Genomic DNA, 42,690 nt, shown 5'->3' with positions numbered 1-42,690 from the left:
TTCACCCACACCCAAAGGTGCAGATGGACGGGATAATAAATTGGCATTTGACAATCAAGTGCACACTATTGAGTTCTCAAGGACCAGACGCCCCCCGTACTCGCCAAAGCTTTCCGAAAGACAACCTGTCTTGCTTCGCATGGTTTCCCATGCTCGCTGCGCATGAAAAGAACCGGACCGCTTCTGCGTCCGGCTCCGTCGCGCTGACAAGGGATTACATTACGCGGATGCCGGGGGCCCCGCAACATGGAGCAGGATCCCGGGCGTGTCACATCGCCGCTCCAGACCCGGGCCTCCCGCGCCCGGAACGCCGAGGGCCCCGGAATCTCGCGGATTCCAGGGCCCTCGGCGCGCGCATCGAGCGGCTGCGGGTCACGCCTCCCGACGGGTTCGCACCGAGATCAGCAGCACCAGACCGCCGACGATCGCGATCCCGAGCGCCCCCGCGACCGCCAACCCGGTGCCGTCCGCCGCACCCGTGACGGGAAGCGAACCACCGGGCTTCACCGCTCCGGCGCTCGAGCCGTTCGCCGCCTGCGCATCGGCGCCGCTGTGCGAACCGTTCGCCGAGCCGGACGACTGAGTCGACGCGGACGCGTTCGATCCATCGGCCGAGCCGCCCGCGTTCGAGCCGCCCGCGTTCGCGGAACCCGAGGAGGTCCCATCCGCGGTCCCGCTCGCGTCGGCGCCTGCGGAGGATCCGGAATCGGCGTCGGCGCTCGCCCCGGTGTCCGGCTTCGCCGGCACCGAGACCGCCTCCGACGCAGGCGAGAGCGGGGAGTCCCCCACGAGGTTGTGCGCGATGACGGTGGCGGTGTACTCCCCCGCGGGCACATCGGTGAAGCGGTGGCTGGTCGCGGGTGCCGCCACCTCGGCCACGATCGACGCGGAGGCTGCCGGCGCGGCGACCGAGTCCACGACGGCGGGCTGCACCGGATCCAGCCGGACGGTGTACCCGGTCACCGGGCGATCGCCGGAGGCCGGAACGCTCCAGCTCACGGTCGCCTCGCCCGCCGCAGCGGTCACGGTCGGCGCGGCGGGCGTCACCGGCAGGTTCGCCGCGCGGTACTCGAGCGCGTACGCAATCTTGCCCGGCTTGGCATCGGAGTAGGGCTTCGCCAGCTTGCTCCACTCACCCTTGCCCTCGGCCTTGCCGTCGTTCCACTGCCCCAGCTTGCCCAGCTGCGCCGCGGTGAAGCCGCTGTCGACGACCGCGCCGTCGGCGAGTCCGGTCTGGGCCGTGGTCAGCGCGCGCACCGTCGCCAGGTAGCTGGTGAGGTCGCCCCGATCCCACCCGGAGAGGTCGACGGGCTTCGCGTCGCGCACCCAGGAGCCCCAGTAGAACTCCTGGAACGGCAGCGAACCGGAGGTGTACCCGATGTCCCGCCCGAAGTAGAGCACGCTGCGGTAGTTGTCGTTGCGGAAGTTCGCGAGCCCGACGTTCTTCGGAAGCTGTTCGGGAGTCACCGCATCGCCCTCGGGACCGCGCAGCCACGTCCACTTGTTCTCGATCATCTTCGCCCAGAACTGCTGCTCGTTCAGCGAGCTCAGGTTACCCAGCACCCGGAGGCGCACGTGCAGGTCGAGCCCACCGTCCGGCGTCTCGGCGAAGGAGGTGAGGGTGTGGTGACCGTCGGTGAGGTAGAGCGTGCCGCCCGGGCCCACCACCACGGTCTTCATCGGGGCGATCGTGTCGGCGGTCTCGGCGCCCAGCGCGACCGTGCAGGTGAAGCTCGTCGGATCGTCGAGTCGCGCACCCGGCTTCGCGCTGGCGACATCGCCCTGGCCGTTCGCCTCGCACCAGTCGCCGAACTTCTTGTTGATGGCGTCCTTGCCCATCGTGTAGCGACCGAGCTTGTAGAAGACCTCGTCGTAGCCGAGCGCCGGCTGCGTCGGCCGCACGTCGCCGATGCGCACGTCGACCAGGTCGCCGGCCTGCGCCCCCGTGTAGTCGGCGGCCTGCGCCGGCTGCGCGGGAGCGGTCAGCGTCGCGACCGTCCCCAGTCCGAGCGTTCCGAGCAGCAGCGCGGCCATCAGCGTCCGCGATCGTTGCGGGAGAGTACGGGGCACGGTCTTCCTTCCGGGTCTTCGCGCAGCACAGCGCGCTGCGGCTCCTCCGATCATGGCGAGCGGGCATGACCCCGCGGTGACGTGGAGGTGAACGCGCGGGGTCGATCCGGCTCACGGGAGACGCCGAGGCCCCGCGCGACGGGCTGGTGCTTAGATGGTCGGGTGAACGAACGCCCTGCGCAGACGCCCCCGCCCTCCCCCGCCGACTTCGGCTTCACCGTCGATCATCGGCTCGAGACCGGAGGAGCCTCGGGGTCCGACGGCCGGCCGCTCGGCCGCGCCGGCACCATCAGCACCCCGCACGGCGAGATCCAGACCCCGGCGTTCATCCCGGTCGGCACCAAGGCCACCGTCAAGGCGCTCCTGCCGGCGACCGTGAGCGAGCTCGGCGGGCAGGCCGTGCTCGCCAACGCCTACCACCTGTTCCTCCAGCCGGGCAGCGACCTCGTCGACGAGGCCGGCGGGCTCGGCAGGTTCATGAACTGGGACGGACCGACCTTCACCGACTCCGGCGGGTTCCAGGTGATGTCGCTCGGCGTCGGCTTCCGCAAGGTCATCTCGATGGCCGAGGCCGATCACGCCAGCGCCGAGGTCATCGCCGAGACCAAGGATCGGCTCGCGCACGTCGACGAGGACGGCGTCACCTTCAAATCGTTCATCAACGGCGACACCCACCGGTTCACCCCCGAGGTGAGCATGCGGATCCAGCACCAGCTCGGCGCCGACATCATCTTCGCCTTCGACGAGTGCACGACGCTGCTGAACACGCGCCCCTACCAGGAGGACTCGGTCGCCCGCACCGAGCGCTGGGCGGTGCGCTGCCTCGACGAGCACGCGCGGCAGACCGCCGATCGCACCCACCGGCCCTATCAGGCGCTCTTCGGCGTGGTGCAGGGCGCGCAGTACGAGGATCTGCGCCGCCAGGCCGCCGGCGGGCTGGCCCGTCTGACCGGCGCGGAGGCGACCGGGCAGCGCTTCGACGGCTACGGGATCGGCGGGGCGCTCGAGAAGTCGCAGCTCGGCACCATCGTCAGCTGGGTCTCCGACGAGCTGCCCGAGGACAAGCCCCGCCACCTGCTCGGCATCTCGGAACCCGACGATCTCTTCGCCGGGGTCGCGGCCGGCGCAGACACCTTCGACTGCGTCGCCCCCTCCCGGCAGGCGCGCGGCGGCACCATGTACTCGAGCTCGGGCCGGATCAACGCGAAGGCCGCGGCGCAGCGCCGCCGCTTCGAGCCGCTGGATCCCGAGTGCGACTGCTACACGTGCGAGAACTACACGGCCGCATACCTCCACCACCTCTTCAAGGCGAAGGAGATGCTGGCCTCGACGCTCGCCACGATCCACAACGAGCGCTACATCGTGCGCATGGTGGAGCGGATCCGGCAGAGCATCATCGACGGCGACTTCGCCGAGCTGCGGGACGAGACCCTCGGCCGCCTCTACGGGCCGGAGTTCGCCCGCACCGCCGCCGCGGCCTGGAGCTGAGCGGCGGCTACTCCGCCGGACGTGCCGCCGCGCGATCCTCCGCGCGGCGCACCCAGCGGATGACCCGGGTGGTGACGGGCAGCAGCACGACCTCGGCGAGGCACTTGACCAGATAGCCGAGCACCACGTACATCACGAAGTCGAGCCCGGTGATGATGCCGGCGAAGGCGATCGTGCAGAAGAGCAGGGTGTCGGCGAACTCGCCGACGAGGGTCGAGACGATGAGGCGCGAGCGCAGGAAGCGCCCCTTCGACCGCCGGTGCATGAGGTCCATGACCCAGGCGTTGAGCAGCTGCCCGGCGAGGAAGCCGGTGAGGCTCGCGAGCACGATGCGCGGGACGAAGCCGAGCACCGCCTCGAACGCCGCCTGGTTCTCCCAACCGGAGGCGGGCGGCGACACCTGCGTCGCGAGGATCGTCAGCGAGGCGAGCGCCGCGAGGGCGAACGCCGTGAAGATGGTGCGGCGGGTGGCCTTGAGCCCGTAGACCTCGGCGAGCACGTCGCCGAGCACGTAAGCGAGCGGGAACAGGAACACGCCGCCGTCGAAGACCAGGGGCAGGGCGAAGTCGCCGATCGGGATCGCACCGAAGGCGATGGGTTTCACCGCGACCACGTTCGAGATGAGCAGGATGCCCGCGAAGATCGCCGAGATGGTCGCGTAGCGCGCGCCCACCGCGGCACCGCGTGCGCCCGGCGTCAGGTACCGCGAGGGATCCTCGGATCCCGGTGCCCGCTGCTCCACCCGCTGCTCCGTCTCAGTCATCGATCTTCCCTACGCCCAGTGCGCCTCGAATGAGGTCCATGTTCAGTTTCGCAGCCACCTGCGCGCCGTTCCCGGCGGCGATGATGAGCTGCTGGGGCCCCGGCGGCACGATGTCGCCCGCGGCGTACACCCCGCGGATCGAGGTCTCGCCGCGCTCATCGACCCGGATCAGCCCCCAGTCGTCGCGCTCGATCGCCTGCTCGCCGAGGAACTCGACGGGAGCGTGCCACCGGGGACGGACGAACCCGCCCACCCGCGGGATCACGGTCCCGTCGGTGAGTCGGACCCCTGTCATCTCGGCTTTCTCGCCCACGATGTCGTCGATCGCGCGGCGCTCGACCCGGATCCCGACGGCGGAGAGCTGCGCCTCCTGATCGGGACGCACGGTATCGGCGCCGTTGGTGAACACGATCAGATCGGAGCTGAAGCGGCTGATGAGCAGGGCCCGCGCGAAGACGTCGCTGGTCTCGCCGATGAGGGCGAGCGGCTTGTCGGTCTTCTCGAACCCGTCGCACTCGACGCAGCTGTGCAGCGCCGTGCCGTAGTAGGCGCGGATCAGCGGCAGCGCCGGCAGCTCCTCGGTGAGACCGGCCGCGATCAGCACCCGTCGCGAGAGGAACTCGACGTCGGACGCGCCCCGCACCCCGGTACCGCGCACGCGGAAACCGATCCCGTCGGGGAACCCGGTCGCGCGGGCCTCCTCCGGGGTGAGCGGCTGCACCTCGCGGGTCATGACCTGCGCGAAGCGCGCCGTCGGATACCGCTCGAACTCCTCGCGGCCGAGGCGCCGCAGCTCGAGCGGCGGCGCGCCGTCGCGCGTGAGGAAGCCGTGCGACTCGAGAGTCGCCGAGTGCCGCGGGCGATTGCTGTCGAGGATCGCGATCCTGCGGTTCGCGCGCACGAGCTGCAGGCCCGCCGACAGACCGGCCGGACCGCCGCCGATGATGGCGACGCCGATCGGCGCCTCGCCCTCGGTGCGATCCGACGCGGTCATGACTGGGTCACTCCCCCGATGCGAGGCGGTCGGCGAGACGGCGCAGGCGCGCCAGCGACTCGTCGCGGCCGAGCAGCTCGAACGACTCGAAGAGCGGCGGCGAGATGCGGCGACCCGACGCGGCGACGCGGAGCGCGCCGAACGCGATGCGCGGCTTCAGCCCGAGCTCGTCCACGAGGGCCGTCTGCAGCGCGGTCTGGATCCGCTCGGTCGTCCACTCGGCCTCGGGGATCGCCTCGAGGGCGGCGAGGCCCGCGGAGAGCACCTGCGGCGCATCGTCCTTGAGCGACTTGAGCGCGTCGTCCTCGTACACCAGCGCATCGCTGGTGGTGAAGAGGAAGCCCATGAGGCCGGCGACCTCGGAGAGCACCGTGACACGGCTCTGCACGAGCGGCACCGCCGCGCGCACGATCTCGAGCTGCGCCTCGCTCGGCTCGACCGGCAGCGCCCCGCCCGCGATGAGGTAGGGCAGGATCCGCTGGCCGAAGTCGTCCTCGGAGAGCAGGCGGATGTGGTCGGCGTTGATCGAGTCGGCCTTCTTCTGGTCGAAGCGGGCCGGGTTCGGGTTCACGTTCTCGACGTCGAACGCCGCCACCATCTCGTCACGCGAGAAGACGTCGCGGTCGGGCGCCAGCGACCAGCCGAGCAGCGACAGGTAGTTGAGCAGTCCCTCGGGGATGAAGCCCCGGTCGCGGTGGTGCAGCAGGTTCGACTCGGGATCGCGCTTCGACAGCTTCTTGTTGCCCTCGCCCATGACGTAGGGCAGGTGGCCGAAGCGCGGGATCGCCTTCGCGACACCGATCTCGACGAGCGCGTGGTAGAGCGCGATCTGGCGGGGCGTCGACGAAAGGAGGTCTTCGCCGCGCAGCACGTGGGTGATGCCCATGAGCGCGTCGTCGACCGGGTTGACGAGCGTGTAGAGCGGGGCGCCGTTGGGCCGCACCACGACGAAGTCGATGGTGGAACCCGCCGGGAAGGTGATGTCGCCGCGCACCAGGTCGGTGAACGAGAGATCGACCTCGGGGACGCGGAAGCGGAGCGCGGGCTGACGGCCCTCGGCGCGGAAGGCCGCGCGCTGCTCGTCGCTCAGATCGCGATCGAAGTTGTCGTAGCCGAGCTGCTTGGGGCGGCCGGCGGCCTCGTTGCGCGCGTCGATCTCTTCTGCGGTCGAGAAACTCTCGTAGAGGTGCCCGGCCTCGACCAGCTGCGCGATGACGCCCTGGTAGATCTCGCCGCGCTGCGACTGGCGGTAGGGACCGTCGGCTCCGCCCGCGTCGATGCCCTCGTCCCAGTCGAGCCCGAGCCAGCGCAGGGAATCGATGATCTGGCCGTAGCTCTCCTCGCTGTCGCGAGCGGCGTCGGTGTCCTCGATGCGGAAGACGAAGGTACCGCCGGTGTGGCGGGCGTACGCCCAGTTGAACAGCGCAGTGCGGACCATGCCCACGTGCGGAGTGCCGGTGGGCGACGGGCAGAAGCGGACGCGGACGTCGGCGCCGGTCGCAGTGGAAAACAGGGGTTCACGGGTCTCAGACATCGCCGCCCAGTCTATCGGGTAGCGCCGGTCTGCGGGGCTCGATCGGAGCCGGCCGCGCCCCGCGATCGCAGCGCCAGCGGGACCGCCGCGATGGCGCCGATCGCCAGCATGAGCGCCGAGACCACCGCGAGGAACGGGAAGTCGCCGACCGCGAAGACGAGCCCCGAGAGCGCACCGGCGACGGCGCCCGACGCGCTCATGAAGGTGTCGGATCGGCCCTGCCAGCGCGGCCGATCGGCCCGCGGGGTGAGCTCGGTGAGCAGCGCGGCGCCCGCGACGGTGACGGCGCTCCAGCCGAGGCCGAGCAGCACGAGCGCGATCTGCACGAGCACGTGGGAAGCACCCGCGAAGTAGGCGAGCGCTGCGGAGCCGAGCAGGATCACGAGCCCCGTCGCCACGACCGGGATGCGTCCGATGCGGCTCGCCAGCAGGCCGAACACGGGCGACAGCGCGTACATGCCGGCGATGTGCAGGCTCAGCGTGATCCCGACGATCTCGGGGGTGCCCTCGTGATGCATGAGGTGCAGCGGCGTCATCGCCATGAGCGCGACCATGACCGCCTGCGCGATGGCGATCACCACGATGGTGAGGATCTGGGCGACGCGGTCGCCGCGGGCGGACCCGCCGTCGACGCCGATCGGCCCGGTCGGATCGGCCTGCGGCAGCGCGCGGGCGGTGAGCAGCGGATCGGGGCGCAGTCCGACCGCGTTGACGATCGCCGCGAGCACCTGCGCGACGAACGCGAAGACGAACACTCCGGCGAGCGGCGCGACGCCGAGCGCGGATCCGACCACGGCGCCCGGACCGATGAGGTTCGGTCCGACGACCGCGCCGACGGTGATGGACCACACGACGAGCGACAGATCGCGGGCCCGGTTCTCGGGACGCGCGAGGTCGGCCGCGGCGAATCGCGAGAGCAGCTGCACCGCGCTGGCGACGCCGAGCGCCGCGAGGCCGATGGCGAGCACCCACCAGACCGATATCACCGCGCCGAAGATGGCGACCAGCGCACCGATCATGGCGACGATGCTGCCGGTGACCAGCGCGCGCCGACGCCCGTGGCGCATCGCGATGCGGGCGAGCGGGATCCCCGCTGCCGCGGCACCCGCGTTGAACACCGCGGACGCGAGTCCCGAGATGGCGTCGTTGCCGCTCACCTGCGCGAGCAGCAGCGCGCCGACGGACAGCGCCGCGCCGACGCCGAGTCCGCCGAGCACGGTACCGGCGGCCAGCACCCAGAGGGTGCGCCGCTGGATGCGGGCGACCGCGCCCGGATCGAGGGTCGCGCTCGCGTCCGGTGCCGCGCTCGAGGTCTGCTGCGTCCCGCCGCTCACGCGACGGACTCCAGCCCCCAGCAGGATCCGTCGACCGCGCCGAGCATGCGCTTCGCGAGCCGCACCTGGGGGCTCTCGTTCGCGGTGTCCATCGACACGAGCCCGATGGTGCGGGTACGCGGCGGCACGATCGGCAGCGCGCAGGCGTCCTCGGGCAGGGTGCGCGCCGCCGCGAGTGCCAGGTCGGGCACCATCGCGACCGCACCGCCGGCCGCCGCCATCGCGAGCATGGCCGGGACGTTGTCGGTCTCCTGGATGATGTCGGGCTCGAAGCCGTGCTCCGCCGCCGCGGCGAGCAGGTGTCCGCGGCACTTCTCGCACCCGGCGATCCAGTGCTCGGCCGCGTACTCGCCGAGGTGCGCCTCGTGCTGATCGCCCGCGCGCTCCTGCGAGACGACCAGCTTCACCTCCTCGCTCCAGAACGGCGTGAAGACGCTGCCCGCGGGGCGCTCGGCGGCGCCCGCGTAGTCGAAGATGAGCGCGCAGTCGACCTCGCCGTCGCGCAGCATGGCGACCGCGGCGGGCGGCTCGGCCTCGCGGTACTGCAGCGAGACGTCGGGGGCCTCGGTCGCGAGCCGGCGCATGACGGCGGGCACGATGGTCGCCGATGCCGAGGGGAAACCGACGAGCCGCAGCGTTCCGCCGCGCTCACCGCGCAGGTCGTCGATCGCCGCGAGCGCCGCGTCGATCTCGGCCACCACGGTGCGCCCGTGATCCGCGAGGATCTGCCCCGCGGGGGTCAGCCGGATCCCGCGCCCCTGGCGCTCGATGAGCGGGACCGCGAGGCGGGTCTCGACCCGCTTGATGCGCTGGCTCACCGCGGGCTGGCTGAGCCCGAGGCTCGCCGCCGCGGCCGTGAGCGAGCCCGTCGTGGCGAGGGCGTGCAGGATTCGGAGTTCGGTCGAGTCGATGGAGCCGAGCGGGTCGCCGGTGCGCTGGGTGATCATGCCCACGAGTATAAGCCAGTGGAAACAAAAAGATAAGAAGCATTCTCTTTTCTTATGAAGCGGTGGCTCCTAGCCTGGCGGCATGACCGCAACGACCCCCCGGATCCCGACCGACGCGTTCCCCGAAGTGCGCGGATACCTCTCCGCCTGCACCGGCGGACTGCCGACGCTCGAGACCGCCCGGGCCGTGCACGACACCATCGACGCGTGGTCCGCGGGGCGCCTCGATGCCCGCGCGATCGGCGGCCTCGTCGAGCGCTGCCGCGAGCACTTCGGCCGGATCGCAGGCGTCGACGCCGACCGGGTGGCGGTCGCCGGCCAGGTGTCCCAGCTGGTCTCGGTCGTGGCGACCTCCGTACCCGACGGGGCCGAGGTGCTGTGCGTGTCGGGCGACTTCTCGTCGCTCACGCACCCCTTCGAGCAGCTCGCCGCCCGCGGCGTGCGGGTGCGGTACGCGCCGCTCGACGGGCTCGCCGACGCGATCGGCCCCGAGACCGCGCTCGTCGCGTTCTCGCTCGTGCAGTCCGCCACGGGCGCGATCGCCGACCACGCCGCCATCGTCGCGGCCGCCGAAGCGGTCGGTGCGCGTACGCTCGTCGACCTGACGCAGTCCCTCGGCTGGCTCCCGGTCGGCGCCGCCCCCTTCGACTTCACCGTCTGCCACGCGTACAAGTGGCTCTGCGCGCCGCGAGGCGTCAGCTTCCTCACCGTGCGGGCCGGACTCGACGACGCGCTGACCCCGATCGCCGCCGGTTGGTGCTCCGCCGACGACGTCTGGGCCTCCTGCTACGCCGGGCACACCCCGCTCGCGGCGGGAGCCGGGCGCTTCGACCTCTCCCCCGCCTGGCAGGCGATCGCCGGCGCCGAGGCGGCACTGCGCTTCTTCGCCGAACTGGAGCCCGGCCTCGCGCAGGCGCACGCCGTCGGACTCGCCGATCGCGCCCGCAGCGTGCTCGGCCTGCCCGAGTGCGAGTCCGCGATCGTGACCTGGGCGGACCCCGACGGATCCGATCTCGCCGCGCTCACCGCGGCCGGGATCGTCGCATCGGGTCGCGCCGGCAACGCGCGCGTCGCGTTCCACCTCTGGAACACCGAGGCCGACGTCGAGCTGCTCGCGAGCGCGCTCGGGCGCTGACCGAGCTACGCGGTCGGCGCCTCCGGGTGGACTTCAGCTCGCGGCGTCGGCGAACGCCGCGGCGTCCGCCTTGTCCTGCTCGGTGGCGACCAGCTGGCCGCAGGCCCCGTCGATCTCCTTGCCGCGGGTATCGCGCAGGGTCGTCGGGATCCCGGCCGCGTTCAGCCGGTCGACGAACTCACGGGTGACCTCGCGGGTGGAGGAGGTCCACACCGAGCCCGGGGTCGGGTTCAGCGGGATCGGGTTGACGTGCACCCAGCCGCGGCCGCGCTCGTTGAGCTTCTGCGCCAGCAGCTCGGCGCGCCAGGCGTGGTCGTTCATGTCCTTGATGAGCGCGTACTCGATCGAGACGCGTCGCCCGGTCTTCTCGTAGTAACCGCGCGCGGCGTCGAGCACCTCGTCGACCTTCCACCGGCTGTTGACGGGGATCAGCTCGTCTCGCAGCTGGTCGTCGGGCGCGTGCAGCGACAGCGCGAAGGTCACCGGGATGTCCTCGTCGGCGAGCTTCTTGATGGCGGGCGCGAGGCCCACCGTTGAGACCGTGATACCGCGCGCGCTCATGCCGAGCCCCTCGGGCGACGGCGCGACCATGCGGCGCACCGCGTTCATGACGCGCTTGTAGTTGGCCAGGGGTTCGCCCATGCCCATGAAGACGATGTTGTTGACCCGCTCGGGCTCCGCCCCGTTGCCGGCCTCGCGCTTGCGGCCGAGGCCGCCCTCGGCGATCACGCGGTTCGCCTGCACGATCTGGTCGAGGATCTCTGCGGTCGACATGTTGCGGGTCAGGCCCGCCTGGCCCGTGGCGCAGAACGGGCAGTTCATGCCGCAGCCGCACTGGCTCGACACGCAGAGCGTGATGCGGCCCGGGTAGCGCATGAGCACCGACTCGACGAGCGCGCCGTCGAACAGGCGCCAGAGGAACTTGATGGTGTCGCCGTCGTCGGTGACGAGGCGCTTCACCTCGGTGAGCAGCGGCGGGAAGAACACCGCCGCGATCTCCTCGCGGCGATCCTTCGGCAGGTCGGTCATCTGCTCGGGGTCGGTGGTGCGGTGCTCGAAGTAGTGCTTCGAGACCTGCTTCGCCCGGAACTTCGGCAGCCCCATCTCGACTATCTTGGCCTCGCGCTCGGCGAGGGTCATGTCGGCCAAGTGCGTGTCGGGCTGCTTCACGCGCGGCGAGGCGAACTGCAGCGTCGGGCGGCCGTCGGGCCCGGTCAGCTGCTTCCAGCCCTCGGTGCGCGGGCGCGTCTGCGGGCGCGCCGCATCGCCGTCGGCACGGGGCCGCGTCTTGATCAGGCGGGGCGCGTCGGCGTCGTGGTTCAGCTTGTTGGGATCCATCGCCGTCTATTGTCGCATCCTCCGGGCCCGGTGTTCGCAGACGCGCCACCGAGCCCGGATCGACGGATCAGCGCACGGTGTTGCGCAGCACCCCGATGCCCTGCACCTCGACCTCGACGGTGTCGCCCGGCTCGAGCCGCCCGACACCCGCGGGCGTCCCGGTGAGGATCACGTCGCCCGGCAGCAGGGTGAACGCCTGCGAGGCGTGCGCGATGATCTTCGGGATCGAGTGGATCAGGTCCCTGGTCGAGGCGCTCTGCCGCACTTCGCCGTTGACCCGGGTCTCGACCCGTACGTCGGCGAGGTCGAGGTCGGTCTCGATGACCGGTCCGAGCGGGCAGAACGTGTCGATGCCCTTGGCCCGCGCCCACTGCCCGTCGCTGATCTGCAGGTCGCGCGCGGTCACGTCGTTCGCGCAGGTGAAGCCGTAGGCGTACTTGAGCGCCTCGGACTCGGGGACGTCCTTCGCGATGGCGCCGATCACGATGGCGAGCTCGCCCTCGTGCTCGACGCGGTCCGAGATCGCGGGGCGCACGATCGCGTCGTCGGGGCCGATCACCGAGGTGTTCGGCTTCAGGAAGAGCAGGGGCTCCTCGGGAGCCGAATCGCCGATGCCGGTGACGCCGGCCATCTCGGCCACGTGATCCTGGTAGTTCTTGCCGACGCAGACGATCTTCGAGCGCGGGATCACGGGGGCGAGCAGCTTCACCTCGTCGAGGCGGAAGCGGCGGCCCGTGGTCTCGTAGCCGGCGACCATGGGATCGGCGACGAGCTCGACCAGTTCCTCGCCGCCGCCGTGCTCGGCCTCGTCGAAGACGCCGAAGGTGATGGCGTCGTCGGTGCGGAAGCGCGCGACCCGCATCAGGCGGCCGCCCCGGCGTTCGCGGGAACCACTTCGGTCACCCAGCCGAAGGGATCCGCGACCGTGCCGAACTGGATCCCGGTGAGCTCCTCGCGCAGCGACATGGTGAGCTCGCCCGGAGCGCCCGCGCCGAAGTCGAGCAGGGTGCCCTCCTCGCCGATGAGCGCCTGGATCGGGGTGATCACCGCTGCGGTGCCGCAGGCGAAGGCCTCGGTGATGCTGCCATCGGCGACGCCCTCGCGCCACTCGCGCACGGTCACGTCGCGCTCCTCGACCCTGTGCCCGCGCGCCTCGGCGAGACGGATCAGGCTCGAACGCGTGATGCCGTCGAGGATGTTGCCGTTGGTGCGCGGGGTGATCAGGGTGCCGTCGGCGCGCACGATGAACAGGTTCATGCCGCCGAGCTCGTCGATCGTGTCCTCCGTCGCCGAATCGGTGAAGAGCACCTGGGCGCAGCCGTTCGCGGCCGCGATACGGGTCGGCAGCAGCGAGGATGCGTAGTTGCCGCCGCACTTCGCCGCTCCCGTACCGCCGCGGCCGGCGCGGGCCAGGTCCTTCGACAGCCAGATCGACACGGGCTTCACGCCGCCCGTGAAGTAGGCGCCCGCGGGGCTCGCGATGATGAGGAAGCGCGCCTTCTGCGCGGCGCGCACGCCGAGGAAGCTCTCGTCCGCGATCATGAACGGCCGCAGGTAGAGGCTCTGATCCTCGCCCGAGGGCACCCAGTCGGCGTCGACGTGCAGCAGCTCGTTCACCGCCGCGACGAACAGCTCCTCGGGGAGCTCGGGCAGGGCGAGGCGATCGGCGCTCGTGTTCAGGCGACGCGCGTTGGCGTCGGCGCGGAACGTGACGATCGACCCGTCGGGGCGGCGGTACGCCTTGAGCCCCTCGAAGATCTCCTGCCCGTAGTGCAGCACCGACGAGGCCGGATCCACCTGCAGCGGGCCGTACGGCAGCACCTCGGCATCGTGCCAGCCCGCGTCGACGCTCCACGAGATCGAGACCATGTGATCGGTGAAGTGGTTGCCGAAGCCGGGGTCGGCGAGGATCGCCTCGCGCTCGGCGGTGGGCAGTCGATCGGCTTCGGTGCGGGTGAATGCGAGAGCGGTCATGTGCGTGCTTTCTCCTGGAACGGGTGCTGAGTCGTGTCCGGCGGCGCTATGCGCGGGCCGGGAGCTGCGCGATCACCGCGTCGCCGACGGCGGTGGTCGAGCGCGGTGCGTCGCCGCGATCGGTGGCGCCTGCCAGATCGGATCGCACCGCCGCGCGGATGCGATCGCCGTCTGCGGCGAGACCGAGGTGGTCGAGCATGAGGGCTGCGGAGAGGATCGCCGCGGTCGGGTCCGCCAGCTGCTTCCCCGCGATGTCGGGAGCAGATCCGTGAACGGGCTCGAACATGCTCGGGAACGTGCCGTCGGGATTGATGTTGCCGCTGGCTGCGAGCCCGATGCCGCCGCCGATGGCGCCGGCCAGGTCCGTGAGGATGTCACCGAACAGGTTATCAGTCACGATCACGTCGAAGCGCGACGGGTTCTGCACCATGTGGATCGTCGCGGCGTCGACGTGCATGTAGTCGACCGCGATTCCCGGGTGCTCGGCGGCGACGGCCTCGACGATGCGCTGCCAGGTCGCGCCGGCGTGCACGAGCACGTTGGTCTTGTGCACCCAGGTGAGGGTCTTGCGCGGGCGGCTCTCGGCCACCTGGAACGCGTAGCGGACGACGCGCTCGATGCCGTAGGCGGTGTTGACGGAGACCTCGGTCGCGACCTCGGCGGGCGTGCCGGGACGCAGGCGTCCGCCGTTGCCCGCGTAGGGGCCCTCGGTGCCCTCGCGCACCACGACGAAGTCGACCTCGCCCGGGTTCGCGAGCGTCGAGACCACGCCCGGCACGAGCGCGCAGGGGCGCACGTTGGCGTAGTGATCGAAATCGAAGCGCAGCTTCAGCAGCAGCCCGCGCTCGATGTTCGCGGTCTTCAGACGCGGGTCGCCGGGGACGCCGCCCACGGCACCGAACAGGATCGCCTCGTGCTCGGCGATGGCCGCCTGCTCGGCCTCGGGGAGCGTATCGCCCGTCTCGAGGAAGCGCTCGGCGCCCAGCTTGAACTCGGTGCGCTCGAGCACGACGTCGCCGCCGTCGAGCACGGCGTCGAGCACGCGGTTCGCCTGCTCGATCACCTCCGGGCCGATGCCGTCGCCGGGAATCACTGCCAGCTTGATGGTGCGGGTCACTCGGGCTCCTTCGTCTCCCTCGTCGGCGCGCGCCGAAATGCGCGGCTGCAAGTGGCATCCAGCCTACTCCCGGCGGACCCCCGCTCGCGCCGCGCGGGCGCCCCGATCCTCTCGGGCCGCGCTAGGCTGGGGCGGTGCCGTCCCGCGCGGCACGCGCGCGAGTGGCGGAATTGGCAGACGCGCTGGATTTAGGTTCCAGTGTCCTCGGACGTGGGGGTTCAAGTCCCCCCTCGCGCACCGGCGCTTTCCCCGGTTCCGACCCCGGAGCCCATCTCCTACCCCGGATCGACGGCGTGGACGGCCGCGCGGCGCGAGGTCACTCCGAGCTTGCGGTAGATCGCCCGGATGTGCGATTTCACGGTCGGGTACGCGACCCCGAGGCGCGCCGCGATCTCGTCGGCGGTCATCGTGGTGCGCAGGCATGCGAGGACTTCCTTCTCGCGGTCGGTGAGTATCCCGCCGACCGCGGTTCCGTGGAGGCCGCGCTTCTCGAGGATCTCGTGCAGGAACTCCTGGTGGTTCGAGCCCCAGTGCGCGTGCGCGGTCAGCAGGTCCGAAATGACGGGATCGTCGGACAGGAACGGCGCGAGGACGCGTTCCACGGCCGCGTTCTCCAGTGCGTGGTCGAGCTGCTCGTGCGCGAGGTCGCCGCGCCCCGCCGCCGAGTGCAGCGCGGCCGAGGTGACGAGCGTGCTGACGCGCGCGTATCGGGGCAGGCCCGCCGCAGCCGCGAGGCGGAAGGCCTGGCCGGACAGAACGGGTTCGCCGATCGCACGGTAGAGCTCGCTGAGGAGCGCGTGCGCCACCGCCGCACCGGTGCGGGTGAGCGCCGGGGCGGAGAGCGCCAGCGCGCGTGCGTCCTGCCCCTGCGCGTGGGCCAACCAGGCGGACACCACCCGGCGCAGCGTGTCCCAGGGGATGCCGTGCTTGTCGGCCCTGCTGATGCCCTGGAGCAGGGACGCAGCGGCGTAGTACCGCTCCTCCCGCCGGAGCGCGACGAGACTCATCACGTAGTACAGGCGAGCGAGCGCCTCGAAGTTGTTGCCCGGGCTCTCCTCGACGATCGCGGACTCGAGCAGGGTGGCCGCCCGTTCGAAGTCGCCTCGCCAGTAGGCGATGCAACCGAGATTGGCCGCGGGAAGCCCGCCTTCGAAGCGGTCCCAGTCGGACGGCCCCGATGCCTCCGGAAGCGATTCGAGCAGGCGTTCGGCCTCGCCGAAGAGCCCGGCCTGGGTGAGCGCGAAGGCGAGGTTCGACAGCGCGAGCCGGTGGGTCTCCGGCCGGTCCCGCAGCTGGGCCTCGGCGACCGCGGAACGCAGCAGCGCGATCGCCCGCGGGAAGTCTCTGCGGAGCCTGACCTCGGTCCAGCCGAGGAGGAACAGCGCCGAGGAGTAGTCGTCGTCCGGCCCGCACTGCGTGAGCGCGAGATGGGCACGATCGGCGGCCGCCGCCTTCGCGGCGGTATCCGGCGCGAGCAGGAGATCGGTGAAGCAGGCGACGAAGTCGTCTTCGGCGACGCGCAGCCCCTGGCCGCGAAGGTACTCGGCACCGTAGGAGTCGCCGGAGAGATCGCGGCAGCACGCGCGAATGAGCAGCAGTTGCGGGTCGTGCGGATCGGGATCGCTCATGCAGAGCCGTTCGAGTTCGCCCGTATGGGATTCGATGATCAGCCTCAGCCAGTTCCGACGCAGCAGCATGCGCGCGTGCTCGGGTGCGGCTGAGGCCGCCTCCCGACGAATGGCGTCGATCATGCCCCCGCGGTCGATCATTCCCCCACGATAGCCGCGACCGGCCCGCGGCTGATGAGATCCGCCGACCGTCTCATCCTCGGAGGATGAGACGCCGGTTCTCGGGGTCTCCGGCGAGAAATGCTGACCACGATGAATCGATTGCTTCCCGGGCCGGGCCGCCGGAGTCCGAGCCACGAGCCCCTCCGTTGCGGCTGCCGCCTCCGCCTCCATTCCGATCAGCGCCGACGCCGGCTCCGCGCGGAACGGAGCGGATGATGCTCGGCCAGGTCATCGGGGAGCTCCTCCCCCTGACCCTCGCCATCGCGATCAGCCCGCTCACCATCGTGGCGGTCATCCTCATGCTGCTCTCGCCGAACGCCCGCAGCACCGGGCCCGGCTTCCTGATCGGGTGGAGCCTCGGAATCGCCGCGGCGGCAGCCGCCTTCGTCCTCATCGCCGGAGCGCTGCCTCCCCGAGCGAGCTCCGACGGACCCGACCTCGTCCGAGCGATCGTGCAGTTCGTCATCGCCGCCCTGCTGCTCCTGCTCGCGGTGAAGCAGTGGCGGAGCCGACCTGCGCCCGGCGAGGATCCAGTCCTCCCGAAATGGATGTCGGCGCTCGACTCCCTCACCTTCGGTCGTGCGTTCGGCCTCGGGCTGCTGCTCTCCGTGCCTCGCCCGAAGAACCTCCTCATGGCGGCGAGCGCCGGCCTGGTCATCAGCGGAGCCGGGCTCCCTGCGGCCTCCTCGGTCATCGCCACCGGCGTGTTCGTCCTGTGCGCCGTCTCCACGGTGCTCGTGCCCGTGGTGGCCTACCTTGTCGCGGCCGGCCGCCTGCGCCGGCCGCTCGAGGCCTTCCACGAGTGGCTCGCGCGTGAGAACGCCGTGATCACCTCGGTGCTGCTGCTCGTCATCGCCGTGCTCATGCTCGGCAAGGGCCTCGGCTCCCTCTGACCCCTCCCGCAGGACCCGCGCAGTGCGGGCCCGAACCGACTCCGAGAAACGGAAACACGATATGAACTTCTGGGTAGATTTCTGGACGATCCTGGGCTGGATGCTCTGGGCGGTCGTCTTCATCGGCTATCTCTTCGCACTGTTCGCGATCGTCGGCGACCTGTTCCGGGATCGCAAGTTGAGCGGCTGGTGGAAGGCGGTCTGGATCGTCTTCCTGATCTTCCTGCCCTTCCTCACCGCGCTGGTGTACATCATCGCCCGCGGCGAGGGAATGGCCGAGCGCAGCGATCGTGCCGCCCGCGATGCCGAGACGGCAGCGCAGTCCATCATCCGCGAGGTCGCGGGTACGAGCCCGAGCGAAGAGATCGCGGCCGCGTCCGCGCTCCTCGAATCCGGGGCCATCACCCGGGACGAGTTCGACCGGCTCAAGGCGAAGGCACTCGCATGACGCGCCCCGCCACCGGGATCCGCCCGCCGCGATCGCCCCTCGACTCTCCGAAGAAGGATCCGAAATGACTCCCATCGCCGTCAACGTCCAGAACTTCAACCGGGCAGAGACCGACCTCATGTTCTCCCGCCTCGCCCTGCCGCACGGCGTCGGCCAGTGGAACCACACCCTCGAGGTGACTCCGCTCGACGACCAGCCCGTGATCCGGCAGAACCGCGACACGCTGTACAGCATGACCGTCCTCGACGTCCGCGAGGAGGTCACGCTCACGCTCCCCGACACCGGGGACCGCTACATCTCGGCGTTCGTGATCAGCCAGGATCACTACGGCCAGGCGATCCTCAGCGAGCCGGGAGATCACGTCCTCACCCGTGAGCTCGTCGGCACGGACTACGCTGGCGTGATCGTGCGCATCCTCGTCGATCCGACGGATGCCGACGATGTGGCCGAGGTGAACGGGTTGCAGGAAGCGCTCCGTCTCACCGGCGGAGGCTCGGGAACCTACCCGATGCCCGACTACGACGAGGCCTCCCATACCGGGACCCGCGGCGCGATCCTCGAGCTCGCCCGCGGCGTGAGCAAGTACGACAGCGCCTTCGGGACCCGGGACGAGGTCGACCCGATCCTGCACCTGCTCGGCACCGCGTCCGGTTGGGGCGGACTCCCGGAGTACGAGGCGACCTACATCAGCGTGGACGAGAACCTTCCGGTCGACGAGTACCGGCTCCGGCTCACGGACATCCCGGTGGACGCGTTCTGGTCGGTGTCGCTGTACAACGCGGCCGGCTACTTCGAGGAGAACGCGCTCGGCGTGAACAGCATCAACAACCTCACGGCGGCACCTGACTCGGACGGCGGGGTCACGATCCGCTTCGGCGTCCAGCTGGACGGGGTCGCGAACGCGCTGCCGATCATGCCCGGCTGGAACTACGTGCTTCGGCTGTACCGTCCGCGTCCGTCCGTGCTCGACGGTTCCTGGGTCGCCCCGCGTCCCGAGGTGATCTGATCTCCGGGGCGAGGTGCGAGCCTCGCCCCGTCCCCGATCCCGGCGCTCCTCCGCACCACCGATCGGGAGGGCTATGCCTGGCGGCGACCGCGAACCGGCTCGATCGAGAGCCCCCGGCGCTTGAGCACCGCGGTCAGCACGCCGTCCCCGTCCACGAGCGCCCCCGAGTGGGTGCCGTCATAGATGGTCCCGCAGCCGCACGACGGACTGCGCCCCTGCAGCAGCGCCCGCTCGATTCCGTGGCGCTCGACGATCTCCGCGACCGCCTCGGCGCCCGCGACGAACGGCGCCGTCAGATCCTCGCCGTCGATGCTCATCACGCGGGCCGTACCGCGCAGCACGTCCTCCCCGTCACCGCCGACGATCTCCGCGGCGGGACGGGGCGTGGGCAGATCCCCCAGCTGCTCGGCGCACGCGGGGATCGCACGACCCTCGCGGACCGCCTCGATCACCGCGTCGTCGGGGCGCGCACGGGCGTCGTAGCGGCAGGGAATGCCCGCCAGGCAGGAACTCACGAGGATCGGCGCATCGCTCATCCCCTCATGCTAGTCGGGCGATCCGAGACGTCCCTCAGCCCTTCCCGCTCATCGACATCCTGTCGCCCGGCTCTACGGGCCGGAGGACTCCCCCGCCGGCTGACGGGCGTCGCGCGCGGACCCGCGCAGCACCGGCCAGAGCGTCGAGATCACCTCCGGATCGCTCAGCGGACGCCCGAGCACCTCGGCGATGATCCTGGCGCGGTACCGCACCGTGTTGGGGTGCACGCCGAGCTCGGCAGCCGCCAGAGCGTGCGATGAGCCCGCGCCCAGCACGGCGAACGCGGTCCGCACCAGGTCCGCCTGCGAGTGCTCGTGCAGACGGGCGACCCATTCTCCGGCGCTCACGTCGTCGAAGGATGCGGTCTCCGGTTCCTCCGCGCTCGCTGCACCCCGGTGAGGATCGACGCGCGGCCCACCCGACGCACCACCCTCGCGTGCGGTTCCCAGCAGTTCCAAGGATTCCGGATACCTCAGCAGCTGGTGCGCGTACCGCGAGAAGTCGGCGAGCGGGATCGGCGGGGACAGGCGTGCTCCGAACGGGGCCTCGTCCGTCCGCGCGATCGCGGCCCGCACCTCGGCGGCGCTCGCCCGGTCGAGCAGCAGCATGCGATGCGCACCCACGTCGAGGAACAGGAGCTCCCGGTCGCCGTCCCCGCTCGATTCCTCGCCGAACAGCGCGCGCAGCACGCCCGCGCTGCTCCGCGGACGTGCGATCCCCGCGGCGTCGTCCGCCACGCACGAACGCAGGAGCACCTCGACCGGGTCGGGAATCCGCGGGGTGCGCAGCGTGCGCGCGGTCTGTTCCGCCGCATCCGTCCGGCCGTCGCGCAGAAGCTGCACCACGAGCGCCCGGTGCAGGTCGTCCTGCGTCCGCACTTCCGACGCCCGCGCCTCGGCCGCCGAGATGAGGCTCGCGGCGGCCAGCAGCGCGGCCCTGGCTTGCACCGGCGTGCTCGACCGCGGAGCAGCGATCAGGTGCCCGACGACAGAGCGGGAGCGGGTGACGGGGAACTGCAGAGCCGTCGTCCCGCCGACCGCGTAGCTCGCCGTGCTGAGCGGCCCGAGGGACGCTCCTCGCAGCGCCTCGGTCCGCAGCTCGGCGAGAAGCGCATCCGCTCCCGGGCCGGACAGCCCGGGAGAGACCGCGGGTGCGGCGCCGACCGCCGCAGGCAGGTACACGGCCCATCCCCCGAGCTCCGCGGCGACGAGCCCGACGAGCCTGCGCACCGGATCCGGCGAGGTCACCGCAGCGCTCAGCCGCGTCTGGAAACTCAGGAGCCGCTGCACCCGATGGCGTTCCTCGTCGATCCGGGCGGTCCAGAACGCGCGGGTGAGGCTCTGGAATCGGGTGCGCGCGGGGATCACCGCGAACGGCACGCCGTGTCGAGCGCAGGCGTCGACGAGTTCGCGCGGGGCCCGGTCGAAGTGGACGTCGAGTCCGAGGGCGAGTGCGCCGATCCCGCTCGACCGCAGGCTCGCGACGTACGCGTCGGCGATCGCGTCCGCTTCGTCGGGGCCCGCATCGGCGAGGAACCCGGCGGTCGTGATCAGCAGCTCGCCGCCGTCCAGGTACTGGCCAGGCCGGACGAGCTCGGAGAGGTGCACTCCGGTGAGGGGCGTATCGGGCAGCGCGTCGCCCGAGGCTGGCAGGATCCCCTGCGCGGTGATCTCGGCGATCCTGCGGAGGCTCGTGGTCATGAGGGTCCGATCCGTCGATAGTGCGAACGCACAAATCGTGGCAGAGCACGTTCAGACGCACAAGGTGCGGCGACGGTTCCGCTTCCTAGCCTGGCTGCCATGACCCGCACCGATTCCCAGCCGACCCGATCCGATTCCGACCGGGCTGCCCGGCTCGCTCCCCCGCCGCCCCTCGGCCTCGACCTTCCGCAGAGCCGCTCGCTGACCACCGAGATTCCCGGGCCCCGCTCGCGCGCGCTCCATGATCTGCGCCGGGAGCACGTCGCCGACGGCCTCGGCGTCGCGCTGCCCGTCTTCGTCGAGCGCGCCGACGGCGCGATCATCCAGGACGTCGACGGCAACCGCATCATCGACCTCGCCTCGGGGATCGGGCCGACCGCGCTCGGGGCCTCGAACACCCGCGTGCGCGAACGGATGGCGGCGCAGCTCGACCGCTTCACGCACGCCTGTTTCGTGGCGACCGAGTACCGCAGCTTCGTCGAGGTCTGCGCGTGGCTCAACGCGCGGACCCCCGGCGAGTTCGAGAAGCGGACGGCCCTCTACAGCACCGGCGCCGAGGCCAACGAGAACGCGGTCAAGATCGCCCGCTACGCGACCGGCCGGCGCAACGTGCTCGCCTTCGACGGCTCCTTCCACGGACGCACCTCGCTGACCATGGCGATGAGTTCGAAGGTCGAGCCCTACAAGCGCGGCTTCGGGCCGTTCTCCGACGAGGTCATCCACGCGCCGATCCCCGATCCGCTGCGCGACGGGGCGGACGGCCTCGCGTCCGGCCTCGCCGCGGTGCGCGACGCGCTCGCGACCCGCGGCCCGGAGACCTTCGCGGCGATCATCATCGAGCCGATCCAGGGCGAGGCCGGGTGCCGGATCCCGATCCCCGGTTTCCTCGCCGGACTGCGCGAGATCGCCGACGAGCACGGGATCCTCCTCATCGCCGACGAGGTGCAGACCGGCATGGGACGGACGGGCCGGATCTTCGCGATCGAGCACGACGGCGTCGCGCCCGACTTCGTGGTCTCCGCCAAGGCGCTCGCCAACGGTATGCCGCTCGCCGCGGTCACGGGGCGCGCGGAGGTCATGAACGCGGTGCACCGGGGCGGACTCGGCGGCACCTACGCCGGAAACCCCCTCGCCTGCGAAGCCGCGCTCGCGGTCTTCGAGCAGCTGGAGGACGGGGCGCTGCTCGACCGCGCGGATCGCATCGGAGCCCTCGCCGTCGAGACGCTCCGGCCGCTGCTCCTGGACCCGTCGGTCCCGGGAGCGCCCGGAATCATCGACCTGCGCGCCCGCGGCGCGATGATCGGCATCGAATTCGGGGATCCGATCACGCTGGCTCCACGCCCCGATCTCGCCGCCGCGGTGTCGAAGTTCTGCCACGCGAACGGTGTGCTGACGCTGACGAACGGCGTCGACGAGAACGTGATCCGTCTGCTGCCGCCCATCGTCATCGAGGAGGCGCTGCTGCTCGATGCGCTGGGCGTGGTCCGCGCGGGCCTCGAACACGCGCTCGGCGCCTGACCGATCCCGACCGAAAGAAGGACCCCGTGGACGAACGCGCACCACGCCTCCCATCCCCGATCCGCGCACGCGGTGCGGTACTCGAGACCACGAGCGCACCGCGCCCGTTCTCCGAGTCGAGGCCGCTCACGGTCTCCGACGTCGAGCTCGCACCGCCGGGCGCGGGCGAAGTGCTCGTCGAGATCGAAGCCGCCGGCATCTGCCACTCCGACCTGTCCGTGCTGCTCGGCGTGCGCCCGCGCCCCGTGCCGATGCTGCTCGGTCACGAGGCCGCCGGCCGGATCGCCAGCATCGGCGCTGAGGTCCGAGGCGTCGCCGTCGGCGACCGCGTCACCATGACGTTCATGCCGCGCTGCGGAGCATGCGCGGGCTGCGCGACCGACGGGAAGATGCCGTGCGTCGCCGGCACCGCTGCCAACGGCGCGGGCGAGCTGCTGCGCGGCGGCCGCCGGATCTCGCGCGACGGGCGTGCCGTTCACCACCATCTGGGCGTATCGGGATTCGCCACGCGGGCCGTCGTGGACGCCCGCACCGTCGTCCCGGTACCCGACGACGTGCCGGCCCCCGTGGCGGCGCTGCTCGGCTGCGCAGTGCTGACCGGCGGCGGCGCGCTCCTCAACGCGGCACCGCCCCGCCCCGGGCAGTCGGTCGCCGTGGTCGGCCTCGGCGGGGTCGGACTCGCCGCGGTGCTGACCGCGCGGGCGCTCGGCGTCGAACGGATCGTCGGCGTCGACGCCGATCCCGGCAAACTCGAGACCGCGCTCGCGCTCGGCGCGACGGAGGCCTACGGATCTGCCGAGGCCGAGGCGACGCGGATCCGCGCGGACATCGTCGTGGAAGCCGCGGGGCACGAACGGGCCTTCGAGACGGCGATCGCGCTGACCGCTCCGGGCGGCACCACCGTGACGGTGGGGCTTCCCGCGCCGGACGCGGTCTCGCGCGTGCGTCCCCAGACCGTCACGGCCGAGGCCCGCACCATCGTCGGAAGCTATCTCGGCTCCGCGGTCCCCGCACGCGACATCCCCCGCTACGTCGAGCTCTGGCGTCGCGGGCTCCTGAACGTCGAGGGCCTCATCTCGGGCGCGCTGCCGCTCGAGCGGATCAACGAGGGCATGGACGCCCTCGCCGAGGGTCGCGCGCTCCGCCAGATCATCACCTTCGAGCGACCATCACCCGCCCACGTACCGACCGAATCCCCGAGGACCGCATCATGACCGCCATCCACTCACCCGCAGCCGCGCCGTCGGACCGCGAGGGCGCCCGCGAGCGGATACTCGACGCCGTGATCATCGGCGCCGGCTACGGCGGACTCGGCGCCGCTGCGCAACTCACCCGTGCAGGATTCCGCGACTTCGCGATCCTCGAGCGCGCCGACCGCATCGGCGGCGTCTGGCGCGACAACACCTACCCGGGCGCCGCCTGCGACACCCAGTCGGTGATCTACTGCTACACCTACTTCCCGCACCTCGAGGCGACCCGCATGTACAGCGAGCAGCCCGAGCTGCTCGGGTATCTGGAGGCCCTCGCCACCGAGTTCGAGCTGGTCGACCGCATCCGCTTCGACTCCGAGGCGATCCGCGCCGAGTGGAACGACGACGCGGCGCTGTGGGAGGTCGCGACGAAGTCGGGCGAGCGCTTCCGCTCGCGGATCCTCGTGCCGGCGTGGGGCCAGCTCGGTACGCCGCACATCCCCGAGTTCCCCGGCCTCGACCGCTTCGAGGGCCGCGCCTTCCACTCCGCCGAGTGGGACCACCGGATCGATCTGTCGGGTCTGAGCGTCGCGAGCATCGGCAATGCGGCGAGCGCGGTGCAGTACGTGCCGGAGGTGGCGAAGGAGGCTGGGTATCTCGGAGTCTTCCAGCGCAGCGCGAACTACCTGTTCCCGCGGGGCCAGGAGGTCTTCAGCGCGGAGCGCCGTGCCGAATTCCGAGAGCATCCGGAGACGTTCGAGGCGATGCGTCGCGAGATCCACGAGATGCGCGAAGCCGGGTTCGAGCGCGTGCGGCACGCGACCGCCGCGCAGTCGGCCGGCGTCGCCGACGCGATGGCGCACCTCGAGCGCCAGATCGTCGACCCCGAGCTGCGCGCTCGGCTGACTCCCGATTACGAGTTCGGTTGCAAGCGGATCCTGCGATCGGACGACTACTACCCGGCGCTGAACCGCGACAGCGTCGAGCTCATCACCGAGGGGATCGCCGAATTCACGCCCGAGGGGATCCGCACCGCGGACGGTCGGGAGCGCCGCTTCGACGTCGTGATCTTCGGGACCGGGTTCCGCAGCCAGGCGTTCCACGCGGGGATGGCGGTCGTGGGGCTCGGTGGAGTCACCCTCGACGAGCGCTGGGGCGACGCTCCCGAGGCGTACTTCGGGATGAGCGTCGACGGGTTTCCCAACATGTTCATGGTGTTCGGCCCGAACACCAACCTGAACCACAACTCCATCGTGACGATGATGGAGGTGCAGCACGAGTTCATCGTCGAGTCGCTCCGCCGGCTCCACGGGATCCGGCGTCCGGTGCTGGACGTGCGGGCCGACGCGGTCGCCGAGCACAACGACTACGTGCAGGGCGAGCTGCAGCGCTCCGCATACTCCTCGGACTGCTCGTCCTGGTACAAGAACGCGGCCGGTCGGGTCGTGAACAACTGGTACGGCACCGTCGAGGAGTACCGGAGCGCGGTGGCGGCTATCGAGCCGAAAGCGTTCGGGCTGCCCGACTGGCCCGAGCGCGCGACGGGCGACGGGGCGGACCCGTCGGCGGCGCCGCGATGATCCCGCTCTCCGAGGTCGCCGAGGATGCGCGCCGGATGATCGCGGAGTTCCGCGCAGCGGGATCGGTGTCGTTCCAGGATCGCCCGGTCACGGAGGCCCGCTCGGAATACCGGTCGGCCTGCCGCGCGAACGGCGTCGAGTCCCGTGGCGTCCAGACTGGGTTCGGGGTCCGGATCGCGGGCGTACCCTGCCGGGTCTATCGCCCCTCGGTGTCCCGGCGGATCGCGGCCGCACCGGAGGAACCCGGTGGCGCGCTGCTCTTCCTGCACGGCGGCGGATGGGTGATCGGGGACCTTGAGTCGCACGATCCCCTGTGCCGTGCGCTCGCGACCGGCACGGGCTGCACGGTCATCGCGGTCGACTACCGTCGAGCGCCCGAGCATCCGTTCCCCGCTGCGCACGAGGACGCGATCGCCGTCGCCGCAGCGCTGCTCGACGGGGCGCAGTTCGGCGCGGACGGACGACCGCTGGTCGACCCGTCGCGGATCGCGCTCGTCGGGGACAGCGCGGGCGGCAATCTCGCGGCCTGGATAGCGGGTGAAGCCGCACGGGGTCGCTTCGCCCACCGTCCGCTCGCCCAGGTGCTCTTCTACCCGGTGGTGGATCTCTCGTGCTCCCGGGCATCGTACGCGCGGATCACGGAAGGATTCCCGCTGACCGCCGCCTCGATGCGCTGGTTCGCCGCCCAGTACGTTCCGCGGTCGGAGGATCGTGGTCGGCGGGAGCTCAGCCCACTGCTGCACGAGCTCGTGCCGGATCAGGCGCCGTCGTTCATCGCCACCGTCGGGCTGGATCCGCTGGCCGACGAGGGCGTCGCGTACGCGCTCGCCCTCGCCGATGCCGGCGCGCGGGTCGAGCACCACCATCTGCCCCGCCACGCGCACGGGCTGATGACCTCGGCGGGGCGGATCGGGAGCGGCCGCTGGCTGCTCGACCGCGCGTGCGCCTTCCTCGGATCACGCCTCCGCGATGAGCGCGACGTTCCCGCGACCCCGGTGTCGCTCCCAGCGCTCCCGCCGGTCCCGTCCGAGCGCGGGGAGGTAGCAGAGCGCACCCAGCAGACTGAACGCACCGGCGACGACGGTCGCCGTCGCGGCTGAGGTGGAAGCGGCGAACCCGGTGAGCACGAGCAGGCCGATGCTGTACGCCCCGCCCGAGATCATCGAGTTGAGCGAGAGCACGGTCGCGCGCGTCGCGCGGCCGGCTTCCCGGTGCAGGAGCGCCGCGTGCACCGGTCCGCCCGAACCGTGGGCGAGATAGGTGAGACCGTAGGCGATGAGGATGCCGATCACCCCCGCCGAGAGCCCCATCCACACGACGAACACCCCGTTGAGAAGTCGGCTGAGGATCGCCGTCCAGGCCGGTCCGAGGACCGCGGAGAGGCGCTCGGCGAGGATCGATCCCACCGCGTACAGTCCCCACGCGGCGGCCGATGCCGGGCCGAACACCGCGGCCGCGTCCTGCTCGCTCCCGAGCAGTTGCTCCAGCTGCAGCGGTGTCAAGGTCTCGAACGCGATCATCGCGACCGACCAGAAGACCTCGACCAGCAGCAGCCCCGCGAGGATGCGGGACCGGAGGGCAAGTCGCGCGCCCTCCGCGATCGCGCGGGGCGCGTCGCGCAACGTGCGCAACGCGGCGGCCAGCGGACGCTTCGGTATCCGACCCGAGGCGGAAGAGTCGCGGAGGCCCGGCCCCGGGGCGTCGCGCACCAGCGCCAGCACCAGCACGACGTATCCGGTGTAGCAAAGGATCGCGAGCAGCAACGGGGGCACGAGCGCGGACCAGGCGGGGATCGGGTGCCAGGCGATGAGCCCGCCACCGAGGAGCGCGCCGATCGCGATGCCGCCCCCGAGCGCCGCACCCGCCCGACCCAACGGCCGGGCGAGGTTCGCGTCCTGGTCGTGCGCGTGGGCGGTGTCGACGAACCAGGATTCGAGCGCGCCGGAGTCGAGCGCGCGGAACACGCCCTGCAGCAGCAGCGACAGCGCGAACATGCCCCAGGAATCCGCGAGCAGGAAGAGCGTGCTCGCGGTGATCGCGAGCACGCCCGAGGCCACGAGCACGGGCCGGCGGCCGATCGTGTCGGAGAGGGCGCCGGTCGGGAGTTCGAGCGCGAGGACGACGAAGCCCTGGATCGCGAGCAGGCCTCCGATCTCGGGGACCGTCAGTCCGCGTTCCAGCGGGAGCAGCACGGTGACGCCCAGCACGAATCCGACCGGCAGCCAGCGCAACCCGGTGAGCAGGATCAGGCGGCGCTCAGCCGCCGCGACCGGGTTCATCTCAGTCCTCGCTCGCGCTGCCGCCCTCGACGGCGACCGGCGGGCTCGGATCGATGGGCATCGTCTGCTCGACGAAGTGCAGACGACGAGCGCCGGGATCGCCTTCGCCAGCCGTCCGGTACTTCTCGAGGAGCGTGTCGAGCTCCGCACGGAAGGCCGCGAGCTGTGCGGACGTGACGACCAGGAGCGAGTCGCCCTGGCCGAGGAGGTCGACCCACTCGGCCGGCCATTCGGGCTCGGCGTCGAGCCATTGCTCGGCCCGCACTGCGAACTGCCGCACGTAATCGCGCCGCAGCCATCCGAGTGCGGCCTGCGCGTCGTCGTCGCCCGCGAAATCGGAGTTGGTCCAGGAGTGCGACTCGGTGCTCGCCGCCCACAGGCGCCGACGGCCGGCGCCCTCCCCCGTGTCGGCGACCAGTCCGACCGCTTCGAGCGCGCGCAGGTGGTAGCTCGTGGCGCCCGAGTTGGTGCCGAGCGTCTCGGCGAGCCGGGTCGCCGTCGCGGGCCCGTGCAGTCGGAGTTCGCCCAGCAGTCGGGAACGGAGCGGATGCGCGAGGACGCGGACCGCGCGCTCGTCGAGGTGCAGGTCGCGATGGATCTCGGATGCGGTCATACCCCCGATCCTCGCATGCACACTTTCTATGCACAAGTATTGTGCATAGCGATCACGCTCCCCCGATCACGCCCCACCCTCCTCGCTTCCCGCCCAGTCCGCTCCGTCGAGCGAGAGCTCCGACGCCATGTCGTCGAGGAATCGGATCACGGTCTCGCGCTCCTCGCCCGTGAGTCGGGCGGCCGCGTGGAAGCGCTTCGCCTGCTGACGCCCGACCGTCTGCATGGCCGAGACCTCCGTCTCGCGCGTCACCTCGATCGCGAACGCGCGCCGATCGGCCGGGTGCACGTTGCGCACGACGTGCCCGCCGCGCTCCAGTCGGTTCAGCAGTTTGGTGGTCGAGGCCGCCGAGATGCCGAGATGGGCCGCCAGCATGCCGGGGGTCGCCAGCTCGGCACGGTTCTTGGCGACGATCAGATAGTGGAGCGCCCGCATATCCTGCGCGCTCAGCCGCATGTACTTCTGCGACGCATCCGAGACCTGCTGCTCGACGTCGCGCAGCGCGGAGAGCGAGCCCATGAGCCGCCCGATCTGCGCCACGGCCTCGGGCGACAGCCCGGAACGATCCACGAGCTCGCTGCGCGGATCGCTCGAGTCGACCTCGTAGAGGTTCGCGGCGATCGGGTCGGGGACTCCCCCGCCGGGTGCTTCGGGCATGGCGTCATCCTAGTGTTGCGCTGCTGCGACCTTCAGATTAAATTACACCCAGGGAAACTATCAACCGCGAGTTATTGATTCAGTGGAGATGATCCGAGTGCCGCAGACGCCCGCAACCCCACCCCGATCGACGCGACGCGTGCCCACCTGGCTCCGCGTCCTGATCCCCGCGCTGCTCATCCTGGTCTGGTTCGCGGGGGCCGGCGTCGGCGGGCCCTACTTCGGCAAGGTCGGCGAGGTCTCCTCGAACGACCAGACCGCCTACCTCCCGTCGTCGGCCGATGCGACGAAGGTGCAGGGCATGCTCGGCGACTTCACCGACTCCCGGGCGATCCCCGCGGTCGTGGTGTTCTCCTCGGACGCGAAGCTGAGCGGTCCGCAGCTACAGCAGCTGCGGACCGCGGTCGAAGTGCTGAGCGATATCTCCGGGGTCGAGGACGGTGTCTCGCCCCTGATCCCCTCGGAGGACGGCAGGGCCGCCGAAGCCTTCGTGCCGATCGATACCTCGGTCAAGGTGAGCACCACCGTCGACGCCGTCGCCGAGCGGCTCGCGCAGAAGGCGCCGGACGGGGTGGCCTCGCACGTCACCGGCCCCGCGGGCTTCACCGCCGACCTCGTCGAGGCCTTCTCCGGCATCGACGGGATCCTGCTGCTCGTCGCACTGCTGGCGGTATTCGTGATCCTGATCGTGGTCTACCGCTCGCTCCTGCTGCCCGTCGCGGTGCTCGCCACCAGCCTGTTCGCACTCACGGTCGCACTCCTGTGCGTCTGGTGGCTCGCGAAGAGCGGCGCCCTGCTGCTCAGCGGGCAGACCCAGGGCATCCTCTTCATCCTCGTGATCGGCGCGGCGACCGACTACTCGCTGCTCTACGTCTCCCGCTACCGCGAGGCGCTGCGCGTCGAACAGGACACGTGGACCGCGACCTTCCGCGCGCTCCGCGGATCCTGGGAGCCGATCGTCGCCTCGGGCGGCACGGTCATCGCGGGGCTCCTCTGCCTGCTGCTCAGCGACCTGAAGTCGAACAGCGCGCTCGGCCCCGTCGCCTCCATCGGCATCGTGTTCGCGATGCTCTCGGCGCTCACGCTCCTGCCCGCGATCCTGTTCGCCTTCGGCCGGGCGGCCTTCTGGCCGAAGCGGCCGCACTTCGAGCCCGAGGCCGTCGCGGCCGAGGACGGCGTGCCCTCGCGCGGGGTCTGGGCGAAGCTCGGAGGGCTCATCCGGCGCCGCCCGCGCGCGATCTGGATCACGACCGCCCTACTGCTGCTCGCGGGCGCGGCGGGTGTGACCCAGCTGCAGGCGCAGGGGGTCTCGCAGTCCGACCTCGTGCTCACGGCGTCGAGCGCGCGCGATGGGCAGCGCGTGCTCGGCGAGCACTTCCCGGGCGGCTCGGGCAGCCCCGTCTCGGTCGTCGTCCCGGCCGGCGAGCTGCGGACCGCCGCCGATGCGATGCTCGCGAGCCCGGGCATCGATGGCGTGACGGTCGCGACCAAGGATTCCCCCTCAGGCTCGGCGACGGTCACCGCCGACAGGATCGTGGCGCAGGGACCACCCGGCACCGCCGCGCCCGCGCCCACCGAGGTCGACGGCCGCGTGCTGCTGCAGGGGACCCTGACGAGCGCCGCCGACTCGGATACCGCCGAGCGCACCGTGCGCGAGCTGCGCACGGCCTTCGCGTCCGACGGCACCCGCGCGCTCGTCGGCGGCGTCACCGCGACGGCGATCGACACGAACGACGCGTCGGTGCACGATCGCACGCTCATCATCCCGGTCGTGCTCGCGGTGATCCTCGTGATCCTGATGTTGTTGCTCCGCTCGATCGTCGCCCCGGTGCTGCTCGTCCTCACCACGGTGCTCTCGTTCGGCACGGCGCTCGGCGTCTCGGCGCTCGTGTTCGACGGGATCTTCCGGTTCCCCGGCGCGGACCCCGCGGTGCCGCTCTACGGATTCGTGTTCCTGGTCGCGCTCGGCATCGACTACAACATCTTCCTGGCGACTCGCGTGCGCGAGGAGTCGCGCCTGCACGGCACCCGCGAGGGCGTGATCCGCGGACTGTCCGCGACGGGCGGCGTCATCACCTCGGCCGGCCTCGTGCTCGCCGCGACCTTCGCCGCGCTCTCGGTGATCCCGATCCTGTTCCTCGTGCAGATCGCGTTCATCGTCGCCTTCGGCGTGCTGCTCGACACCTTCCTGGTCCGGGCCTTCCTCGTCCCCGCGCTGATATTCGACATCGGGCGCCCGATATGGTGGCCCTCGAAGCTGAGCCGAACGGAGGACCCGCGATGAGCGAGCAGCCGATCATCGTCTCCGGCGCGTCCGGACTCATCGGGCGAGCGCTCGCCGACTCGCTCCGCGCCGACGGGATCCCCGTGATCCGACTCGTGCGGCGCACGGTCCGAACCGGCGACGAGATCCAGTGGGCGCCCGGATCCGCGCCGCTCGACCCCGATGTCCTCGCGGGCGCTCGCGCCGTCGTGAACCTCAACGGCGCGAGCATCGGCCGGCTGCCGTGGACCGCGTCGCGCAAGCGCGAGCTGCTGAGCTCCCGCCTGGACCCGACCCGCACCCTTGCCGCGGCGATCCGTCGCCTGGGCGGCGAGGCGCCGCAGTTCGTCTCGGCCTCGGCCGTCGGCTTCTACGGCACCGCGCCGGGAGAGCGGCTCGCCGAAGGAAGCGCGGCGGGCACCACGTTCCTGGCGGATCTCACCGCTTCGTGGGAAGCCGCGGCGCTCGAGGCCGGCCCCGAAGCCCGCGTCGCGCTCCTGCGCACGGCTCCCCTGCTGCACCCCGACGGAGTGCTGAAGCCGCTCATCGCTCTGACCCGCGCGGGCCTCGGCGGCCCGCTCGGCGGAGGCGATCAGGCCTGGCCCTGGATCTCGCTGCGGGACGAGGTCGCCGCGATCCGGCACATCATCGACCGCGAGCTCACCGGTCCCGTGAACCTGAGCGGGCCCGAGATCGCCTCCGCCAACGGCATCGGCCGGGCCGTGGCGTCCGCACTGCACCGCCCGTTCCTGATGCCGGCACCGCGGTGGGCCCTGCGTCTTGCCCTCGGGCGCGACGCGGCCGACTCCCTGCTGCTCGCCGACGCGGCGGTGGTACCCGCCGCGCTCGAGGAGTCCGGCTTCGTCTTCGCGCACCGCACGGCCGAGGAGGCCGTCGCGGCCGCGATCGGTGACTAGTCCGCGCCCGTCTCGCGGGTGCGGGGTGCGCCCGAGATCTCGTCGAAGGCGGCGAGCGCGCGCAGGCGGCTGGCGCGCAGATCGACGAGTTCCGGTACGAGCAGGCTGTCGGGCGCCCAGCGGTCGACGTACCGGCCGTCGGGGTCGAAGCGGCGCTGCTGGGTCTGGGGGTTGAAGATGCGGAAGTAGGGAGCGGCGTCGAGCCCGCATCCGGCGACCCACTGCCAGTTGAACGGGTTGCTCGCGGCATCGGCGTCGACGAGGGTGTCCCAGAACCAGCGCTCGCCCGCCCGCCAGTCGATCAGCAGGTTCTTGGTGAGGAACGACGCCGCGGCCATGCGCACGCGGTTGTGCATGAAGCCGGCCTCCCAGAGTTCGCGCATGCCGGCGTCGACGAGCGGGAAGCCGGTGCGGCCCCGCTGCCAGGCGACGAGGTCGTCGGCGGATTCCTCGGACGAGCGCCAGGGGAAGGCGTCGAAGCGCGCGTCGATGCCGCGCAGGTGCATGCCGCCCGCGTGGAACAGGGTGTGCCAGGCGAACTCCCGCCAGCCGAGCTCCGAGAGGAAGGTGCCCGTGTCCGCCCCCGATGCGATGGCCTGATGCCAGACCGCTCGCGGGCTGATCTCGCCCCAGCGCAGGTGCGGCGAGAGCTCCGAGGTCGCGGGCTTCGCCGGGAAGTCGCGCCCCTCGGCGTATCCGGCCGCCCGCTCCTCGAGGAATCGATCGAGCGCTTCCCGCGCGGCGCGCTCGCCGGGCTCCCAGCGGGCGGCGAGCCCGTCGGCCCAGTCGGGATCGGTCGGACGGAGGTCCCAGTCGTCGAGCGCATCGCTCCGCGGCCGGCGCGGGGCGGGGATCCACCGAGCGGGCGGATCGAGCGGCGCCGCGGGCTCGGGAGCCGCGGCGCAGGCGCGCCAGAAGGCCGAGTAGACGCGGTAGGGTCGTCCCTCGCCGTTCAGGATCGTGCCGGGCTCGTGCAGCACTCCGCCGACGAAGGATCGCGCGTCGATTCCCGCACGGCGGAGCGACCCCCTCAGCTCGGCGTCCGCGTGGCGCTCCTCGCCGTACCTCCGGTTCCAGACGACCCGGGTGATCCCGCACTCCGCCACGACATCGGGGATCACCGCTGAGGCGGCTCCTCGGCGCAGCACCAGCGGCACGCCACGGTCGGCGAGTTCGCGCTGCAGCGCCGCGAGCGATCCGTGCAGCCACCAGCGCGCCGCGCCGCCCAGCGGCCGCGCTCCGGGGGTCTGCTCGTCGAGCACGAAGAGCAGGACCATCCCCTCCGGGTCTTCGGCGGCCGCCGCGAGCGCCGGATGATCGGCGGTGCGGAGGTCGTCCCGGAACCAGACGAGCGTGGTCACGGGTCTACTTCTTCTCGCAGGCCACGCCGTCCTTGTCGCCGTCGAGGTGCCGGTTGGCGGTGTAGAGCGCGGTGTCGATCTTGAAGGTCGTGACGGGCTTGGTCTTCCCCTTCACCCGGTCCTTTGCGCCCTTCTTGCCCACGCCGTGCTTGTACGCCTTGTTGAGGGCGGTGCAGTTCTTGTAGCGCGCCGGAGCGGCTTCGGCCGGTGCGGCGGCCAGCGGCGTCAGCGAGACGGCGAGCGCGCCGGCGGCGACCACGGCGAGGAGGCGATGCTTCATGCGTCAACCATATCGGTGTCCGGCTTGCGTTCGCGCACGACTTCCCCGATCTTCACCCCGATGACCCCGAGCACGATCAGCGCCGCGCCGAGCCACTGCGCAGGCGACGGGATCACCGCGAGCAGCACGATGGTCCAGAAGATGCCGAAGAGCGCCTCCGAGTAACCGGTGAAGCTCGCGACCATCGCGCCGAGCCTGCGGGAGGCGGCGACCCCGAGGATGTACGAGAGCACCGTCGAGATGAGCACCATTCCCGCGACCGCGACCCAGGGCGGCAGGTCGACCCCGCCGATCACCGCGGGTGCGGAGGTCACCGCGAACGGCAGCAGCCCGACCGAGCTGACGACGATGAGCACGATCGAGCCGATCCCGAGCCCCAGGCCGACGAACGGCAGGGGCGGGATCCCGTGATCCGCCGATGCCCCGGTCGCGTAGTAGGCGGCGTTGCCGACCGCGGCGATCAGCGCGAACAGGATCCCGAGCGGATTCAACGAGCCGCCGGTCACGACGCCCGAGATCGCGACGAGCCCGAGCACCGCGACCCCCGCGCCGGCGAGCGTGATCCCGCTCGGTGCCACCCGGGTCCGCGCCCAGCTCCAGAGCATGAGCACGACCGGGCCGAGGAACTCGATCAGCAGCGCGAGGCTCGGCGGGATGAACTGCACCGCCAGGAAGAACGCCAGCTGGCAGCCGGCCACCGCGAGCAGGCCGAAGAGCAGGAGCGGGCGCCACGCGGCGCTCACGAGGCTCCAGCGGCCGCGCAGCACCAGCACCGTCGGCACCGCGAGCACGAGGGCCGCGAGCGTGATCCGTGCGGTCACGGCGGCCCCGGCGGACCACCCGGCGGAGAGCAGCGCGCTCGCGAAGATGCCCGAGAGCGCGAAACTCGCCGCCGACCCGACCGCGAGCAGGAACCCCGCCGCGGGAAGACCCCGCCCCGCACCAGTCACCGCTGCCTCCCGCCGCATCATCGCGCCGGTCGTGCGGCGTCGCCTGCTCCGAGCCTATCGCCGCGACGGCGCGGCACGCGATTCCGGCCTGGCAGGATGGAGGGATGCCCGCAACCGCCCTGACCGCAGCCGACTGGCTCGCCCTCGCGGCGGCGTGGATCGCGGCCATCGCGATGCCCGGCCCCGACCTGTTCCTGCTGCTGCGCCTCGGCATCCGGGACCGCTCGGCCGCCCTGCGGGCCGCGATCGGGATCATGCTCGGCAATCTCGCCTGGATCCTGGTCTCCGTGCTGGGTCTCTCGGCGCTGCTCCGGGCGATCCCCTGGGCGCTCCCCGCGCTGCAGGTCGCCGGGTCGGCGGTGCTGATCTGGATCGGCGTGCAGAGCATCCGCGCCGGGCTGCGCGACCTCCGGGATCCGGCCGCGGCGCAGACCGCGGGCGCCCCGAGCACCCGACCGCTCCGCCTGGGCCTCATCACCAACCTGTCGAATCCCAAGGCCCTGCTGTTCTTCACCGCGCTGTTCTCGCAGATGCTGCCGCCCGAGGCGAGCTGGTGGGATCGCGGCGCCATCGTCGCACTGCTCGTGCTGATCGGGCTCGCCTGGTTCTGCGGGTTCGCACTCGCGGCATCCGCGCGGCGCTTCCAGAACTGGTTCCGGCGCGCATCGCCGTGGATCGACATGGTCGCGGGCACCGTGTTCGTGCTCGTCGCGGTCGCGATCCTCACCGAGACGGCGCTGGGGCTGCTGCGCTAGCGCATCGCGGTCGCGCAGCAGCCCGGTCGACTACCAGCCCTCGGTGAGCACCCGATCGAGCGCTGCGACGACGAAGTCGGCGCTCTCGGCAGTGAGGCACAGCGGCGGCTTCACCTTGAGCACGTTCGACCGCTCCGAGGTGGTGAGCACGACCACGCCCAGTTCGCGCAGGCGCTCGCAGATCGCGGCGGCCTCGGCGGTCGCCGGTTCGAGCGTCCCGCGGTCGCGCACGAGTTCCACGCCCAGGTAGAGGCCGGTGCCGTGCACCGGTCCGATCAGCGTGTGCCGCCCCGCCAGGGCCTCGAAGCCGAGCCGCAGTCGCTCGCCGACCACGGCCGCGTTCTGCTGCAGCCCCTCGTCGCGCATCGCGTCGAGCACGGCGATGCCGACCCGGCACGAGAGCGGGTTGCCTCCGGCCGACGAGAAGAACTGCCCCTGCGAGGCCAGCGCGTCGGCGATCCGCTGCGAGGTGATGACCCCGCCGATCGGGAACCCGTTGCCCATCGGCTTCGCGATGGTCACGATGTCGGGCACGACGCCCGACTGCTCGAAGCCCCAGAACGTGGATCCCATACGCCCGAAGCCCACCTGCACCTCGTCGGCGATGCAGAGACCGCCCGCGGCGCGCACGCGCGCGTAGGCGTCGGCCAGGTACCCCTCGGGCAGCCGGACCCCGCCGGCGTTGCCCAGCACCGATTCGCAGATGAACCCGGCGGCATCGCGACCCTCGGACGCGAGCACGGCGAGGTCGGTGCCGAGATCCGCCGCGTACCGCGACCCCGTCCCCGGCCCGCGGTACGTGCCGCGGTACTCGTTGGGCACGTCGGCCACGTGCACCCAGTCGGGGCGGGACTCGAGCGCGTACGGGTTGTCGTATGCCGAGGTCGTCACGGCGTCGGACGCCATGGTCCAACCGTGGTAGGCCTCGCGCAGCGACACGATGGTGCGGCGCCCGGTCGCTGCCTGCGCGAGGCGCAGGGCCAGGTCGACCGCCTCGGAGCCGCTGTTGACGAGCAGCACGGTATCGAGCCCGGTGCCCGGAGGCAGCAGCGCGAGCAGCCGTTCGCTGTACTCCGCGAGCTCGCGGTACAGGAACCGCGAGTTGGTGTTGAGGATCCGGATCTGCCGGTTCACCGCGTCTGCGACGCCGGGGTGCCCGTGGCCGAGCCCGGTCACGTTGTTGACCATGTCGATGTACGCGCGGCCGGTGGTGTCGATGAGGTGGTGCCGCCAGCCCCGCTCGATCTGCATCGGGCGCTCGTAGTAGCGCTCCTGCGCGCTCGCGAAGATGCGCGATCGGCGCTCCTGCTCGTCGCTCGACTCGTCCCGCTGACCCAGCTCGGGCAGCGCGAGGAGCCCCGCCGGATCCGGTGCGAGGCGCCGCCAGGCGGGCACGCGCTCGGGCGCGATGAGCTGCGCCGAGGCGAAGTGATCCTCGGTCAACGGGAGCGCATCGGGCCTGCGCAGCCCGACGGTCACCGTGCGCGGCGTCCCGCCGCCGGCGTCGCTCGCCGGGACCGCTCCGATCGCGGTCCCCGCGGTCACGGCTTCGCCGCCGACCACGGTCGGCACGATGCCGCTGATCCCGAGCAGCCAGCCGTCCGCGAGCGCGAAGAGCAGCGCGTCGGGGCCCACTGCGAGCACGGTGCCCGCGGCGGGTGCGATCGCGCGCTGCGCATCCCCCGCAGCGATACGGATCTCGGTGTTCGCGGGCCAGGTGCGCGCGCCGTCGACCGCGTCGATCGCCGTGCGCGTCAGCCGGTAGACGCCGTGCGGCAGCACGGCCGCCGCGGCGCCCGCGCCCAGTGCCGATGCCGCGAGCGAGTCCTCGGCGTCGGCCGCGAGCCAGGCCCCGGCGTCGAGCGATTCCGATTCGACCCCGGGGTCGAGGATCGCGACCTCGCCGAGGAGGTCGGGCAGCAGCGAGCGCAGCCGGAGCGTTCCCGCCGCCGCGGGAGCCGGCGTCGCCAGCAGGCGCAGCTCGGTGCCGTGCGGAGCGCCCAGCAGACCGACCTCGGCGAGCACGAGCTCGGTGGCCTCGACGAGCGGGATCAGCGTCGCGGCGTCGAAGATCGCCTGCTCCCCCGCCACGCGCTCGCGGGCATACTCGTTGCCGCCGTCGATCTCGAGCTGGCGCCAGCCGCTCGCGACGAGCAGCGCCGCGCGCAGCACGACGAGCGGCCAGACCGCCCGGGCCTCCGCCGCGGACAGCTCGGCCCCGCGATGGAACGCCGCGACGGTGCCGAGCACGCGCTCGGGCCGGGCCGGCTCGTGGTGGAGCATGGAGGACGCCGTGACCGCGAGCTCGGCGACCCGCCACCCGAGCGACAGATCGCCCAGATCCAGCACGGTGCCGGGGTGCACCCGGGCGTCGTCGCCCCGGACCCCCATCACGTTGTCGTCGGTCAGATCTCCGTGGATCGCCTGCACCGGCAGCGCATCCGCGACCGCGGCGAGCGCCTCGTGCGCCGCCTGCGCCGCGAGGATCACGCGATCGCGGAGCACGGGATCGGTGATCGCCGGAGCGAGCCGCACGGTCTCGTCGTACGCGACCCGCATGTCCCACATGTGCGGACGGTCGAGACCCGGGTGCTCGAGCGCCTCCAGCGCGCGAACCGACGCCGCGGCGAGCGCGCCGAACTCCTCGAGCACGACGGGCGCGAGGTACCCGGCGTCGACGAGCGGAACCCCGTCGACGAACTCGCTGCGCCGTACGGCGTAGCCGCCCCAGGTCTGCGTGAGCGCGCCGTCGAGTCCGGCGAGCACCGCGGGCACTCGGACGTCCGCCGCCCGGTAGGCGTCGAGCGCGGCGTGCTGGGCGTCGCGGGCCTCCTGACCGAAGATCGGGTTGTCGATCCGCAGCACGCTGCGGGATCCATCGGGATGCGTGAGCAGGTAGTTGCGGTCCTGGTTGCTGCCGAGCTCGACGGCCGCGGCCTCGACGCCGTAGAGCTCGCTCGAGATCCGGGCCGCGTCCTCCGCGCTCACCGCGGGGCGCACCAGCCCGCCGGCCTCATCGCCGACGGGCGCCGTGGGGTCCTGCGTCATCAGTCGGCTCCCGTCACTCGGCTCAGGATCTCGGGCACGAGCGCCGAGAAGGCGCGGGTGCGGTGCGATGCGGCATCCTTCTCGGCCGGCGTGAGCTCCGCGGCCGAGCGGGTCTCGCCCTCGGGACGGAACACGGGATCGTAGCCGAAGCCGCCCGCGCCGGCGGGCGCGCGCAGCACGCTGCCGGGCCAGTTGCCGATCTGCACGGCCTCCTCGCCCGAGGGCAGCGCGAGCGCGGCGGCGCAGACGAACGCCGCGGAGCGGTGCTCGTCCGCCAGGTCGCTGAGCTGCCAGAGCAGCAGGTCGACGTTCGCCGTATCGCTGCGGGCGGGACCGCCCCAGCGCGCCGAGAAGATGCCGGGGCACCCGCCGAGCACCTCGACCGAGATGCCCGAGTCGTCGGCGATGGCGGGGAGCCCGGTGTGCGCGGCCGCGGCACGCGCCTTGATGAGGGCGTTCTCGGCGAAGGTGACCCCGCTCTCGACGGGTTCGGGCCCGTCGTAACCGATCAGCTCGATGCCCGGGATCAGCGGCTCCATGAGCCGCCGCAGCTCCTGCAGCTTGTGCGCGTTGTGGCTCGCCAGCACGACCTGCGCGGGGCTCATGCGCGACGGCCGATCAGCTCGTCGATCCCGGCGATATCGGCCAGTGCCGCGCGCTGGATCGCGCCCAGCTCGGTCGTCGAGACGAGCGCGAGGTCGAGCAGCGCATCGAGCTCGGTGCGCTTGAACGGCGCGCCCTCGGCGGTGCCCTGCACCTCGACGAAGTCGCCGGATCCCGTGACCACCACGTTCATATCGGTCTCGGCCTTCGAGTCCTCGACGTAGGCGAGGTCGCTGAGCGGCACTCCGCCCACGATGCCGACCGAGATCGCCGCGACGCTGTCGGTGAGCGGCTTCGCCTTGCGGGCGATGTGGCCCTGCGCGCGGCCCCAGGCGAGCGCCTCGGCCAGCGCGACGTAGGCTCCCGTGATGGACGCCGTGCGCGTGCCGCCGTCGGCCTGCAGCACGTCGCAGTCGATCACGAGGGTGTTCTCGCCGAGCGCCTTCGTGTCGACGACGGCGCGGAGGCTCCGGCCGATGAGCCGCGAGATCTCGTGGGTGCGCCCGCCGATCCTGCCCTTGACCGACTCGCGCTGCATGCGCTCGTTGGTCGAGCGCGGGAGCATCGCGTACTCGGCCGTGACCCAGCCGGTGCCCTTGCCCATGAGCCAGCGCGGCACGCCGGGAGTGAACGACGCCGTGCACAGCACGCGGGTGTCGCCGAAGGAGATGAGGGCGCTGCCCTCGGCCTGGGCGCTCCACCCGCGCTCGATGGTCACGGGGCGCGTCTGCGCCGGGGTACGTCCGTCGAACCTGATGGTGTCGGTCATGGTGCTCCTTCGGGTGAGGATTCCGGGTGCTCCCGGGATGTCTGCGGGGTCTGGGCGGCGGTCGGGGTGTTCGGCGCCGGGGCCGGTGGGATTCAGCCGGGAGGCTCCTGGGGGGCGGAGCCGGCCCGCTAGGGCAGGCGGAGCCGGCCCGCTAGGGCAGGCGGATCGCGCCCGTGGGCATGCGGTCGACGGCGTCGATGCCGATCCCGATCATGCGGCGCGCCAGCTCGACGAAGCCGGCCGTATCGGCGCCGGTGGCCTCGTAGCGGACGAGCGGCTCGCCCGCGTCCTCCGCGCGGAGCAGACCGCGATCGGTCAGCGTGCGGTACACCTCCGCCGCGGTCTCGACGTCGCTCGAGACGAGGGCGACATCGGGCCCCACGACCTGGCGGATCGCACCGCGGAGGAACGGGTAGTGCGTGCACCCCAGCACGAGCGTGTCGATCTCGCGCTCGAGCAGCGGGGCGAGGTAGCGCTCCGCCACCTCGAGCACCTCTGGTCCACTCGTACGGCCGGCCTCGACCAGCGGGACGAACTCGGGGCACGCCTGCCCCGTCAGCTCGATATCGGGACGCATGCTGAACAGGTCGTCGTACACTCGGGACTGGATGGTGCCCTGCGTCCCGATGAGGCCGACCCGGCCGTTTCGGGTGATGGAGACGGCGCTGCGCACCGTCGGCCCGATCACCTCGACCACCGGGACGTCGTAGCGCTCGTGCGCGTCGCGCAGCATGGCCGCGCTCGCGGTGTTGCAGGCGATCACGAGCATCTTCACACCCTGCGCGACGAGGTCGTCGAGGATCTCGAGCGAGAACCTGCGCACCTCGGCGATGGGACGCGGGCCGTACGGCGTGTTCGCCGTATCGCCCACGTAGATCATCGACTCGTTCGGCAGCTGGTCGCGGATCGCCCGCGCGACGGTGAGCCCGCCGACGCCCGAGTCGAACACGCCGATGGAAGCGTCGTTCTGCAGCACGGAAGTCACGGATCCAGCCTACCGCGCGGGGTGCACGGGGTGCTGGGGCTCAGCGCTTGATCCAGCTCGCCCGATGCAGCTCCGTGAGGCCGTGAGCGGCGATGCCCTCGTAGTGCGCCTTCGCTCCGTAGCCCTTGTTGGAGGCCCAGGCGTAGTGCGGATGCGCCTCGTGCGCCTCCAGCATCAGCGCGTCCCGCGCGACCTTCGCTCGCACGGACGCGGCCGATACCGAGGCGCAGTCCCGGTCGGCGCCCACGCGGGTGCGGACGTCGAGGGGCGCGCGCAGCGCCGGAGTCAGCCAATCGTGCGAGCCGTCGAGCAGGATCACCGCGTCCGTGACGTCGATGCCGCTCTCGTGCAGCGCGAGCAGCGCCCGTCGCGCGGCGGCGCCGAGCATCGCCGTGATGCCGTGCTCGTCGATCTCGAGCGCGGTCGAGAAGCCGACGGCTCCGGGACCGAAGTCGTCGATCCCGGCGGCGATCGCCTCGCGCTTCTTCTGGCTGATCAGCTTGGAGTCCCGGAGCCCCTCGGGAAAGCTCCCGGTGCCCGCACGGACCGCGTGCACGCCGACCGCGACCGGACCGGCGATCGCTCCGCGGCCGACCTCGTCGATGCCGATCACGAGCCGCGCGCCCGCGGCGAACCACTCGCGCTCGAGCTCGAGGGTCGGATCCTTCGAGACCCCGGCCACCGGCTACTGCTTCTGCTTCTGGCGTTCGGTCTCGGCGACGACGCCGGCGAAGGTGTCGGGGTAGTCCCCCAGCCAGGCGAAGCGGTTCAGCGGCCAGTTCAGCACGAACGCGCGGCCGACGACCTCGCTCTCCTTCACGAAGCCCTTGCCCGGGTCCTCCTGGTGGTAGCGGGAATCCCTGCTGCCGTAGCGGTTGTCGCCCATCACCCAGATGGATCCCTCGGGCACCGTGGTCTCGAAGTCCATGCCCGAGGCGCGGGTGTTGCCGTCGCTCAGGAACACGTAGGGCTCCTTGATCGGCACCCCGTTGATGGTGACGAGCCCGTTGGCGTCGCAGCACTTCACACGGTCGCCACCGATGCCGATGACGCGCTTCACCAGGTACTGGTTGCTCGTGTCGGCCGCGAGGCCGACGGTCTGCAGCACCTGTTCGAACGGGGTCGGATCCTTCGCCCCGGTCGGAGTGAGCCACCCGCCCGGATCCTTGAACACCACCACGTCGCCGCGCTTCAGCGGCACCACGTTCGGCACCAGCTGGTTGACGAGCACCCGGTCGTTGACCTCGAGGGTGTGCATCATCGACCCGGAGGGGATGTAGAAGCTGCGCACCAGGAAGGTCTTGAGCAGGAACGAGATGAGGAACGCGACCAGCAGGATGATCACGAGGTCCCGCAGGAAGCCGAAGAGTCCGCCCCGCCGCTGCTTCGCGGACGGTGCATCGTGGATGGCGGCTTCGCTCATGTCAGGCGGCTCCGGAGGTCGGGGTGGATCGGGATGCGTGCACGGTTCTGGCACAGACACTACAGGCTCCCATCCGTTGCCGGAGGGAGCCTGTGAGCGGGGTGTCGGGCGCGGCGCGCACCCGACGGAGTCGCGGCTTAGAAGTCGCGCTTCTCCTTGACCTTGGCCTTCTTGCCGGTGAGGCCGCGCAGGTAGTAGAGCTTCGCACGACGGACGTCACCGCGGGTGACGACCTCGATCTTGTCGATCGCGGGCGAGTGCACGGGGAACTTGCGCTCCACGCCCACCTGGAAGCTGATCTTGCGGACGGTGAAGGTCTCGCGGACGCCCTCGCCGTGGCGGGAGATCACGATGCCCTGGAACACCTGGACACGCGAGCGGTTGCCCTCGACGATGTTGACGTGCACCTTGACGGTGTCGCCGGCGCGGAA

37 protein-coding genes, 1 tRNA gene and 1 pseudogene (1 of these 39 running past the window's edge) are annotated in these 42,690 nt (G+C 71.6%); 13 read left to right on the top strand and 26 right to left on the bottom strand.

The window, feature by feature from the left end:
* Window positions 1-372: 372 nt before the first annotated feature.
* On the bottom strand, window positions 373-2,070 hold the full coding sequence (locus ABD169_RS13130; RefSeq protein ID WP_344032892.1) for a ParB-like protein: 1,698 nt from the start codon (window positions 2,068-2,070) through the stop codon (window positions 373-375).
* A gap of 162 nt (window positions 2,071-2,232) precedes the next feature.
* On the opposite strand from ABD169_RS13130, the gene tgt reads away from it, so the two are divergent.
* Window positions 2,233-3,558, top strand: coding sequence for a tRNA guanosine(34) transglycosylase Tgt (tgt, locus tag ABD169_RS13125; protein WP_344032890.1), 1,326 nt, complete (start codon window positions 2,233-2,235; stop codon window positions 3,556-3,558).
* Between the two features lie 7 nt (window positions 3,559-3,565).
* On the opposite strand, the gene ABD169_RS13120 is transcribed toward tgt, so the two are convergent.
* From ABD169_RS13120 to ABD169_RS13100, 5 genes are read right to left on the bottom strand one after another with little or no spacing between them, the layout of a single operon-like run.
* Entirely contained in the window at window positions 3,566-4,321 is a 756-nt protein-coding gene (locus ABD169_RS13120) for a queuosine precursor transporter (protein WP_344032888.1), read from the bottom strand.
* Window positions 4,314-5,315 (bottom strand): NAD(P)/FAD-dependent oxidoreductase, encoded by a 1,002-nt coding sequence (locus ABD169_RS13115; protein WP_344032886.1) that lies wholly within the window; start codon window positions 5,313-5,315, stop codon window positions 4,314-4,316. Before ABD169_RS13115 ends, ABD169_RS13120 begins: the two co-directional genes overlap by 8 nt.
* Before the next feature lie 7 nt (window positions 5,316-5,322).
* Complete coding sequence (gltX, locus tag ABD169_RS13110) at window positions 5,323-6,849, bottom strand: glutamate--tRNA ligase (protein ID WP_344032884.1); 1,527 nt, start codon at window positions 6,847-6,849, stop codon at window positions 5,323-5,325.
* An 11-nt stretch (window positions 6,850-6,860) separates the two neighbouring features.
* The gene (locus ABD169_RS13105) at window positions 6,861-8,183 is read right to left on the bottom strand and encodes an MFS transporter (RefSeq protein ID WP_344032882.1); all 1,323 of its coding nucleotides are present in this window, start codon (window positions 8,181-8,183) and stop codon (window positions 6,861-6,863) included.
* Window positions 8,180-9,130, bottom strand: a complete 951-nt coding sequence (locus tag ABD169_RS13100) for a LysR family transcriptional regulator (RefSeq protein WP_344032880.1) — start codon at window positions 9,128-9,130, stop codon at window positions 8,180-8,182. The genes ABD169_RS13105 and ABD169_RS13100 overlap by 4 nt, the downstream gene beginning before the upstream one ends.
* Window positions 9,131-9,212: 82 nt before the next feature.
* Between ABD169_RS13100 and ABD169_RS13095 the strand changes: the two genes are divergently transcribed.
* Window positions 9,213-10,265, top strand: a complete 1,053-nt coding sequence (locus tag ABD169_RS13095) for an aminotransferase class V-fold PLP-dependent enzyme (protein ID WP_344032878.1) — start codon at window positions 9,213-9,215, stop codon at window positions 10,263-10,265.
* Window positions 10,266-10,298: 33 nt separating this feature from the next.
* Here the strand turns inward: ABD169_RS13095 and rlmN are convergent, their stop codons facing one another.
* From rlmN to ABD169_RS13075, 4 genes are all read right to left on the bottom strand, one after another.
* Window positions 10,299-11,603 carry a dual-specificity RNA methyltransferase RlmN gene (rlmN, locus tag ABD169_RS13090; RefSeq protein WP_344032876.1) on the bottom strand — a complete coding sequence of 435 codons (1,305 nt, stop codon included), beginning with the start codon at window positions 11,601-11,603 and terminating at the stop codon, window positions 10,299-10,301.
* A 67-nt stretch (window positions 11,604-11,670) separates the two neighbouring features.
* Window positions 11,671-12,465, bottom strand: coding sequence for a fumarylacetoacetate hydrolase family protein (locus tag ABD169_RS13085; RefSeq protein WP_344032874.1), 795 nt, complete (start codon window positions 12,463-12,465; stop codon window positions 11,671-11,673).
* Entirely contained in the window at window positions 12,465-13,577 is a 1,113-nt protein-coding gene (locus ABD169_RS13080) for a branched-chain amino acid aminotransferase (protein WP_046454553.1), read from the bottom strand. The genes ABD169_RS13085 and ABD169_RS13080 overlap by 1 nt, the downstream gene beginning before the upstream one ends.
* 46 nt (window positions 13,578-13,623) lie before the next feature.
* Window positions 13,624-14,694 carry a 3-isopropylmalate dehydrogenase gene (locus ABD169_RS13075; protein WP_344032872.1) on the bottom strand — a complete coding sequence of 357 codons (1,071 nt, stop codon included), beginning with the start codon at window positions 14,692-14,694 and terminating at the stop codon, window positions 13,624-13,626.
* A gap of 155 nt (window positions 14,695-14,849) precedes the next feature.
* On the opposite strand from ABD169_RS13075, the gene ABD169_RS13070 reads away from it, so the two are divergent.
* A tRNA-Leu gene (locus ABD169_RS13070) sits at window positions 14,850-14,931 on the top strand.
* 38 nt (window positions 14,932-14,969) lie between these two features.
* Here ABD169_RS13070 and ABD169_RS13065 read toward each other — a convergent pair.
* Window positions 14,970-16,463, bottom strand: coding sequence for a helix-turn-helix transcriptional regulator (locus tag ABD169_RS13065; protein ID WP_344032870.1), 1,494 nt, complete (start codon window positions 16,461-16,463; stop codon window positions 14,970-14,972).
* A 236-nt stretch (window positions 16,464-16,699) separates the two neighbouring features.
* On the opposite strand from ABD169_RS13065, the gene ABD169_RS13060 reads away from it, so the two are divergent.
* From ABD169_RS13060 to ABD169_RS13050, 3 genes are all read left to right on the top strand, one after another.
* A complete protein-coding gene (locus ABD169_RS13060) occupies window positions 16,700-17,377 on the top strand; it encodes a GAP family protein (RefSeq protein ID WP_344032868.1) in 678 nt (225 codons plus the stop codon).
* A 61-nt stretch (window positions 17,378-17,438) separates the two neighbouring features.
* Window positions 17,439-17,825 carry an SHOCT domain-containing protein gene (locus tag ABD169_RS13055; protein WP_344032866.1) on the top strand — a complete coding sequence of 129 codons (387 nt, stop codon included), beginning with the start codon at window positions 17,439-17,441 and terminating at the stop codon, window positions 17,823-17,825.
* A gap of 64 nt (window positions 17,826-17,889) precedes the next feature.
* Entirely contained in the window at window positions 17,890-18,831 is a 942-nt protein-coding gene (locus tag ABD169_RS13050) for a DUF1214 domain-containing protein (protein ID WP_344032864.1), read from the top strand.
* Between the two features lie 71 nt (window positions 18,832-18,902).
* Here the strand turns inward: ABD169_RS13050 and ABD169_RS13045 are convergent, their stop codons facing one another.
* Window positions 18,903-19,367: a 2-thiouracil desulfurase family protein gene (locus ABD169_RS13045; protein WP_344032862.1), complete on the bottom strand. Its 465-nt coding sequence runs from the start codon at window positions 19,365-19,367 to the stop codon at window positions 18,903-18,905.
* 72 nt (window positions 19,368-19,439) lie between these two features.
* On the bottom strand, window positions 19,440-21,068 hold the full coding sequence (locus ABD169_RS13040) for a PucR family transcriptional regulator (protein ID WP_344032860.1): 1,629 nt from the start codon (window positions 21,066-21,068) through the stop codon (window positions 19,440-19,442).
* Between the two features lie 99 nt (window positions 21,069-21,167).
* On the opposite strand from ABD169_RS13040, the gene ABD169_RS13035 reads away from it, so the two are divergent.
* The 4 genes and pseudogenes from ABD169_RS13035 to ABD169_RS13020 all read left to right on the top strand — a co-directional run.
* Window positions 21,168-22,586: an aminotransferase class III-fold pyridoxal phosphate-dependent enzyme gene (locus tag ABD169_RS13035; RefSeq protein WP_344032857.1), complete on the top strand. Its 1,419-nt coding sequence runs from the start codon at window positions 21,168-21,170 to the stop codon at window positions 22,584-22,586.
* A 26-nt stretch (window positions 22,587-22,612) separates the two neighbouring features.
* Window positions 22,613-23,800, top strand: a complete 1,188-nt coding sequence (locus ABD169_RS13030) for an alcohol dehydrogenase catalytic domain-containing protein (protein WP_425560972.1) — start codon at window positions 22,613-22,615, stop codon at window positions 23,798-23,800.
* A complete protein-coding gene (locus tag ABD169_RS13025) occupies window positions 23,797-25,356 on the top strand; it encodes a flavin-containing monooxygenase (RefSeq protein ID WP_344032855.1) in 1,560 nt (519 codons plus the stop codon). Before ABD169_RS13030 ends, ABD169_RS13025 begins: the two co-directional genes overlap by 4 nt.
* Window positions 25,353-26,237, top strand: a pseudogene (locus ABD169_RS13020) (alpha/beta hydrolase); the annotation flags it as partial. The gene ABD169_RS13025 and the pseudogene ABD169_RS13020, both read left to right, overlap by 4 nt.
* 75 nt (window positions 26,238-26,312) lie before the next feature.
* Here ABD169_RS13020 and ABD169_RS13015 read toward each other — a convergent pair.
* From ABD169_RS13015 to ABD169_RS13005, 3 genes are all read right to left on the bottom strand, one after another.
* Window positions 26,313-27,635: an MFS transporter gene (locus tag ABD169_RS13015; protein ID WP_344032853.1), complete on the bottom strand. Its 1,323-nt coding sequence runs from the start codon at window positions 27,633-27,635 to the stop codon at window positions 26,313-26,315.
* Between the two features lies 1 nt (window position 27,636).
* Complete coding sequence (locus tag ABD169_RS13010; protein ID WP_344032851.1) at window positions 27,637-28,248, bottom strand: winged helix-turn-helix domain-containing protein; 612 nt, start codon at window positions 28,246-28,248, stop codon at window positions 27,637-27,639.
* 66 nt (window positions 28,249-28,314) lie between these two features.
* On the bottom strand, window positions 28,315-28,905 hold the full coding sequence (locus ABD169_RS13005; RefSeq protein ID WP_344032849.1) for a MarR family winged helix-turn-helix transcriptional regulator: 591 nt from the start codon (window positions 28,903-28,905) through the stop codon (window positions 28,315-28,317).
* An 88-nt stretch (window positions 28,906-28,993) separates the two neighbouring features.
* Here ABD169_RS13005 and ABD169_RS13000 point away from each other — a divergent pair, with 88 nt between their 5' ends.
* Window positions 28,994-31,189 carry an MMPL family transporter gene (locus ABD169_RS13000; RefSeq protein WP_344032847.1) on the top strand — a complete coding sequence of 732 codons (2,196 nt, stop codon included), beginning with the start codon at window positions 28,994-28,996 and terminating at the stop codon, window positions 31,187-31,189.
* Entirely contained in the window at window positions 31,186-32,085 is a 900-nt protein-coding gene (locus ABD169_RS12995; protein ID WP_344032845.1) for a TIGR01777 family oxidoreductase, read from the top strand. The genes ABD169_RS13000 and ABD169_RS12995 overlap by 4 nt, the downstream gene beginning before the upstream one ends.
* On the opposite strand, the gene ABD169_RS12990 is transcribed toward ABD169_RS12995, so the two are convergent.
* From ABD169_RS12990 to ABD169_RS12980, 3 genes are read right to left on the bottom strand one after another with little or no spacing between them, the layout of a single operon-like run.
* A complete protein-coding gene (locus tag ABD169_RS12990) occupies window positions 32,082-33,446 on the bottom strand; it encodes a cryptochrome/photolyase family protein (protein ID WP_344032844.1) in 1,365 nt (454 codons plus the stop codon). The two genes, ABD169_RS12995 and ABD169_RS12990, sit on opposite strands and share 4 nt — an antisense overlap.
* A 4-nt stretch (window positions 33,447-33,450) precedes the next feature.
* Window positions 33,451-33,726 (bottom strand): excalibur calcium-binding domain-containing protein, encoded by a 276-nt coding sequence (locus tag ABD169_RS12985; RefSeq protein ID WP_344032842.1) that lies wholly within the window; start codon window positions 33,724-33,726, stop codon window positions 33,451-33,453.
* Window positions 33,723-34,676, bottom strand: a complete 954-nt coding sequence (locus ABD169_RS12980; RefSeq protein ID WP_344032840.1) for an EamA family transporter — start codon at window positions 34,674-34,676, stop codon at window positions 33,723-33,725. The genes ABD169_RS12985 and ABD169_RS12980 overlap by 4 nt, the downstream gene beginning before the upstream one ends.
* A 104-nt stretch (window positions 34,677-34,780) precedes the next feature.
* Between ABD169_RS12980 and ABD169_RS12975 the strand changes: the two genes are divergently transcribed.
* Window positions 34,781-35,431 carry a LysE family translocator gene (locus tag ABD169_RS12975; RefSeq protein ID WP_344032838.1) on the top strand — a complete coding sequence of 217 codons (651 nt, stop codon included), beginning with the start codon at window positions 34,781-34,783 and terminating at the stop codon, window positions 35,429-35,431.
* Window positions 35,432-35,461: 30 nt separating this feature from the next.
* On the opposite strand, the gene ABD169_RS12970 is transcribed toward ABD169_RS12975, so the two are convergent.
* The 7 genes from ABD169_RS12970 to rplS form a co-directional block, all read right to left on the bottom strand.
* Complete coding sequence (locus ABD169_RS12970) at window positions 35,462-38,479, bottom strand: aminotransferase (protein ID WP_344032836.1); 3,018 nt, start codon at window positions 38,477-38,479, stop codon at window positions 35,462-35,464.
* The gene (locus ABD169_RS12965; protein WP_344032834.1) at window positions 38,479-39,084 is read right to left on the bottom strand and encodes a non-canonical purine NTP pyrophosphatase; all 606 of its coding nucleotides are present in this window, start codon (window positions 39,082-39,084) and stop codon (window positions 38,479-38,481) included. The genes ABD169_RS12970 and ABD169_RS12965 overlap by 1 nt, the downstream gene beginning before the upstream one ends.
* The gene (gene rph / locus ABD169_RS12960) at window positions 39,081-39,851 is read right to left on the bottom strand and encodes a ribonuclease PH (protein ID WP_344032832.1); all 771 of its coding nucleotides are present in this window, start codon (window positions 39,849-39,851) and stop codon (window positions 39,081-39,083) included. The genes ABD169_RS12965 and rph overlap by 4 nt, the downstream gene beginning before the upstream one ends.
* A 151-nt stretch (window positions 39,852-40,002) precedes the next feature.
* Window positions 40,003-40,836: a glutamate racemase gene (gene murI / locus ABD169_RS12955; protein ID WP_344032830.1), complete on the bottom strand. Its 834-nt coding sequence runs from the start codon at window positions 40,834-40,836 to the stop codon at window positions 40,003-40,005.
* A 40-nt stretch (window positions 40,837-40,876) separates the two neighbouring features.
* A complete protein-coding gene (locus ABD169_RS12950; RefSeq protein WP_344032828.1) occupies window positions 40,877-41,518 on the bottom strand; it encodes a ribonuclease HII in 642 nt (213 codons plus the stop codon).
* A gap of 3 nt (window positions 41,519-41,521) precedes the next feature.
* Entirely contained in the window at window positions 41,522-42,259 is a 738-nt protein-coding gene (gene lepB, locus ABD169_RS12945) for a signal peptidase I (RefSeq protein ID WP_344032826.1), read from the bottom strand.
* 137 nt (window positions 42,260-42,396) lie between these two features.
* Window positions 42,397-42,690, bottom strand: partial view of a 50S ribosomal protein L19 gene (gene rplS / locus ABD169_RS12940; protein ID WP_046454561.1) — the 3' portion only. It continues 54 nt past the right edge of the window; the window shows 294 of its 348 coding nt (coding positions 55-348); its start codon lies beyond the right edge, outside the window; the stop codon is at window positions 42,397-42,399.

It is taken from the genome of Leucobacter iarius (assembly GCF_039530105.1).
Lineage (GTDB): Bacteria > Actinomycetota > Actinomycetes > Actinomycetales > Microbacteriaceae > Leucobacter > Leucobacter iarius.
This window is presented reverse-complemented; position numbering and strand designations above follow the sequence as displayed.

What these genes read in the sequence shown, in the direction of transcription:
- ABD169_RS13120 (WP_344032888.1), bottom strand. Translation starts at nt 4,321, where the DNA reads ATGACTGAGACGGAGCAGCGGGTGGAGCAGCGGGCACCGGGATCCGAG.
- ABD169_RS13115 (WP_344032886.1), bottom strand. Translation starts at nt 5,315, where the DNA reads ATGACCGCGTCGGATCGCACCGAGGGCGAGGCGCCGATCGGCGTCGCC.
- gltX (WP_344032884.1), bottom strand. Translation starts at nt 6,849, where the DNA reads ATGTCTGAGACCCGTGAACCCCTGTTTTCCACTGCGACCGGCGCCGAC.
- ABD169_RS13100 (WP_344032880.1), bottom strand. Translation starts at nt 9,130, where the DNA reads ATGATCACCCAGCGCACCGGCGACCCGCTCGGCTCCATCGACTCGACC.
- ABD169_RS13095 (WP_344032878.1), top strand. Translation starts at nt 9,213, where the DNA reads ATGACCGCAACGACCCCCCGGATCCCGACCGACGCGTTCCCCGAAGTG.
- rlmN (WP_344032876.1), bottom strand. Translation starts at nt 11,603, where the DNA reads ATGGATCCCAACAAGCTGAACCACGACGCCGACGCGCCCCGCCTGATC.
- ABD169_RS13085 (WP_344032874.1), bottom strand. Translation starts at nt 12,465, where the DNA reads ATGCGGGTCGCGCGCTTCCGCACCGACGACGCCATCACCTTCGGCGTC.
- ABD169_RS13080 (WP_046454553.1), bottom strand. Translation starts at nt 13,577, where the DNA reads ATGACCGCTCTCGCATTCACCCGCACCGAAGCCGATCGACTGCCCACC.
- ABD169_RS13065 (WP_344032870.1), bottom strand. Translation starts at nt 16,463, where the DNA reads ATGATCGACCGCGGGGGCATGATCGACGCCATTCGTCGGGAGGCGGCC.
- ABD169_RS13060 (WP_344032868.1), top strand. Translation starts at nt 16,700, where the DNA reads ATGCTCGGCCAGGTCATCGGGGAGCTCCTCCCCCTGACCCTCGCCATC.
- ABD169_RS13055 (WP_344032866.1), top strand. Translation starts at nt 17,439, where the DNA reads ATGAACTTCTGGGTAGATTTCTGGACGATCCTGGGCTGGATGCTCTGG.
- ABD169_RS13050 (WP_344032864.1), top strand. Translation starts at nt 17,890, where the DNA reads ATGACTCCCATCGCCGTCAACGTCCAGAACTTCAACCGGGCAGAGACC.
- ABD169_RS13045 (WP_344032862.1), bottom strand. Translation starts at nt 19,367, where the DNA reads ATGAGCGATGCGCCGATCCTCGTGAGTTCCTGCCTGGCGGGCATTCCC.
- ABD169_RS13040 (WP_344032860.1), bottom strand. Translation starts at nt 21,068, where the DNA reads ATGACCACGAGCCTCCGCAGGATCGCCGAGATCACCGCGCAGGGGATC.
- ABD169_RS13035 (WP_344032857.1), top strand. Translation starts at nt 21,168, where the DNA reads ATGACCCGCACCGATTCCCAGCCGACCCGATCCGATTCCGACCGGGCT.
- ABD169_RS13025 (WP_344032855.1), top strand. Translation starts at nt 23,797, where the DNA reads ATGACCGCCATCCACTCACCCGCAGCCGCGCCGTCGGACCGCGAGGGC.
- ABD169_RS13015 (WP_344032853.1), bottom strand. Translation starts at nt 27,635, where the DNA reads ATGAACCCGGTCGCGGCGGCTGAGCGCCGCCTGATCCTGCTCACCGGG.
- ABD169_RS13010 (WP_344032851.1), bottom strand. Translation starts at nt 28,248, where the DNA reads ATGACCGCATCCGAGATCCATCGCGACCTGCACCTCGACGAGCGCGCG.
- ABD169_RS13005 (WP_344032849.1), bottom strand. Translation starts at nt 28,905, where the DNA reads ATGCCCGAAGCACCCGGCGGGGGAGTCCCCGACCCGATCGCCGCGAAC.
- ABD169_RS13000 (WP_344032847.1), top strand. Translation starts at nt 28,994, where the DNA reads ATGATCCGAGTGCCGCAGACGCCCGCAACCCCACCCCGATCGACGCGA.
- ABD169_RS12995 (WP_344032845.1), top strand. Translation starts at nt 31,186, where the DNA reads ATGAGCGAGCAGCCGATCATCGTCTCCGGCGCGTCCGGACTCATCGGG.
- ABD169_RS12985 (WP_344032842.1), bottom strand. Translation starts at nt 33,726, where the DNA reads ATGAAGCATCGCCTCCTCGCCGTGGTCGCCGCCGGCGCGCTCGCCGTC.
- ABD169_RS12975 (WP_344032838.1), top strand. Translation starts at nt 34,781, where the DNA reads ATGCCCGCAACCGCCCTGACCGCAGCCGACTGGCTCGCCCTCGCGGCG.
- ABD169_RS12970 (WP_344032836.1), bottom strand. Translation starts at nt 38,479, where the DNA reads ATGACGCAGGACCCCACGGCGCCCGTCGGCGATGAGGCCGGCGGGCTG.
- ABD169_RS12965 (WP_344032834.1), bottom strand. Translation starts at nt 39,084, where the DNA reads ATGAGCCCCGCGCAGGTCGTGCTGGCGAGCCACAACGCGCACAAGCTG.
- rph (WP_344032832.1), bottom strand. Translation starts at nt 39,851, where the DNA reads ATGACCGACACCATCAGGTTCGACGGACGTACCCCGGCGCAGACGCGC.
- lepB (WP_344032826.1), bottom strand. Translation starts at nt 42,259, where the DNA reads ATGAGCGAAGCCGCCATCCACGATGCACCGTCCGCGAAGCAGCGGCGG.